46 protein-coding genes and 1 pseudogene (1 of these 47 cut by a window edge) are annotated in these 57,671 nt (G+C 66.1%); 20 read left to right on the top strand and 27 right to left on the bottom strand.

Annotated elements, in window-relative coordinates; all coding sequences use genetic code 11:
* Positions 1-1,316 carry the 5' portion of an ABC transporter substrate-binding protein gene (locus tag PKE75_RS13060; RefSeq protein WP_271169158.1) on the bottom strand. The gene continues 286 nt to the left of window position 1, outside the view, so the window shows 1,316 of its 1,602 coding nt (coding positions 1-1,316); the start codon lies at positions 1,314-1,316; the stop codon falls past the left edge of the window.
* A 251-nt stretch (positions 1,317-1,567) separates the two neighbouring features.
* On the opposite strand from PKE75_RS13060, the gene PKE75_RS13055 reads away from it, so the two are divergent.
* From PKE75_RS13055 to PKE75_RS13025, 7 genes are all read left to right on the top strand, one after another.
* The gene (locus PKE75_RS13055; RefSeq protein WP_271169195.1) at positions 1,568-3,163 is read left to right on the top strand and encodes an ABC transporter substrate-binding protein; all 1,596 of its coding nucleotides are present in this window, start codon (positions 1,568-1,570) and stop codon (positions 3,161-3,163) included.
* A gap of 13 nt (positions 3,164-3,176) precedes the next feature.
* Positions 3,177-4,118 carry an ABC transporter permease gene (locus PKE75_RS13050; RefSeq protein WP_271169157.1) on the top strand — a complete coding sequence of 314 codons (942 nt, stop codon included), beginning with the start codon at positions 3,177-3,179 and terminating at the stop codon, positions 4,116-4,118.
* Positions 4,118-5,035: an ABC transporter permease gene (locus tag PKE75_RS13045; RefSeq protein ID WP_271169156.1), complete on the top strand. Its 918-nt coding sequence runs from the start codon at positions 4,118-4,120 to the stop codon at positions 5,033-5,035. The genes PKE75_RS13050 and PKE75_RS13045 overlap by 1 nt, the downstream gene beginning before the upstream one ends.
* A gap of 142 nt (positions 5,036-5,177) precedes the next feature.
* Complete coding sequence (locus PKE75_RS13040; RefSeq protein WP_271169155.1) at positions 5,178-6,170, top strand: ABC transporter ATP-binding protein; 993 nt, start codon at positions 5,178-5,180, stop codon at positions 6,168-6,170.
* Positions 6,167-7,180, top strand: coding sequence for an ABC transporter ATP-binding protein (locus tag PKE75_RS13035; RefSeq protein WP_271169154.1), 1,014 nt, complete (start codon positions 6,167-6,169; stop codon positions 7,178-7,180). The genes PKE75_RS13040 and PKE75_RS13035 overlap by 4 nt, the downstream gene beginning before the upstream one ends.
* A gap of 5 nt (positions 7,181-7,185) precedes the next feature.
* The gene (locus tag PKE75_RS13030; protein ID WP_271169194.1) at positions 7,186-8,355 is read left to right on the top strand and encodes an amidohydrolase/deacetylase family metallohydrolase; all 1,170 of its coding nucleotides are present in this window, start codon (positions 7,186-7,188) and stop codon (positions 8,353-8,355) included.
* 14 nt (positions 8,356-8,369) lie between these two features.
* On the top strand, positions 8,370-9,428 hold the full coding sequence (locus PKE75_RS13025; RefSeq protein ID WP_271169193.1) for a D-TA family PLP-dependent enzyme: 1,059 nt from the start codon (positions 8,370-8,372) through the stop codon (positions 9,426-9,428).
* Here the strand turns inward: PKE75_RS13025 and PKE75_RS13020 are convergent.
* The 5 genes from PKE75_RS13020 to PKE75_RS13000 form a co-directional block, all read right to left on the bottom strand.
* On the bottom strand, positions 9,425-10,900 hold the full coding sequence (locus tag PKE75_RS13020; protein ID WP_271169153.1) for an amidase: 1,476 nt from the start codon (positions 10,898-10,900) through the stop codon (positions 9,425-9,427). The genes PKE75_RS13025 and PKE75_RS13020 overlap by 4 nt on opposite strands.
* Positions 10,897-12,030, bottom strand: coding sequence for a M20/M25/M40 family metallo-hydrolase (locus tag PKE75_RS13015; protein WP_271169152.1), 1,134 nt, complete (start codon positions 12,028-12,030; stop codon positions 10,897-10,899). The genes PKE75_RS13020 and PKE75_RS13015 overlap by 4 nt, the downstream gene beginning before the upstream one ends.
* Before the next feature lie 252 nt (positions 12,031-12,282).
* Positions 12,283-13,170 carry a 2-hydroxy-3-oxopropionate reductase gene (locus PKE75_RS13010; RefSeq protein ID WP_271169151.1) on the bottom strand — a complete coding sequence of 296 codons (888 nt, stop codon included), beginning with the start codon at positions 13,168-13,170 and terminating at the stop codon, positions 12,283-12,285.
* Between the two features lie 699 nt (positions 13,171-13,869).
* Positions 13,870-14,259 carry a tautomerase family protein gene (locus tag PKE75_RS13005; protein ID WP_271169150.1) on the bottom strand — a complete coding sequence of 130 codons (390 nt, stop codon included), beginning with the start codon at positions 14,257-14,259 and terminating at the stop codon, positions 13,870-13,872.
* A gap of 197 nt (positions 14,260-14,456) precedes the next feature.
* Positions 14,457-15,824: an LLM class flavin-dependent oxidoreductase gene (locus PKE75_RS13000; protein ID WP_271169149.1), complete on the bottom strand. Its 1,368-nt coding sequence runs from the start codon at positions 15,822-15,824 to the stop codon at positions 14,457-14,459.
* 217 nt (positions 15,825-16,041) lie between these two features.
* On the opposite strand from PKE75_RS13000, the gene PKE75_RS12995 reads away from it, so the two are divergent.
* Together PKE75_RS12995 and argE are read left to right on the top strand one after the other, a co-directional pair.
* Complete coding sequence (locus PKE75_RS12995) at positions 16,042-16,869, top strand: FAD synthetase family protein (protein WP_271169148.1); 828 nt, start codon at positions 16,042-16,044, stop codon at positions 16,867-16,869.
* Entirely contained in the window at positions 16,869-18,023 is a 1,155-nt protein-coding gene (gene argE / locus PKE75_RS12990) for an acetylornithine deacetylase (protein WP_271169147.1), read from the top strand. Before PKE75_RS12995 ends, argE begins: the two co-directional genes overlap by 1 nt.
* A 4-nt stretch (positions 18,024-18,027) precedes the next feature.
* Here the strand turns inward: argE and PKE75_RS12985 are convergent, their stop codons facing one another.
* From PKE75_RS12985 to PKE75_RS12945, 9 genes are all read right to left on the bottom strand, one after another.
* Positions 18,028-18,477: a type II 3-dehydroquinate dehydratase gene (locus PKE75_RS12985; protein ID WP_271169146.1), complete on the bottom strand. Its 450-nt coding sequence runs from the start codon at positions 18,475-18,477 to the stop codon at positions 18,028-18,030.
* A 13-nt stretch (positions 18,478-18,490) separates the two neighbouring features.
* Positions 18,491-18,928: a GlcG/HbpS family heme-binding protein gene (locus PKE75_RS12980; RefSeq protein WP_271169145.1), complete on the bottom strand. Its 438-nt coding sequence runs from the start codon at positions 18,926-18,928 to the stop codon at positions 18,491-18,493.
* A 16-nt stretch (positions 18,929-18,944) separates the two neighbouring features.
* A complete protein-coding gene (locus PKE75_RS12975) occupies positions 18,945-19,982 on the bottom strand; it encodes a phenylacetaldoxime dehydratase family protein (RefSeq protein WP_271169144.1) in 1,038 nt (345 codons plus the stop codon).
* A 5-nt stretch (positions 19,983-19,987) separates the two neighbouring features.
* Positions 19,988-21,022 carry a carbon-nitrogen hydrolase family protein gene (locus PKE75_RS12970; protein WP_271169143.1) on the bottom strand — a complete coding sequence of 345 codons (1,035 nt, stop codon included), beginning with the start codon at positions 21,020-21,022 and terminating at the stop codon, positions 19,988-19,990.
* A 152-nt stretch (positions 21,023-21,174) separates the two neighbouring features.
* Positions 21,175-22,104, bottom strand: coding sequence for a LysR family transcriptional regulator (locus PKE75_RS12965; protein WP_271169142.1), 930 nt, complete (start codon positions 22,102-22,104; stop codon positions 21,175-21,177).
* Between the two features lie 103 nt (positions 22,105-22,207).
* Entirely contained in the window at positions 22,208-22,885 is a 678-nt protein-coding gene (locus PKE75_RS12960) for a DUF1028 domain-containing protein (RefSeq protein WP_271169141.1), read from the bottom strand.
* 7 nt (positions 22,886-22,892) lie between these two features.
* Positions 22,893-23,312 (bottom strand): RidA family protein, encoded by a 420-nt coding sequence (locus PKE75_RS12955; protein WP_271169140.1) that lies wholly within the window; start codon positions 23,310-23,312, stop codon positions 22,893-22,895.
* A 70-nt stretch (positions 23,313-23,382) separates the two neighbouring features.
* Entirely contained in the window at positions 23,383-24,846 is a 1,464-nt protein-coding gene (locus PKE75_RS12950) for a 4-hydroxyphenylacetate 3-hydroxylase family protein (RefSeq protein WP_271169139.1), read from the bottom strand.
* Between the two features lie 37 nt (positions 24,847-24,883).
* The gene (locus PKE75_RS12945) at positions 24,884-25,438 is read right to left on the bottom strand and encodes a flavin reductase family protein (RefSeq protein ID WP_271169138.1); all 555 of its coding nucleotides are present in this window, start codon (positions 25,436-25,438) and stop codon (positions 24,884-24,886) included.
* Positions 25,439-26,091: 653 nt separating this feature from the next.
* Between PKE75_RS12945 and PKE75_RS12940 the strand changes: the two genes are divergently transcribed.
* The 8 genes from PKE75_RS12940 (at position 26,092) to PKE75_RS12905 (ending at position 40,313) form a co-directional block, all read left to right on the top strand.
* Positions 26,092-27,702: a GMC family oxidoreductase gene (locus tag PKE75_RS12940; RefSeq protein WP_271169137.1), complete on the top strand. Its 1,611-nt coding sequence runs from the start codon at positions 26,092-26,094 to the stop codon at positions 27,700-27,702.
* Between the two features lie 101 nt (positions 27,703-27,803).
* Entirely contained in the window at positions 27,804-28,850 is a 1,047-nt protein-coding gene (locus PKE75_RS12935) for an extracellular solute-binding protein (RefSeq protein ID WP_271169136.1), read from the top strand.
* Between the two features lie 70 nt (positions 28,851-28,920).
* Positions 28,921-30,387, top strand: a complete 1,467-nt coding sequence (locus PKE75_RS12930; RefSeq protein WP_271169135.1) for an aldehyde dehydrogenase family protein — start codon at positions 28,921-28,923, stop codon at positions 30,385-30,387.
* Positions 30,388-30,421: 34 nt separating this feature from the next.
* Positions 30,422-31,507 (top strand): ABC transporter ATP-binding protein, encoded by a 1,086-nt coding sequence (locus PKE75_RS12925; protein WP_271169134.1) that lies wholly within the window; start codon positions 30,422-30,424, stop codon positions 31,505-31,507.
* A complete protein-coding gene (locus PKE75_RS12920) occupies positions 31,504-32,391 on the top strand; it encodes an ABC transporter permease (protein ID WP_271169133.1) in 888 nt (295 codons plus the stop codon). The genes PKE75_RS12925 and PKE75_RS12920 overlap by 4 nt, the downstream gene beginning before the upstream one ends.
* Positions 32,391-33,242: an ABC transporter permease gene (locus tag PKE75_RS12915; RefSeq protein WP_271169132.1), complete on the top strand. Its 852-nt coding sequence runs from the start codon at positions 32,391-32,393 to the stop codon at positions 33,240-33,242. The genes PKE75_RS12920 and PKE75_RS12915 overlap by 1 nt, the downstream gene beginning before the upstream one ends.
* A 385-nt stretch (positions 33,243-33,627) precedes the next feature.
* Positions 33,628-35,322 (top strand): site-specific integrase, encoded by a 1,695-nt coding sequence (locus tag PKE75_RS12910; protein ID WP_346432721.1) that lies wholly within the window; start codon positions 33,628-33,630, stop codon positions 35,320-35,322.
* A gap of 170 nt (positions 35,323-35,492) precedes the next feature.
* Entirely contained in the window at positions 35,493-40,313 is a 4,821-nt protein-coding gene (locus PKE75_RS12905) for an ATP-binding protein (protein WP_271169130.1), read from the top strand.
* 69 nt (positions 40,314-40,382) lie between these two features.
* Here the strand turns inward: PKE75_RS12905 and PKE75_RS12900 are convergent, their stop codons facing one another.
* From PKE75_RS12900 to PKE75_RS12875, 6 genes and pseudogenes are all read right to left on the bottom strand, one after another.
* Positions 40,383-41,735 carry an RES family NAD+ phosphorylase gene (locus tag PKE75_RS12900; RefSeq protein WP_271169129.1) on the bottom strand — a complete coding sequence of 451 codons (1,353 nt, stop codon included), beginning with the start codon at positions 41,733-41,735 and terminating at the stop codon, positions 40,383-40,385.
* 464 nt (positions 41,736-42,199) lie between these two features.
* Positions 42,200-43,522 (bottom strand): MFS transporter, encoded by a 1,323-nt coding sequence (locus tag PKE75_RS12895; protein WP_271169128.1) that lies wholly within the window; start codon positions 43,520-43,522, stop codon positions 42,200-42,202.
* Between the two features lie 3 nt (positions 43,523-43,525).
* Positions 43,526-44,227 carry an arsenical resistance protein ArsH gene (gene arsH / locus PKE75_RS12890; RefSeq protein WP_271169192.1) on the bottom strand — a complete coding sequence of 234 codons (702 nt, stop codon included), beginning with the start codon at positions 44,225-44,227 and terminating at the stop codon, positions 43,526-43,528.
* An 87-nt stretch (positions 44,228-44,314) separates the two neighbouring features.
* Positions 44,315-44,653 (bottom strand): annotated as a pseudogene (gene arsC / locus PKE75_RS12885) (arsenate reductase (glutaredoxin)); the annotation flags it as partial.
* Positions 44,654-44,664: 11 nt separating this feature from the next.
* Positions 44,665-45,720, bottom strand: coding sequence for an ACR3 family arsenite efflux transporter (gene arsB, locus PKE75_RS12880; RefSeq protein ID WP_271169127.1), 1,056 nt, complete (start codon positions 45,718-45,720; stop codon positions 44,665-44,667).
* A gap of 3 nt (positions 45,721-45,723) precedes the next feature.
* Entirely contained in the window at positions 45,724-46,107 is a 384-nt protein-coding gene (locus PKE75_RS12875) for an ArsR/SmtB family transcription factor (RefSeq protein WP_271169126.1), read from the bottom strand.
* A 194-nt stretch (positions 46,108-46,301) separates the two neighbouring features.
* Between PKE75_RS12875 and PKE75_RS12870 the strand changes: the two genes are divergently transcribed.
* Positions 46,302-47,069, top strand: a complete 768-nt coding sequence (locus tag PKE75_RS12870; protein ID WP_271169125.1) for a recombinase family protein — start codon at positions 46,302-46,304, stop codon at positions 47,067-47,069.
* A 154-nt stretch (positions 47,070-47,223) separates the two neighbouring features.
* Here PKE75_RS12870 and PKE75_RS12865 read toward each other — a convergent pair whose 3' ends face one another.
* The 4 genes from PKE75_RS12865 to PKE75_RS12850 are packed head-to-tail and all read right to left on the bottom strand — an operon-like array spanning position 47,224 to position 55,023.
* Complete coding sequence (locus PKE75_RS12865) at positions 47,224-50,346, bottom strand: type I restriction endonuclease subunit R (RefSeq protein ID WP_271169124.1); 3,123 nt, start codon at positions 50,344-50,346, stop codon at positions 47,224-47,226.
* Positions 50,343-51,257: a GIY-YIG nuclease family protein gene (locus PKE75_RS12860; protein ID WP_271169123.1), complete on the bottom strand. Its 915-nt coding sequence runs from the start codon at positions 51,255-51,257 to the stop codon at positions 50,343-50,345. The genes PKE75_RS12865 and PKE75_RS12860 overlap by 4 nt, the downstream gene beginning before the upstream one ends.
* A complete protein-coding gene (locus PKE75_RS12855; protein WP_271169122.1) occupies positions 51,254-53,191 on the bottom strand; it encodes a restriction endonuclease subunit S in 1,938 nt (645 codons plus the stop codon). Before PKE75_RS12855 ends, PKE75_RS12860 begins: the two co-directional genes overlap by 4 nt.
* Complete coding sequence (locus PKE75_RS12850) at positions 53,188-55,023, bottom strand: type I restriction-modification system subunit M (protein ID WP_271169121.1); 1,836 nt, start codon at positions 55,021-55,023, stop codon at positions 53,188-53,190. The genes PKE75_RS12855 and PKE75_RS12850 overlap by 4 nt, the downstream gene beginning before the upstream one ends.
* Positions 55,024-55,483: 460 nt before the next feature.
* Between PKE75_RS12850 and PKE75_RS12845 the strand changes: the two genes are divergently transcribed.
* Positions 55,484-55,738, top strand: a complete 255-nt coding sequence (locus PKE75_RS12845; protein ID WP_271169120.1) for a hypothetical protein — start codon at positions 55,484-55,486, stop codon at positions 55,736-55,738.
* Positions 55,739-55,782: 44 nt separating this feature from the next.
* Here the strand turns inward: PKE75_RS12845 and PKE75_RS12840 are convergent, their stop codons facing one another.
* Together PKE75_RS12840 and PKE75_RS12835 are read right to left on the bottom strand one after the other, a co-directional pair.
* Entirely contained in the window at positions 55,783-55,971 is a 189-nt protein-coding gene (locus PKE75_RS12840; protein WP_271169119.1) for a hypothetical protein, read from the bottom strand.
* A 116-nt stretch (positions 55,972-56,087) separates the two neighbouring features.
* Positions 56,088-56,648 (bottom strand): hypothetical protein, encoded by a 561-nt coding sequence (locus tag PKE75_RS12835; RefSeq protein ID WP_309298812.1) that lies wholly within the window; start codon positions 56,646-56,648, stop codon positions 56,088-56,090.
* A 595-nt stretch (positions 56,649-57,243) separates the two neighbouring features.
* Here PKE75_RS12835 and PKE75_RS12830 point away from each other — a divergent pair.
* On the top strand, positions 57,244-57,615 hold the full coding sequence (locus tag PKE75_RS12830) for a DUF429 domain-containing protein (RefSeq protein ID WP_271169117.1): 372 nt from the start codon (positions 57,244-57,246) through the stop codon (positions 57,613-57,615).
* Positions 57,616-57,671: the final 56 nt, after the last annotated feature.

Here is a 57,671-nt window from a genome sequence, read left to right as displayed (position 1 = left end):
TCGGGGATGACCCAGTTGGTGAAGAACATGTTCCAGCCGCCCTCGGCCGGGGGCTTCATGCTGGCGCGCCGGGCGACCAGAGTCTGCCAGTCCATCGGCTGGAGGTCGACCTTGAAGCCCGCCTTCTCCAGAAGCTGGGCGGCGACGATCGGTTGCTGCGCGGTCGCGACGGTGTCGGTCGGCTGCATGATGACGATCGGCTTGCCGTCGTAGCCCGCCTCCTTGAGCAGAGCCTTGGCCTTTTCGAGATCGCCGCCCTTGCCGATCGTGGCGGCGCCGTCGCCGACCTCGGTCGAGAGCGGCGTGCCGCAGCCATACATCGAGGGGCAGAGCTGATAGTAGGCGGGATCGCCGACGACAGCCTGAAGCACGCTCTCCTGATTGAGCGCGTAAAGCGCCGCGCGCCTGACGCGCACGTCGTCGAACGGCGGGTGGAGGAAGTTCATCCGCCCCATCGTCTGGTAGCCAAGCTCGTTATAGACGCCGATGGTGATGTCGTCAGGCGACGCCTGGAGCAGCGGCAGAAGATCGATCTGCGGCTGCTCGAGATAATCGATCTCGCCGGAGATCAACGCGTTCACCGCGGTCTGGGCGTCGGGCATGTTGATCCACTCGACCCGGTCCACATTGGCTTTCTTGCCGCCCGCGAGCCAGTCCGCCGGCTCCGGGCGCGGCGTGTACTTCTCGAACTTCTCGTAGACGACGCGGTCGCCCGGCCTGAACTCGGAGGCCACGAAGCGGAACGGCCCGGAGCCGATGATTTCCTTGATCGGCTCCGTGGGCGGGGTCTCGGCCAGCCGCTTCGGCATCATGAACGGCACGAGCGACGCGGGCTTGGCGAGCAGCTCAAGCACGTAAGGGAACGGCTTCGAGAGCGCCAGGGTGATGGTCCTGGCGTCGGTCGCGGTCAGGCTTGCGACGGAGTCCATCATCACCTGTCCGCCGGCGTCGCGCGCCGCCCAGCGCTTCAGCGAGGCGACGCAGTCCTCCGCCGTGACGGGCGTCCCATCGTGCCAGAACAGCCCGTCGCGAAGCGTGAAGGTGTAGGTGAGCTTGTCGTCCGAGACCTTGAAGTCCGCCATCTGCGGCGTCGGCTGGTACTTGCCGTTCATCGAGAGCAGCGTGTCGAAGACCATGTAGCCATGGTTTCGGGTGATGTGCGCCGTGGTGATGATCGGGTCGAGAATGTTTATCCCCGAATGCATCACCGCGCGGATGGTCGTCGCCTGAGCGGCCGGCGCCGAAAGCGTGAATGCGGCCGCTGTGAGAAGGCTCGCGGCGGCGCTCGCCAGCCAACGGATGGGTGACGCGGTCATGGCGATCCCCTCTTGCTTGCCGTCCCGCGTCCTGCGCGGCGGGGGCGATCATAGGCCGCAAACCGGAAACGCCTAGCGACTGGGCGCGCACAAATACGCGGCGCCGATGGCGATCGATTGCTCATCCGGACCCGCCGCGACGCGTTTCGGCGACGAAGCTCAGGGCCGCCCGAATGGCACGATCTCTGCAGCCCTTCTCGTGGCATGCAGGACGCCAGCGTCCCTGGACGCCGGCCATGAAGGGGACTTTCATGGATCGCCGCAGCTTCATCCAGGCCTCGGTCGCCGCCGGATTCATCGGCGCCACGGGCGGCCTGTCAGCCCCGGCGATCGCGCAGGCGGGGCGCAAGACGCTCAAATTCGTCCCACAGGCCAACCTCGCCAATTTCGATCCGATCTGGGGCACCCAATACGTCGTCCGGAACGCCGCGGCGCTCGTCTGGGACACGCTCTACGGCGTCGACGAGAAACTGCAGCCGCAACGCCAGATGGTGGAGTCCGAGACGGTCTCCGACGACGGTCTGGTCTGGACCTTCAAGCTTCGATCAGGGCTCAAGTTCCACGACGGCGAGGCGGTGCTTGCGAAAGACGCGGTCGCGAGTCTGGCCCGCTGGTCGGCGCGTGACCCGATGGGCCTGATGATCAAGGCGCTTCAGAACGAGCTCGTCGCGGTCGACGACCTGACCTTTAGATGGTCGCTGAAGCAGCCCTATCCGAAGATGCTGCTCGCGCTCGGCAAGAACAACGCGCCGTGCTCCTTCGTAATGCCTGAGCGCCTCGCTCAGACTGATCCCTTCACCCAGATCAAGGAATACATCGGCTCCGGGCCGATGAAGTTCGCCCAGAAGGAATGGGTTCCCGGCGCGATCGCGGTCTTCGAGAAGTTCGAGGACTACAAGTCCCGCGACGAGCCATCCTCCTGGCTCGCCGGCGGCAAGCGCATGATGCTTGACCGCATCGAATGGATCATCATGCCGGACCCGGCGACCGCCCTGTCGGCGCTCCAGAACGGAGAGATCGACTGGTGGGAGAATCCGCTCTCCGATCTCGTGCCGGTGCTGCAGGGCGCCTCCGACGTCACGGTCGACATCGCCGATAAGCTCGGCAATGTCGGAGCGTTCCGGATGAACCACCTCTATCCGCCGTTCGACAAGGTCGAGATCCGGCGCGCGGTGCTCACCGCCATGAACCAGGAAGACTACATGCGCGCGATCGTCGGCTCCGACGACGCGCTGTGGAAGCCGATGCCGGGCTTCTTCACCCCGGGGACCCAGTTCTATTCGGAGCAGGGCGGCGACATCATGAAGATGAAAAATCTGGACGCCGCCAAGAAGCTGCTGGAGCAGGCGGGTTACGCCGGCGAGCCGGTCACCTGCGTCGTGGCGCAGGACCAGTCGATCACCAAGGCGCAGGGCGACGTCACCGCCGACCTCCTTCGCCGCATGGGCATGACCGTCGATTTCGTGGCGACCGACTGGGGCACGGTCGGCTCGCGCCGCGCCTCGAAGAAGCCGCCGAAAGACGGCGGCTGGAACATGTTTCACACCTGGCACGCGGGCGCCGACTGCCTGTCCCCCGCCGGCTACAACGCGCTGCGCGCCAACGGCGAGAAGGCCTGGTTCGGCTGGCCCAACAGCCCGAAGACGGAGGAAGGCATCGCCGAATGGTTCTCGGCGGCGGACGTCGAAGCTGAGAAGGCCGCGCTCGCCAGGACCAACGAGGCCGCGGTGAACGACGTCGTCTACGGCGTCACCGGCTTCTTCCTGAGCTATCAGGCGTGGCGCAACGACGTGCAGGGCGTCCGCGAGGGTCCGCTGCCGTTCTTCTGGGACGTCACCAAGGCATGACGGAGCGCGGGCGATGACCTCCGTCATCCTCCGCCGCGTGCTCTCCACGATCCCCGTCATGGCGATCGTGGCGCTGTTCGTGTTCAGCCTGCTCTACATCGCGCCGGGCGATCCCGCGGCGGTGATCGCCGGCGACCAGGCTTCGCCGGAGGACGTCGAGAAGATCAGGCAGGGGCTTGGCCTCGACCGGCCCTATCTCGTGCGCTTCGTCGAATGGGTCTTCCAGATCCTGCACGGCGATCTCGGCACGTCGATCTTCACCAACATGCCGGTCACCACGCTGATCGCGCAGCGCGTCGAGCCGACGCTCTCGCTGATGCTGATGACGCTGGTCATGGCCGTCGCCGTCGCCGTCCCGATGGGCGTGATCGCCGCCTGGAAGGCCGACACCTGGATTGACCGCGCCGCGATGGGCTTCGCGGTGTTCGGCTTCTCCACGCCGGTGTTCGTCGTCGGCTACCTCATCGCCTACGTCTTCGCGCTGAAGCTCGGCTGGTTTCCCGTGCAGGGCTATCAGCCGATCGCGCGCGGTGTCGGCCCGTGGCTGTCGAGCCTCATCCTGCCTTCCGTCACGCTCGCCTTCGTCTACATCGCGCTGATCGCGCGGATCACCCGGGCCGCGATGCTCGACGTGCTGAGCCAGGATTACATCCGCACGGCCAAGGCCAAGGGCGTCGGCCAGCGGGCGATCCTTTTCGTGCATGCGCTGAAGAACGCCGCGGTGCCGATCGTCACCGTCATCGGCATCGGCGTCGCGCTGCTGATCGGCGGCGCCGTGGTGACGGAGAGCGTGTTCGCGATCCCGGGCCTCGGCCGGCTCATCGTCGACGCGATCCTGCGGCGCGACTACCCCGTCATCCAAGGCGTGGTGCTGCTGTTCAGTCTCGTCTACGTGCTGGTGAACCTGGGGGTCGACCTCGTCTACACCCTCGTCGACCCGCGGATCCGCTACTGATGGCCGCCGCGATCAGCCTCGCCCCGCCGCCTGGGCTCGCGATCGCCGAGGAGCTTCCCGACGTCCTGCCGGCCCGCGAGCCGTTGAAGGGCTTCGCCGGCTTCATCCGCCGCCGGCCGTCGCTCGCCTTCGGCGCCGGATTGCTGGTCGTGATGCTGTTTTTCGCCGTGTTCGCGCCGTGGCTCGGCACAGTCGACCCCGGCGCGCTCGCCACCTCGAAACGCCTGCGCCCGCCCTCCGCTGAGGCCTGGTTCGGCACCGACATGCTCGGTCGCGACCTCTATTCGCGCGTGGTCTACGGCGCGCGGGTCTCGCTCGCGGTCGGCTTCCTCGTCGCGCTGTTCTCCTCCGCGCTCGGTCTCGCCGTCGGTCTCGTCGCCGGCATGGTGCGCTGGATCGACGGCGTCTTCATGCGGCTGATCGACGGGATGATGTCGATTCCGCCCATCCTGCTCGCGGTCGCGCTGATGGCGCTCACGCGCGGCAGCCTGCAGAACGTCGTGATTGCGATCACCCTCGCCGAGATTCCGCGCGTGGCCCGCCTCGTGCGCAGCGTGGTCCTTTCCCTGCGCGAGCAGCCTTACGTCGACGCAGCCGTCGCCGCGGGGACGTCGACGCCGATGATCGTCATCCGCCACATCCTTCCGAACACGCTCGCGCCCATGACGGTGCAGGCGACGTACATCTGCGCCTCCGCGATGATCGTGGAGGCGATCCTGTCCTTCATCGGCGCCGGCGTGCCGCCGATCACGCCGTCCTGGGGGAACATCATGGCCGAGGGCCGGGCGCTCTGGCAGGTCAAGCCGACGCTGGTGTTCTTCCCCGCCGCCTTTTTGTCGCTCACCGTGCTGGCCGTGAACCTCGTCGGCGACGGCCTGCGCGACGCGCTCGACCCCCGCATGGCGAAGAGCCTGTGATGGCTGCGCGGCCGGACTCGCTTCGTCATGCCCGACCGCAGCAGGTCGGGCATCCACGACTTGGGCGTGGAGCTCGACGCCGTAGCCATCGGCGCTCGCGCGAAGGCGCGGGCTTAGCGGCCGAACGGCCGGAGCGAACCTGATGCCCCTGCTCGAAGTCGACCGCCTGCAGACCCACTTCCGAACGCCGGACGGCGTCAACCGGGCGGTCGACGGCGTGTCGTTCAGTGTCGACAGGGGCGAGACGCTGGCGGTCGTCGGCGAGAGCGGCTGCGGCAAGTCGGTCACCGCCATGTCGATCATGCGCCTGATCGCCGAGCCGCCGGGAAAGTCCGCGGGCGAGATCCGTTTCGAGGGCCGCGACCTCCTGAAGCTTCCGGAAAGGGAGATGCGGAAGATCCGCGGCGCCGCCATCTCGATGATCTTCCAGGAGCCGATGACGAGCCTGAACCCGGTGCTGAAGATCGGCCGGCAGATCGGCGAGAGCATGCGCCTTCACCAGGGCCTCGACCGCGGCCAGGCGGAGGCGAAGGCGGTGGAGATGCTGACGCTCGTCGGCATTCCCGAGCCGAAGCGGCGCTCGGGCGAGTATCCGCATCAGCTCTCCGGCGGCATGCGCCAGCGCGTGATGATCGCGATGGCGCTCGCGTGCTCGCCGAAGCTGCTGATCGCCGACGAGCCCACCACCGCGCTCGACGTGACCATCCAGGCCCAGATTCTCGACCTGATGCGCGACCTCAAGGTCCGCGTCGGCGCGGCGATCCTGATCATCACCCACGATCTCGGCGTGGTGGCGGAGGTCGCCGACCGGGTGGTCGTGATGTACGCCGGCCGCAAGGTCGAGGAGGCGCCTGTCCGGCAGCTGTTCGCGAAGCCGAGGCACCCGTACACGCGCGGCCTGCTCGCCGCGGTCCCGAGGCTGGGTTCGTCGCTGGGCGGCCGACCGGGGAGGCTCGCGGAAATCCCCGGCATCGTGCCGAGCCTGAAGACGAAGATCGAGGGCTGCGTGTTCGCGAGCCGCTGCCCCGAGGTGGAGGAGGTCTGCCTCCGGTTCGCGCCGGCGCTCGAGGCGAAGGCGGCCGGCCACCTCGCCGCCTGCCACCACGCGGTTCGCGGACGGGAGGAGGCCGCGTGAGCGCCTCCCTGCTCGAAGTGAACGACCTCGAGATGCACTTCCCGCTAGGCCGCGGCCTGTTCGGCGGCGTCCGCCGCTTCGTCTATGCGGTGGACGGGCTGTCGTTTCGCGTCGAGCGCGGCGAGACGCTGTCGATCGTGGGCGAGAGCGGCTGCGGCAAGTCCACGGTCGGCCGCGCCGTCCTGCGGCTGCTCAAGCCGACCGCCGGGCAGGTGGTGCTCGGCGGCGTCCGGATCGACGACATGTCGTCGGGCGCGCTCCGGCCGATGCGCCGTCGAATCCAGGTGGTCTTCCAGGACCCGTTCTCGAGCCTCAACCCGCGCATCCGCGTGCGCGACGCGCTGGCCGAGCCGATGAACAATTTCGGCCTCGCCAAGAGCCGCGCCGAGCGCGACCGCAAGCTCAACGCGCTGATGGACAAGGTCGGACTGCCGCGCGAGGCGCTCGGCCGCTGGCCGCACGAATTCTCCGGCGGCCAGCGCCAGCGTATCGGCATCGCCCGTGCGCTCGCGGCCGAGCCCGACATCATCGTCTGCGACGAAGCGGTCTCGGCTCTCGACGTGTCGGTCAAGGCGCAGATCGTGAACCTGCTCGGCGACCTGCAGCAGGAGCTGGGTCTCGCACTGCTGTTCATCAGCCACGATCTGGCGATCGTCGAACACATGACCCACCGCGTCGCGGTGATGTATCTCGGCAAGATCGTGGAGATCGGAACCAAGCGGCAGATATTCGCGCGTCCGCGCCACCCCTACACCGAGACGCTGCTCTCGGCCGTTCCGGTGCCGGATCCCGACGCGCCGCGCCGCCGCATCATACTGAAGGGCGACGTGCCGAGCCCGATCAATCCGCCCAGGGGCTGCCGCTTTCACACCCGCTGCCCTTACGCGTTCGATCGCTGCCGAACCGAGGAGCCCCGCCTTCGGGAGGTCGAGAGGGGCCACGAGGCCGCCTGCCATCTGAACGACAGGCCGGCGGAGGACAACCCGCTGCTGAGCGGGGCGCGGGCATGACGGCGGTGACGCACGACCTCATCCTGCGCGGCGGACGCGTGATCGACCCGAGCCAGGAGTTCGACGGCGTGGCCGACGTCGCCTTCGCGGACGGCAAGGTCTCGGCGTTCGGTCCGGACCTTCCCGCCGGACCGGGAACCGAGATCCGCGACGTCGCCGGCGCGATCGTGACGCCCGGCCTGATCGACCTCCACACCCATGTCTACTGGGGCGGCACGTCCCTCGGCGTCGATCCCGACGACTACGGCCGGCTCTCCGGCGTCACCACCTCGATCGACACCGGCAGCGCCGGGCCGGGCAACTGGCCCGGCTTCCGCAAGCATGTGATCGAGCGCGTGGAGGCGCGCGTGCTCGCCTATCTCCACGTCTCCTTCGCCGGCATCTTCGGGTTTTCGAAGTCGATCATGGTTGGGGAGAGCGAGAATCCGCGCCTGATGGCGCCGGCCGAGGCCGCCAGGGTCGCCGACGCCAACCGCGACCTCGTCGTCGGCATCAAGGTCCGCGTCGGCCTGCACGCCTCGGGCGATCAGGGAACCGCCCCGCTGAACGCCGCGCTGCAGGTGGCGGAGGAGGTTGGCATGCCGCTCATGGCGCATATCGACCACCCGCCGCCCTCTTACGAAGAGGTGCTCGCCATGCTGCGGCCGGGCGACGTGCTGACCCACGCGTTCCGCCCCTTTCCCAACGCGCCCTGCACGGCACAGGGCACGGTGAAGCGCGCGGTGATCGAGGCGCGCGAGCGCGGAGTGCTGTTCGACATCGGCCACGGCATGGGCTCGTTCTCCTTCAGGACGGCGCGCGTGATGCTCGCGCAGGGGTTCGAGCCTGACACGATCTCCTCCGACGTCCACCAGCTCTGCATCGACGGGCCGGCCTTCGATCTGGTCACCACCATGTCGAAGTTTCTTTGCCTCGGCATGGCGCTGCCCGAGGTCGTCCGCCGCTCGACGGTCAACGCCGCCTTTGCGCTGCGGCGGCCTGAATACGGCTCGCTGAAGCCGGGCTCGCTCGGGGACGCCGCCATCCTCACCGTTCGGGAGGGCGCATTCGACTATGTCGACGTCGTCGGCGAGCATATGACCGGGAATCGAAGGATCGTCCCGGAGGGCGTCGTGCTGAAGGGCAGGTGGTGGCGTTCGTCGGAAGGGTCGCCGTTCGGCCGCATCGCCTCGTGACGCCGCTCGCCGATATGATCGAGCGGGAGTTCGGAACTCCCGCGGTCGTGGTCGATCTCGACGTCGTCGAGGCGAACGTCGCGCGCGTCCAGGCGCTTTGCGACAGGGCCGGCGTCGCGAACCGGCCGCATATCAAGACCCACAAATCCCCGACGCTCGCAAAGCTCCAGATCGCAGCAGGCGCGAAAGGCGTCACCTGCCAGAAGCTCGGCGAGGCCGAGGTGATGGCGGCCGCCGGCCTCGACGACATCCTGATCAGCTACAACATTCTCGGCGAGCGGAACCTCGGCCGGCTCGGCGCGCTGATGCGGCGCGTCCGGGTCACGGTGGCCGCCGACAGCGTGACGACCGTGGACGGCCTGCCGCGCGCGGCCGCGATCGCAGGCCGGACGCTCGCCGTCGTCGTGGAATGCGACACCGGCATGAAGCGGGCGGGCGTCGAGACCCCGGGCGAGGCGGTCGCGCTCGCGAAGCGCATCGCGGAGACGCCCGGGCTGAGCTTCGCCGGCTTTCTGCTTTATCCGCCGCCGGATCGCTGGCCGGAGACGCAGGTCTTTCTCGACGCCGCTTCCGCCGGGCTCCGGGACTCCGGTCTCGTCGCCCGCATCGTCTCGACCGGGGGCTCGCCGAACCTCGCGCATCTCGGCGCGCTGGAGGGCGCGACCGAGCATCGGCCGGGCACATACATCTTCAACGACCGTATGCAGATGGCGGCGGGTGTGGCGACGCTGCAGGACTGCGCGCTTTCGGTCTACGCGACGGTCGTGAGCCGCGCCGGGCCGGAACGCGGGATCGTCGACGCGGGTTCGAAAACGCTGACGAGCGATCCAGGCGGCCTCGCAGGCCACGGCCTCGTGCTCGACTACCCCCACGCTCGCATCAACGCGCTCTCGGAAGAGCACGGCTTCCTGGACCTGTCGGGCTCGGCGGCGCGCCCCATCGTCGGCGAAGTCGTCCGCATCGTGCCGAACCACGTCTGCGTCGTCGTGAACTTGGTCGATCGGCTGGTCACGGTGCGCGGAGACAGGATCGTGGGCGAGATCCCGGTGCTGGCGCGCGGCAAGACCGTCTAGCCGGTCCGCGGCGCCGCAGCCTCATAGGCCGCCGCGATCCGTAGAAGTTCGAGGTCGGCGCGCGGACGACCGATCAGCTGGACGCCCATCGGCCGACCGTCGGAGGCGAAGCCCGTCGGCAGGTTGACGACGGGGAAGCCCGACATCGATCCCGGCGCGGCGACCTCGAACCAGCGGTGATAGCTGTCCATGGCCTGACCTGCGATCGCCTTCGGCCAGTCCCATTCGACGGGGAAGGGAAACACCTGCGCGGTGGGGAGCGCCAGCGCGTCGAAGCGTTCGAGCAGCGCAAGCGCGGTCTCCCGCCACGCCGAGCGCACCAGCGCGGCCGCAGCTATGTCGTCGGCCGACAGCTTCTCGGCCTGCTCGATCTCCCACCGCATCTCGGGCTTGAGCCTGGCGTATCCGCCGGCGTCGGCGCGATAACGGCCATGGCTTCCGAGCGCCGCCAGTCCGCGCAGCGTGACGAAGGCGCGCCAGAGCGCTGCGAAGTCGAACGCCGGCGTCAGCGGCTCGATCCGCCAGCCCGCAGGCTCCATCGCCCTCAGCGCGGCTTCGCAGATGTCGAGGATTCCGGGCTCGGTCGGCAGCCTGCCGCCGAGGTCGCCGAGCCAGGCGACCTTCGGCGTCAACGCTTCGGCGCCGTCCAGTCTGTCCTCGTAGCGAAAGCCCTCGTCGGCGCTCGCGATCGGCGAGCGCGGATCATAGCCCGCGAGGACCGAGAGCAGCGTCGCGAGATCCTCGACCGTGCGGGCGATCGGACCGTCGGTCGAGAACTGGCCGAAGAACGCGTCCTTCGCTGGCACGTTCGGCACGCGCCCGAGCGACGGGCGGAAGCCGAACACATTGTTGAAGGCGCCCGGATTCCTGAGCGAGCCGCCGAAGTCGGAGCCGTCGGCCACGGGAAGCATCCTGAGCGCGACAGCGACGCCTGCGCCGCCGCTCGACCCGCCGGCGCTGAGGGCGGGGTTGAACGCGTTCCGCGTGGCGCCGAACACCGTGTTGTAGGTGTGCGAGCCCAGTCCGAACTCCGGCGTGTTGGTCTTGCCGATGACGATCGCCCCGGCCGCCTTCACCCGCGCGACGGTGAGGCTGTCCTCCTCCGGGATGAAATCGGCGAACAGCGGCGAACCGAAGGTGGTGCGCAGGCCTTTAGTCGGCTGAAGATCCTTGAACGCCACGGGCAGGCCGGCGAGCGGCCCCTGAGCGGCGCCGCGCATCCGGGCCTCGTCGGCGGCGACCGCGTCCGCCAGAATGTCCTTCCGATCGCGCAGCGTGACGATGGCGTTGTGCGCCGGATTGAGCGCGTCGATCTGGTCGAGATGGGCGGTGACGATCTCGACCGATGAGGCCTCGCCTCCCTGGAACAGGCGCGCGAGCGCCGCGCAGCCCGGCGCGCAGAGTTCGGGGATCGCCACGTCCGGCGCGACGAGGCCGCCTGCGACGTCGAAGGCCGGGCGGAGCGCGCTCACGACAATCTCGTGAGCAGACCGGCCATGAGCCGGGCGCGCTGGGCGAGGCTGTCGACCACGATGTGCTCCTGAAGGGTGTGCCAGCCCTCGCCGCAGACGCCGAGGCCGTCGAGCGACGGGATTCCCATCGCGCCGGTGAAGTTGGCGTCCGAGCCGGCGCCGGCCGAGCCGTGCGTCAGCTCGAAGCCGAGGTCGCGCGCGACCTCATGGGCGATCTCGAACATCGCCATGGTCGCCGCGCTCGGCTCCCAGACCGGCCGCGTCACGCCGCGCGACACACGGAACCCCATGCCGTCCGCATCGACGCTGGTCAGCGCCAGCATGCGATCCACCCCGTCATCGAGGTCGCGCTGCCGCTTCGCCATGCTCAGGGCCTCGGCCTTGCAGGATTGCGGCACGCAGTTGACCCAGCGGCCGCCATGGATGACCCCTACGCTGAAGGTGCAGTCGTCGCCGGTCATCGCCTCGATATCGCCGATGCGGCGCGCCATCTCGGCTATCGCCGAACGGCCCTTCCGAAGATCTGCGCCGGCATGGCTCGACAGGCCGGTCGCCTCCATATCGAAGCGGGCGATGGCGTAGCGGCCGGTCACCAATCCGCCGTCGAGGTTGGCCGGCTCCGGCACGAGCACATAGGCGTGCTTCGCCGCCTCCGCTTCGATGATCGCGCGGCAGCCGGGACTTCCGATCTCCTCGTCGGAAGTGAGCAGCATGCTGACCGGCAGCGGCGTCTCGACGCCTATCCGCCGCAGCGTGGCGATCGCTTCCAGGGCGAGGAAGATTCCGCCTTTCATGTCGAGGACGCCGGGGCCGTAAGCGAGTTCGCCTTCGCGGCGGAACGGCAGCTTTTCTAGCGTTCCGAGGGCGTGGACGGTGTCGAGATGGCCCATGACGAGCACGCCGGGCTCGCCGCGTCGCGGATGCGGGAACGAGGCCCGCACGCAGTCGCCGAGCCCCGCGGGACCGGCGATGCGTTCGACGACGGCGCCGGCGGCGGCGAGATCGCCCGACGCGAGGTCCATCATCGCGTTGACCGCGTGAGGCTCGAAGGTCGGGCTTTCACGCTCGACCCAGCGCTTCAGACCGGCGAGCATCGTCCCGGAGTCGAAGGGCAGCTCCGCTAAGATCATGGACGCCAGTTTCGCACAGCCGCCCGGGTCGGGAATGGGGCCAATCGACGCCTCCCGGCGTCGCCGGACCGTCTCGGGAACCCTAGCCAGGTAGCGTCTTCGCCAGTCGCCCGGCGGCACGCCTCGTCAAGGTCGAATCTGGCGCGGAGGGGGGTCCCGGATCTCCTACGAGGCGTCGCCGGAGAAGCTGTCTGCGCCGCAGAATGCGGCGCAGACGCTTTCCGCCACGCTCGACCGACCGGAGAGATCCGCTCAGGAGCCCTTTGCGATCTCATGTCCGGAAAGACGCTCGATCGCGGTGCACAGGATCGAGTCGTCCGCATCGATATCGCCGTTCGCGACGCAGGAGTTGAACATCTGCTGCGCGACCGCCGTGCTCGGAAGCGCCACGCCCAAAGCGCGGGCGTTCGAGAGCGCGACCTCGAGATCCTTCATGTGGAGCCCGACCCGGAAGCCGGGCTTGAACGTGCGGTTGATCATCCGCTCCGCGTGAACCTCCAAAACCCGCGAACTGGCGAAGCCGCCGAGCAGAGCCTGCCGGACTCTAACCGGATCGGCCCCGGCCTTGGATGCGAAGGTCAGCGCCTCGGCGACAGCCTGGATGTTGAGGGCGACGATGATCTGGTTCGCGACCTTGCACGTCTGTCCGGAGCCCACGCCGCCGACCAGGGTGATGGTCTTTCCGATGGCCTCGAACAGCGGCTTCGCGCGTTCGAAGTCCGTCTCGGTCGCGCCGACCATGATGGTCAGCGTCGCGGCCTTCGCGCCGATGTCTCCGCCGGAGACCGGCGCGTCGATGTAGCCGCAGCCGAGCTCCTCGATGCGCTTGGCGAACGCTTTGGTCGCGACCGGCGAGATCGAGCTCATGTCGATGACGAGCTTGCCGTCGGAGAGCCCGCCCGCCACCCCCTTCTCGCCGAAAAGGACCTTCTCCACGTCGGGCGTGTCGGGCACCATCGTGATGACGACCTCGGCCTTGGACGCGACCTCGGCGGGGTTTTCGCACGCGATCATGCCGTCTCCCTGGACGGCGGCCGGCACGCCCGACCGGCTGTGCAGATAGAGCGTATGGCCGGCCTTACGAAGGTTCTCCGCCATGGGAAGGCCCATGAGCCCCAGACCGATGAAACCAACCTTCATAGCGCGTCCTTCCATTTTCCCACGTCGCCCGCGCGCATCGCCGGCAGGCGGCATCATAACAGGGCTTCAAACTCGCGAAGCCACACCGAATTTTTGATACATAGAAACCCGAAAAGGAGTCAGCAGAAATGCGCTTAAAAATACGCAGATCCCGGAAAAAGCAAATAACGGATCGGGTCATCCCGGCGGGATTAAGATCTCACTTCTGATATTCCCGCGAGAATATAAGATTCATATTGAGACTATCGCGACTGATCGCGCGGGGATTCGCCGCACATGCGGGCGCGCAAAAGGAATACGCGTTCCCGCCTCGATCGAAGAGACTTCGACCGGCGCGCCGGAAACTGATCGGCGTCTCCGACGCCGGATGGGCCGGACCCTCTGCTTCCTCCGCCCGCGGCGGCCGGTGATGGCGTTCTGACCGGAGACCGGTTTCATCGACCGGCCGGGGCGGACCACTTTTCCGATCCAGGGCCGAGGCGATCTCCGCGATCTGCGCGGAGCTCGACCGGAGGATATGCGAAGCCTGCCAGGCCCGCATCCGTCCACGAGTACGGCTCCGCCGACCCGCGTGCGCGGACTGCGCCGCCCGCGTGAGGACCGGATCGATCGCGCGCCTGCAGCTTCCGACGGCTTAACCGGCACGTCCCACACCACGCCGCGGACGGCGCCGGGCGGGCCGGTGGAATTGCTGCGACGTCAGAGATCGCCGATCAGGAACTGCGCCTCGCCTCGACCGAACGACCAGTCCGCGTCGGTGTTTTCGACGAAGTTCACCATCACGTCGTTCGATCCGATCCCGCAATCCCGCTGCAACGCTTCGCACAGGAGGCGGTAGAAGGCCTGCTTCTGTTCGACAGGCCGCGGGCGCGTGGTGACCGAGACCAGGATCACCTTGTCGCTGCGGTCGATCCCGAGGCCGGTGTCCTCGATCCGGACCCGGCTCGGCTTGTGCTCGTGGACGATCTGGTAGCGATCGCGCGTCGGGACCTTGAAGGCCTCCAGCATCGCGCCGTGGGCGGCGTCGAGAAGCCTGGAGAGGTCTTCGTCCGAACGACCCTCGAGCATGTCGAACCGAAGCAATGGCATGTCTTTCTCCTCCAGGAACAATTCCATCGCGACGGCGAGCACGCAGCGATCTCGCCGGGCAGTAGCTTGTCACCCCCGATGGTTCAAGGGCGACCATGTCGAGGCCTGTGATGCGGCGTGGATTTTGGCGCCGTGGAGCGCCGTCGCTCAGGCTTGACCGACGCAGCGCGAGGATCGACCTCGCGGCGGCGAAGGCGTCAATCCGACGTCGCAAGGGCCGGAACGGCGGCGCGTCCGGCGGCTGGGGCCGCGTGGGGATGGGCGGGGCGGCTCAAGCCGAGACGTTCGCGCATCGTGTCGCCGCTGTAGTCGATCTGCACCAGTCCGCGACGCTGAAGCTCCGGAACCACCATCTCCACGAAGTCGCGCAGCAGACCGGGCATCGTGTAGAAGATGAACATGAAGCCGTCGCAGACGCCGCCTGCGAACCATTCCTCCATATGGTCGGCGATCTGCTGCGGCGTGCCGCGCACCGTGGCGATGCCCCGCTCATATTCGAGCGAGATCTCCCTGAGCGTCATGCCGCTTCGGATCATGGCGACGATCTGGTTGAAATAGGCCTGGTGGAAGTTCGCCTTCTCGGGGATGAGCTCCAGCGGGATCGGTTCGTCCATCGGCAGACCGGACAGGTCGACCTCCAGATCGCGCCCGACGCGCATGCGCGCGACGTCCGGGTGGATCAGCCGTTGCAGGTCCTGGAACTTGGCTTCCGCCTCTTCCGCGGTCGCGCCGACGACCGGGGCCATACCCGCCAGGATCTTCAGATCGCCTGCCGCCCTGCCGTATTTCGGCAGTCGTCCCTTGAGGTCGTCGTAGAACAGCTTGGCCTTGTCGAAGGTCACGTCGGAGGCGAACACGATTTCGGCCGTCTCCGCCGCGAACTCCTTGCCGGCGTCCGAGGCCCCGGCCTGGATGATCACGGGATGGCCCTGAGGCGCACGGGCGATGTTGAGCGCGCCGTTGACGCTGAAATGCTTTCCCTGATGATCGACCACGTGCATCTTCGCGGGGTCGAAGTAGAGCCCGCTCGCCCGGTCATGGACGAAGGCGTCGTCCTCCCAGCTGTCCCAGAGCTGCTTGACGACGTGCACGAACTCCTTCGCCCGCTCGTAACGCTGGTCGTGCGGCGGCAGGCGGTCCAGTCCGAAGTTGCGCGCGGCGTAGTCGTCCGCGGAGGTGACGACGTTCCAGGCCGCCCGTCCATGGCTGAGATGGTCCAGCGAGACGAACATGCGCGCGACGTTGTAGGGCTCGAAAAAGCTGGTCGAGACCGTCCCGCCGAGCCCGATCTGCTTTGTCGCGCCCGCGATCGCAGACAGCAGCGTCAGCGGCTCATAGACGTTGGTGTAGAACGGGTACTTGCTCCAGGCCTGCAGATTGTCTGTCCGAACGCCGGGCGTGTCGGCGATGAAGAACAGGTCGAACTTGCCCTGCTCGCAGATCCGCGCGGCGTCGATGTAGAAGTCGATGTCCAGCGAGGCGTCGACCGTCGAGCCGGTCCGCAGCCACGACGCAGGATGCGCGCCCGTGCCCTGGACCAGCGTCGCCAGAACCATGTTCGCCATGACGATCGTCCCGCGCTGAGCGACGGGGCCGTCCCCAAATCGCTGACGTCGTCATTCGGACCGCGCGGCGCCAAGGCTTTCAACGAGGATTCACGGAACCCCGGCTTCGGAAAAGCCGATCTCCTCCGGGCGGGCGCGGACCGCTTCGAATTTTCGGATGCCGAACCTCGTGGAATGGTTCTTTGATCCGGCGCGGATCGGGGCGACATCTTCAGCCATGCCCTTCGCGCCCTCCCCTCCCGAAGCGTCCTGCGTTTCTAGGCCCTACGACGCTCCAGCGTTCTGCGGCGACAGCGAAGCCTCGGCCGGCCCGGTGCTGCTGCTCGGCAATTTCGACGGTTTTCACCTCGGCCATGCGGCCCTGCTGGACGCCGGCCGCGACGCGGCCGGGGGCCGGCCCGTCGGCGTTTTATCCGTCGAGCCGCATCCGCGGCAATTCTTCGCGCCGGCGGCCGCAGCCTTCCGCATCGCCTCGGCGAAGGTGAAGCGCGAGACGTTCGCGCGTCGCGGCTTCGCGTTCAGCTGCGCGCCCCGCTTCGACGCGACCTTCGCCCGTCAGTCGCCCGAAGCCTTCGTGCGGGATGTGCTCGTCCGCAGCGTGGGCGTTTCGCAGGTCGTCGTCGGCGAGGATTTCCGCTTCGGCGCCGGCCGGGCCGGAACGACCGAACGTCTGCGCGCCATGGGCGACGAACTCGGCTTCGGCGTCAGCGTCGTCGCGACGGTCCGGCGGCAGGACGCGCGGTGCTCCTCGTCGCTGATCCGGCACCTGCTGCGCGAGGGCGAGGCGGCGACCGCGGGGACGTTGCTTGGCGATCCGTGGACGGTCGAGGCGCGGCTGAGGCGCAGCCTTGGCGGGCGGGTGTCCGTCGCCTGGCCTGACGAGATCCTGCGCCCCGCGCCGGGGCGTTACAATGCGCGACTGAGGCGTTTGGCGGGAGGCGAGGCGCTCGCCGAATGCCGCCTCATCGCGAACGGCGACGGGTTCCGGCTCGACGGCGCGGGCGCGCCCGAGGCGTCAGACCTCGCGCTCGACATTGTCTCCTGATGCGCTCGCGCACAGTCGAGATCCTCGACAGGCTGATCGCCTTCCCGACGGTGAGCCGCGACTCCAATCTGGGGCTGATCGGCTTCGTGCGCGAGCTGCTCTCCCCGCTGGGAGCGCGGCTGTCGCTCACGCATGACGACGCCGGCGGCAAGGCCAACCTCCACGCGGTGATCGGTCCGGCGGGGCCGGGCGGCGTCATGCTCTCCGGCCACACCGACGTCGTTCCGGTCGAGGGCCAGGCCTGGACGACCGACCCGTTCCGGCTGACGCCGCGCGACGACCGGCTGCTCGGTCGCGGGACGTGCGACATGAAGGGGTTCATCGCCTGCGCGCTCGCAGCCGTCGAAAGCGCGGCCGCGCGGCCGCTGAAGCGCCCGCTGCATCTCGCGCTGAGCTATGACGAGGAGATCGGATGCGTCGGCGTCCGCCGCATGATCGAGCAGCTTGTCGGCGCTGATCTGCCGGCCTTCTGCATCGTCGGCGAGCCGACAGGCCTCGAGACGGTGGTCGCGCACAAGGGGAAGGTCGCCGGCCGCATCAGCTGCCGCGGGAGGGAATGTCACTCGGCGCTCGCGCCTGAAGGCCTCAACGCGATCCATCTCGCCGCCGATATGGTCGGCGCGCTCAGGCGCGAACAGGACGTCATCGCTCGCGACGGCCCTCGCGACGACGATTACGCCGTGCCGTTCTCCACCGTGCATGCGGGCGTCATACGAGGCGGAACGGCGCTCAACATCGTGCCCCGGGACTGCGCGATCGATTTCGAGATCCGCCATCTACCCGCAGACGAGCCTAGGCTCGTCCTCGACCGGCTGTTCGCCGAGGCCGGACGGCTGACGCGGGAGGCCGAGGCGCGTTTTCCGGGCGCAGGCGTGTCGATCGAGATCCTCAACGCCTATCCCGGCCTCGCCACCGATCCCGGCGCCGAGATCGTCCCATTCGCCCGCCGCCTCTCCGGAGGCGAGGGACAGTTGCGCAAGATCGCCTTCGGCACCGAGGGCGGCCTGTTCACCGAGCGCCTCGGCGTGCCGACGGTCGTGTGCGGCCCCGGCGACATCCGCGACGCCCATCAGCCGGACGAATACGTCTCGCGCGCGCAACTCGCGGCCTGCGACGCCATGCTGGCGCGCCTGATCGAGGAGCTCGCGGCCTGAGACGTCAGACCCGCCCGAGATGCTCGATCAGCGCCTGGATCGCGATCTCGTAGCCGGACGGACCGAGCCCGATCAGGCATCCCGTCACGACCTCCGACAGCGGGGAGCGATGGCGGAAGCCCTCGCGCCGGAAGACGTTGCTGACGTGCACCTGGAACGACGGCTTCGCCACGGCGCTGAGCGCGTCGCGGATGGCGATCGAGCTGTAGGACAGGCTCCCGGCGTTGATGACGAGGCCATCGGCTTCGGTCCGGGCGTCTTGGATCCAGTCGATCAGCACGCCTTCATGGTTGGACTGCCGGAAGCGCAGCGTCGCGCCGAGACCTTCCGCCTTGAGCTGGCAGCGTTCGCCGATATCGGCGAGGGTGAGCGCGCCGTACGGCCCGGCCGGGTCCAGCCCGTAGAGATTGGTGTTGGGACCGTTGACGACGTGGATCCGGAGCGGGGCGGTCATCGCCAGACGGGGGTCATGGGATCTGGTCCTCGGCGCCGATGGCGGCCAGACCGGCGCGGCCGACCTCGACGTCCTGTGCGCCGGTCCCGGAGCCCACGCCGATCGCGCCGACGACCTGCCCGTCGATGACGATCGGCAGCCCGCCCTCCAGATTTGTGAGGCGCTGGCCGGCGGCGAGCGAAAGCTTCACCTCGTTGTTCGGGTCGAGCCGCGACGAGGGCTGGCCGTGCGAGGCGGCGGTGATCGCCTTGGACAGCGAGGTCTCGCGCGACAGCAGCTTGGCGCCGTCCATCCGAACGAAGGCGAGCAGATTGCCGCCCTCATCGACGATCGTGATGTTTTGAGGAACGCCGATCTCGTCCGCCTTCGCCACCGCTCCCGCGAGCGCCCTCAGCGCGCCCTCGTGCGTCAGCTTGAGTGCGGCGCGGACGGCTGAAGGCGGCGTGCTCATGACAGTCTTTCCTGAACTATCCGATCGCGCCGAGAAGGCCCGTCCCGGGATGGCAGTTGACGTATTCGTAGTCCTGCGCGGCCGGCTCCAGCACGCAGACCTCATGGTGAAGCTTGAGGTCTTTCAGGTCGCTTACGACCTGCATGAAAACGCCGAAGATGGCGAGATGCGTCGGATGCGACGCCGACCATTGCTCGAGGTCGGCGAGCGAGCGCCAGTGGCTCACGCCGAAGCTCTTCTCGATCGGGCGCAGAGTCTCGTCGATCATCTGGACGTAGCGGTTGCAGAAGCAGCCGGCCTCGAGGCCGCGGTCGCGCAGATAGTCCATGCCCGCGCGCAGCGTCGGCTCGATGTCGTCGAGATAGAGCCGGCGCTCGTCGCCGCGGGTCTCCGACCAGTCCTGTCCTGAGCGGATCACGACGAGGTTGCGCCCGCCGGCGACGCGGCGGCCCCGGCCGTCCGGATCGGTCGTCGGCACCAGCGCGCCGTCGCCGTCGAGGCCGTCCGTCTGCGCAAGCGGCAGCCGGTCCCGCATCGAACCCCAGTAGCCGTGCTCCTCGATCTCGTCGCTGACGCCGCCCATCAGCGCGCCGAGGCCTTCCAGCCGCTGATCGGAGCTGAAGATCGTTTCGAGCCGTTCAGCCGACGGCGACAGGACTTCGCGGAAATAGCCGAGCGGTCCCGGCGCGCGTCGGGCCGCGTCCCACCAGCCGGCGACGCGCGCGCTGTCGCGCCAGCGGGCGTAGGAGGACGGCGCGTCCCAATAGGACACGGCGATCAGGTTCTGGAAGCCTGCTGCGTCATCGTATTGCGCGAGGTCTCGGCGCGCCGGGCCGTCGGCGGCGTTCAGACAGTCGAGCAGGGCCTCAAACGCCGTCCGAGCCGCCGGCGCGTCGTCGCTCCGGAACTGGACGCCGAAATAGCCGATGACGGCCTGCCCGAGCGGCTCCTGCGCCCGCGCCGACCATGCCGGCGCAGGCGGCACGTGGCCGTCGCCGACGCCGCGCGGACGTGTGCGGGGACATCGCAGGTGGGGCGCGATCGCCGAATCCATGGCTCTCAGGACACGCCGTCCACGAGGCGCAGCTTCTCTGGCGGCGCGGCCTCGCTCTCGTCCGGCTTTGCAGACGGCGCGAAGACCTCCGTCACCGCCTGCCGCTTCGTCCGGTTGATGACGAGGCGCAGCGCGTCGCCGCGGGCGTAATGGCCGACGGGGTCCGCCACCGCCTTGGCGAGGGTGACCATGTCGCGGTCGAGATCGGCGTAGAGGACGCCCTCCTGATCCTCGGGAAGACGCTCGCAGAGTTCGCGTCCGTCCGGCCCGTAGATCGCCGTGAACCCGCCGCCGGGGCCGCCAGTCCGCGGGTTGAGCAACCGGGCCTTCTCCGGCGTGTCGCAGAGCATGTCGAACATCTCCTGCGAGATCACCGCGCAGGGAGCGAGCACGAAGCTGCCGCCCTCGACGGCGTAGATCATGCTGGCGCCGTTGTTGACCTCCGGCCCGAGCGCGTAGGCGATGTCGCGGTAGATCGAGAGGCTCGGCCAGGCGGCGACGTGCACCTCCTCGTGCTGGGCGTACATCGCCATCTTGACCAGCGGCTGGACGTGCTCCCAGCAGTTCAAAGCGCCGAGCCGTCCGAAGGGGGCGTCGACCACGACGAGGTCGGAGCCGTCACCCTCGCCGAACACGGTGCGCTCGATGTGCGTCGGCTTCAGCTTGCGGCGCGTGAGCAGCAGCTCGCCGTCCGGCCCGATGATGGCCTGCGCCATGTAGCGGCTGCCGTGATCGCGCTCGGAGAAGCCCATGACGACGGTGACGCCGGCCTTCCGGACGATCGCCTGCAGCCGCTTCATCTGGGGCGAGTCCACGGCGAGGCTGTTGTCGTGGTAGCGGGCGAAGAAGCCGAGCGCGTAGGCCGGCGTGCCGAGATAGATGAACCAGGGAAAGCCGGGCAGCCACGTCTCTGGAAAGGCGACCAGCTCCGCGCCGGCGGAGGCGGCCTCCTCGATCAGCCGTCCGGCCTTGTCGATCGAGGCCTCGAGATCCATGAAGACGGGCGCCGCCTGCACGGCCGCCGCTTTGATCGACTTCATGCGCTGGTTCTCCTGCTGATCGCAGAGACTCCGCAAGACGGCGGAAACAACCTCACAAGCTTCGGCGAATCGGTTTCAGCGCGACATTCGTTTTTTCGATGCTTCGGCTTCGAGGCTCCTGAAGCAAAGGCGCGCCGCTGAACCGTTGCGCTTCAATCCTCCCAGGGGGCGACGCCGGGCAGCTTGTCGGTCGAGATCGCCTCGCGGCAGTACTGCTCGAAGGCGAGCGTCGCGCTCGTCTTCTTGAGGCCCTTCAAAGTCGCCATGCCGAGCGTCATCGGCGCGTTGTCGCCCTTGAGACGGACATAGGCGAGCGGAAGGCCGTTGAGCGCCGACTTGTTCAGCGGCCGGGACGTCATCAGCGAGAAGCCGAAGCCGCTCGCGACATAGGAGCGGACCGTCTCCGGCAGGTCGGACTGCGCGACGACGTTGGGCGTGAGGCCCTCGCGCGTGAAGAGGGAGCGGAAGTAGTCCTGGCTCAGCGGCATGTTGAGCAGGATGAAGGGTTCGTCCGCCAGTTCCTGAAGCGACAGGAACCGGCGTCCGGCGAGCGGGTGGTCGGTTGCGAGCAGGATGTAGGTCGGCAACTGAGCGAGCGGCTCGAAGTCGATCTCGTTGGTGACGTGGATCGAATAGGTCAGCGCGAGATTGATCTCCGCGCGCCGCAGGTTGGCGAGAAGCGAGGCCTCGTCGCCTTCCGTCACGTTGAGGCGGACACGCGGATAGAGCTCGAGGAACCCGCTGCACAGGCCTGGGATCAACAGCGGCGAGAGCGTGCGGAAGGAGCCGATCTGCAGCGGGCCGGCGACGGCGCTCGCCACCTCGTGGGCGACGTCGTGGAGGCTGTCCGCCTGCTGAAGCAGCGCCTTCGCCGCCTGCAGGAAGCGCTGTCCGGCCGGCGTCAGGGACAGGCCCTGCGCGTGATGCCGAATGAAGAGCTGCAGCCCGAACTCCGCCTCGAGCTGCGAGATCGCCGCCGAAATCGACGGCTGCGAGATGCTGACGCGCTCCGACGCCAGGGTCACGCTGCCCGTTTCGCCTGCCGCGACGAAATAAGCGAGCTGCCGGAGCGTGAAGCGCATTGCGTAAGAGGGCGCCTGGGGCGTGAAAATTCCGACGGCCCGCGCCATCGGTTCAGATCGATTGAACAGGCGCCGGGCGTCCACGGTCAAGCGCCGCGCATCGTCACTGGTCTCCCGGGACGCCGTAGGCGGGCGCGGAGGAGGGATCGAGCGCGCGCGTCACGTAGTCGTTCATCTGGGGGCGCCAGAGCCGCCACAGACCGTCGAGGGCGGCGATCGGATCTTCCTCGCTCCAGTCGATCCTGAGATCGGCGACCGGCCAGGCGACCTCGTCGACGATGAGCATGCCGGCGGAATGGACCGGGCCCTCCTCGCCGCCCGCGGCGACCGCCGCCTTCATCGCCGCGATCAGCCGATCGGCGAGGTGCTCGCCTTCGGCCGCAAGAAACGCCGCGGTCATGGCGTCGGGCACGCCTGCGGACCGCAGCAGATTGCCTGCCGCGACGACGCCCGGGCGTTCTGACGTGCGGTTGAGGCCGAGCGTCTTCACGCCGGAATGGACCGCCGTGCGTCCCTGCCCGTCCACCATCGCAAGCTGGCGATAGGCGGGATGGGCGGCCTCCGCGACGAGCCTCGCCATCGCCTCGGCGGCGGAGAGGCCGGACGCCATCAGGTCGAGCCCGCGCGGCCCGAGCGTCGGGTCGGTGATGTTCTGCGTCGCGACCGCCCCGACGCCCGCGCGGGCATGCGCGCAGCGCGCCGCGACGCAAGGCGACGAAGACGAGACGGCGATGCCGAATATGCCTGTCCGCGCGCAGCGGGCGGAGATCGAGAAGGTCATCGGCGGCTCAGGCGGCGTCGGGAATGACGGCGGTGACCTCGATCTCGACCACCCATTCCGGGCGCGCCAGGGCGGGCACCACAAGGCCGGTCGAGCATGGGAACACGCCCTTCAGCCACTTGCCCATCTCCTGATAGACCGCTTCCCGGTACCGGATGTCGGTGAGGTAGACGACGATGCGGCAGACATGGGCGAGCTCGCCGCCCGCCTCCTCCAGCAGCGTCTTGATGTTCTCCATCGCCTTGGCGGCCTGCTTGCCGGCGTCGCCGACATGGAGCGACTCGCGCGTGTCGAGATCCTGGGCGACCTGGCCCCTGAGGAACACCATCGTCCCGCGCGCGACGACGCCCTGCGACAGGTCGTTGTCGAGCTTCTGCTCGGGATAGGTCTCCTTGGTGTTGAACGGGCGGATACGCTTGTGGACCATGGCGGGCCGAAGTCTCCTTTGATCCCGCATGGGCCGCGGGGCGATGTTTCAGGGACGAGTGAGCGTCCGCCTACTCGGCGGCGGCTTTCAGCCCGTAGATGCGGTCCGACAACCCGGCGGATTCCTTCGCCTGCTCCAGCGGACCGCTCCAGTCGAAGTTGCGATAGACCGCGCCGAGATGGGCGAAGGGCGGCGCCTGCGCGAACAGCTGGAAAGTCAGCCGGTGGCCGGCGTAGTCGGAATTCAGCAGGTCGCGGGCGAAGGCGAGCAGCTTGCGCCGGTCCTCGGCCTGCCAGCTGTCGTTCAGCGTGTAGAACTTGTTGAGCCACGGCCCGGCTTCGGGATCCGCGAAGGTGGCGGCGTCCGGCGTGATGCAGATCTGGCCGCCGCAGAGTTCGCGGGCGATGTGCATCATGTGGTGCAGCTGAGAGCAGGCGAGCACGCGGCCCGTCATCAGCAGCGACTGGTTCGGCATGTACAGTCCGCCGGGGCTCACTTCGCCGTCGACGATCGAGGCGGTGAGGTGGGCGTTGATCCCCTCGCGGTAGCAGGCGAGCGTCGCGAGCTTCTCCTGAACCGCCGGCTGCTGCTCGAGCCCGGTCTGCTTCACGTTCCAGAGCGCCGCCCCGATCATCAGGTCCGCGAGCTTCAGGTTGCGCTGGACGAAGGCGAAAGCCGAGTAGCGGTGCAGCGTCGCGCGGATGAAGGCCGCGGCGCGGGTGTGCTGGTAGAACAGCACGTTGTCCCAGGGGATCAGCACGTCGTCGAACACGACGAGCGTCTCGACCTCGTCGAACTTGTTCGAGAGCGGGTAATCCTCGGCCGGCGCGCGGCCTGCGAAGCCGGTGCGCGCGATGAACTTCAGGTTGGGCGAGGAGAAGTCGCAGACGAAGCCGACGGCGTATTCCGAGAGCTTGCTGTCGCCCCAGTTCGCGATGGTGGGCTTGGTGAAGGCCTGGTTGGCGTAAGCCGCCGCCGTCTCGTATTTCGCGCCGCGCACGACGATGCCGGCGTCGGTCTCCTTCACGACATGCAGCAGCATGTCGGGATCCTGGTCCTGCGGGCGCTTGGACCTGTCGCCTTTGGGATCGGTGTTGGCGGAGACGTGGAACGGGTCGTTCTTCACCGCCCAGTCGATGTGCCGCGTGATGTTCTGCGAGAAGCGGGGGTCGACCTCGTTCAGCACGTCCTGACCGTCGAACAGCGACCACATCTCGCCGATCGTCTCGTCGCCGACGCGGGTGACGACGCCCTTCACCTCATCAAGGACGCAGTCTGTCGCCGCGCGCTTGTCGCGCCAGTCCTGGGCGTTGCGCGGAAGCTTGGAGCCGACGGCGTTGATCTCGCCGTTCTCCTCATAGGTCATCGCCGCGGCGTGCGCGGACTCGTGCGCCATGTCGTAGATGCGCGCGCGGATGTCGACCAGCGGCTGGAACATCGGGTGCTTGGTGACGTCCGCCACGCGCTCGCCGTTGATCCAGATGCGGCGGCCGTCCCGGATCGAGTCCCGGTACTGATTACCTGTCCTGATCATCGAAAGCCTGTGGGTTCTGCAGCGAGCGGCGGCGCGCTCAGCATGCGATCGGAAGCGCGGAGGGGGTGCAATAGGAGCGGCGGCAGTACGCCAGGGGCGCCTCGCCGCCGACCGACACGGAAAGGACCCGGCCCACGAAGATCGTGTGCGAGCCGGCGTCGACCGCGGTTTCGAGCGCGCAGTCGAACGCCGCGACCGCCCCGATCAGTTGCGGCGCCCCGCTCGCGCCGGACGTCCATGAGCCCGCCTCGGAGCCGAACCGAGCCTCCGGCCCGAAGCGGCCTGCGAAGACGTCGGAAAGCGGCGCATGGCTGTCAGCCAGCAGGTTGACGCACAGGACGCCGTTCTCCCGCACCGCGGCCGCCGCGGGGCTGTTCCGGTTGATGCAGGCGAGGATCATCGGCGGATCGGCGGAGACAGAGGCGACGGCGCTGACCGTCACTCCGAAGCGGCCCGCCCCGCCGTCGGTCGTCACGATGTTGACGCTCGTGACGGCGCGGCTCATCGCGTCGACGAACTCCGCCCGGTCCGCGGCCGCCGGCGCTTCGTCCCGCGGCCAATGCGCCGTGGCGGTCCTCTCTGTGGCGATCATCATGAGGCGTCAACCCGTATACTTTGCCGCGCCCGAAATTACTGGACGCCCGCTGGCTCGATCGGATGGAGGGTCGTCGAGTCACGGCATTTGTAAATTCGTTCTTTCCAATCCACTGGATCGGAAATCGTGAGACGCCGCGCGGTCGCGGCCCGGTCAGTGGCTCCGAGCAGGGCGGTCTCGCCCCGGTTCGACCTATGAGAACCCTAATGCCGCCAACGGCGGGCTTCCTTTGAAGCTTCAGGCATGCGGCGCGTGGTCGCCGACTGCGATGGTCAGGCGCCGACTGATCCGCCGCGTTCATCGGCGGAAGGGAAGCAGCCGGGCGCCTCAGACGGAGGCGCGCCTCGAAATTGAGCATATTCGACGCCCAGGACCGTCGACGCCGCTCAGGCGCTTCCGAGCCCGTCAAACGCCAAGTTCGGATTTTCTGAGGAACTGCTGAAAAATTTCATGCCCAACGCGCCGTAGCGAAGGTTTCGCGGCCGTTTCATACTCGTTGAAGAAGTTCGCAATACCGGGGCGGAAATAGCGATGCGGTTTATTGCAATAGAGAAGCTGCGTCTCAAAATTGAGAATTTTGTCGCATCGGTGGGCGAAGCGTCGGGACGCGCCGTCCGCCGGACGCAGACTTCCGCCATGGGCACCGCCTGATGGGCGCGCCCGGCCGCACCCTCGACTTCGACTACATCGTCATCGGCGCGGGATCGGCGGGCTGCGTGCTCGCGAACCGGCTGAGCGCCAATCCCTCGCACCGGGTCTGCCTCGTCGAGGGCGGCGTGAAGGACAAGAGCCCGCGCATCCACGTGCCGGCGGGCACGCTCTCGCTCTACGTCAGCCAGAAATACGCCCACCAGTACAAGTCCGTGCCGCAGAAGCATCTCTACGGTCGCGAGATCGGGAGCCCGCGCGGCCGGATGCTGGGTGGCTCGAGCTCGATGAACAGCATGATCTACATCCGCGGCGCGCGCTCGGATTACGACCACTGGGCCGAGCTCGGCTGCCGGGGCTGGGGCTATGACGACGTCCTGCCGTTCTTCATGAAGTCGGAGAACAACCAGATCGGACAGGAGCCGCAGTATCACGGCTCGTTCGGCGAGCTCCATGTCAACGAGCCGCGCGACGTCCACCCGCTGTCCAAGACGTTTGTGGACGCCGCGGTCGAGGCCGGCGAAAGCCGGAACGACGACTTCAACGGCGCGACCTTCGGCGGCGTCGGCGTCTATGCGCTGACGCAGAAGGACGGCAAGCGCCTGTCGAGCTACCGCGCCTTCGTGGCGCCGGTCCTTGAGAAGCGCCCGAACCTCACGCTTCTCACCGAAGCGACCGTCCTCCAGCTCGATCTGGAGGGCGCGGAGGTTCTCGGCGTCACGGTGGAGAGCGGCGGCGAGCGTCTCAGGCTGCGCGCCGCGAAGGAGACCGTGATCTCCGCCGGCGCCTATGGCTCGCCGCAGCTGCTGCTCGCGTCCGGCGTCGGCGACGCCGACGACCTCAAGGCGGTCGGCGTCGAGGTCCGCCACCATTTGCCGGGCGTCGGGCGCAACCTGCAGGATCATCTCGATGGCCTGGTCACCGTGCGCTCGAAAAGTTCGGCGACCCTCGGCGTCTCGCTGCGCGCCGCGCCGCGCCTGAGCGTGTCGCCCTTCCAGTATCTGTTCGGGAAGAAGGGCCTCTGGACGACGAACTACGTCGAGTCCGGCGGCTTCGCCTCGACCAAATATTCGGGCGGCGTGCCGGACCTGCAGTTCCACTTCGTGCCGGGCTATCGCAGCCCGCGCGGCAAGCTCGTCGAATGGGGCCACGGCTTCGCCGTGCACACCTGCGTGCTCAGGCCGCGGAGCACCGGCTGGGTCAAGCTTTCAGCCGACGGCAGCAAGCGCAACATCGACATCGACTTCAACTTCCTCAGCGACGAGCAGGACGGCCTCACGCTTGTCGAAGGCCTGAAGATCGCCCGCCGCATCTTCGCGGCCTCGCCTTTCAAGCCGCTCCGCGGCGTCGAGATGGCGCCCGGCCCGAAGGTCCGGAGCGACGACGAACTGCTGGACTATGTCCGCCGCGCCTGCGCGACCGTCTTCCATCCCTCCGGCACGTGCCGCATGGGCGTGACCGACGACTGCGTGGTGACGCCGGACCTCAAGGTGAGAGGGCTCGGCAGGCTGCGCGTCGCCGACGCCTCGATCATGCCGACGCTCGTCAGCGGCAACACCAACGCGCCCTCCATCATGATCGGCGAGAAGGCCGCCGCCCTGATGCTCGCCTGACTTTCGCCTCGCGCCTCGCTTCGCGGCCGCGCGCCCTCGCGTCGGCAACGAGATCGCATGCCCGGCGCTCGCCGGTTGTCCCTCGACGATAGGATCGCACCATGCCAGCTCGTAGTAGCCTCGCCGTCGCAGCCGCCGCGCTGCTTTCCGCCTGCGCCGCGATCCCCTCCGCCTGGGCGGACGCGGGCCAGATCCACGTCTACACCTGGGCGGACTACACCTCGCCGGAACTGCTCGCGAAGTTCGAGAAGGAGACCGGCATCAAGACCACGGTCGACACCTTCGACTCGAACGACACCCTGCTCGCCAAGCTTCAGGCCGGAAAGTCCGGCTACGACATCATCCTGCCCAGCCAGAACTATGTGAGCATCATGATCGAGCAGGGCCTGCTCGAGAAGGTCGATGTCTCCTCGATGCCGAACTACAAGAACGTCGACGAGAAGTGGCGCAAGCCCGAGTGGGATCCGAGCCAGTCCTACACGGTCCCGTGGCAGTGGGGCACGACGTCCATCGTCTACATGGCCGACAAGTTCCCGCAGGGCTTCAAGAGCTACAAGGATCTGTTCGAGCCGGCCGACGGCATCAAGGGCAAGATCCAGCTGTTCCGCTCCCAGGACGGCATGCTGGAGATCGCGGAGATGTATCTCGACGCGCCCTTCTGCAACGAAGACGGCGCGACGCTGAAGAAGATCCAGAAGCTTTACCTGGACCTCAAGCCGCACGTGAAGATCTTCGACGACACGGGGATGGGCGACCATCTCGGGGCCGGCGAGACGACCGTGGCGCTCTGGTACTCCGGCAACGCCTATCAGGCCCGGGTCTCCAACCTGCCGAACATGAAATACGCCTTCCCCAAGGAGGGAGTGATGGGCTGGTTCGACAGCGTCGCGATCCCGAAGGGCGCGCCGAACCTCGAGAACGCCAAGAAGTTCATGAACTTCGTGATGGACCCCGAGAACATCGCGATCGAGTCCAACTACGCCGGCGACTCCAACGCATACTCCGCGAGCAAGCCCTTCCTCGATCCGAAGGTCGCCGCCGCCGAAGAGCTGAAGGTGCCGGAGGGCGTTCCGCTGAAGTTCGCCCGTCAGTGCCCGCCCAAGGCCGCAAAGCTCGCGAGCCAGGTCTGGACCTCGGTCCTCAAGTGACCCCCTGGGCGGGGTCCGCCGCCTCGATGCGGCGGGCCCCGGCCGATCGACACGCTCGGAGAACGCGACCATGCGCGACGAACTGTTCATCGACGGCGATTGGCGCGCGTCCGCAGGCGGCGGGACGCTCGACTGCATCGACCCCGCGACCGAGGAGGTGTTCGCGCGCGTCCCTGCTGCGACCGCCGCGGACGTCGACGCCGCCGTCACGGCGGCGGCTCGCGCCTTCCGCACATGGGGCGTGACCACCGGGGCGGAGCGGGCGAAGCATCTTCGCGCGATCGCAGCCGAACTCCGCAAGCGCCGCGACGAGCTTGGCGCGCTCGAGACCCGCGACAACGGCAAGCCGCTGGTCGAGGCGCTCTACGACGTCGACACCGCCGCCAACATCTTCGACATGTACGCCGGTCTGGCGGAACAGCTCGACGGCGCCGACGAGGAGCTCTCCACCAGCGCGGCCTATCTCAAGGTCGTCGTCCGCAAGAGCCCGCTCGGGGTCGTCGGCCTGATCACGCCCTGGAATTTTCCGATCGAGCAGTTCACCTGGAAGGTCTCGGCCGCTCTCGCCGCCGGTTGCGCCTGCGTGGTCAAGCCGTCCGAAGTCACGCCGATGACCTCCCTGATGTTCGGCGAAATCGCGAACGCGGCGGGACTTCCGGCCGGGGTGCTGAACATCGTGACCGGAACCGGGGCGGAGACCGGTCAGGCGCTCGTGGAGCATCCCGCCGTCGCGAAGATCTCGTTCACCGGCTCGACGGCGACGGGCCGCAAGATCATGGCCTCGGCCGCCGCCGATCTGAAGAAGGTCAGCCTGGAGCTCGGAGGCAAGTCGCCGATCCTCGTGTTCGACGACGTCGACATCGCCCGCGCGGTCGAATGGGTGATGTTCGGCGCCTTCGTCAATCAGGGACAGGTCTGCACCTCGACCTCGCGGCTGCTGCTGAGCGCCGCGATCAAGAAGCCCTTCCTCGACGAGTTGAAGGCCAGGACCGAGGAGCTCGTCGTCGGCCCCGGCGCCGCTCCGGCGAGCCAGATGGGGCCGCTCGTGAGCAAGGCTCAGTACGACAAGGTCATGGGCTACATCGAGGCCGGCCGCCGGGCCGGCGCGACGCTGCTGACCGGCGGCGACCGGCCGGAAGGCCTGAACGCCGGCTATTTCGTCGCCCCGACCGTCTTCACCGACGTGACGCCCGACATGAGCATCTGGCGCGAGGAGATCTTCGGGCCGGTGCTCAGCGTGATGGCCTTCGAGACCGAGGACGAGGCGGTCGCGCTCGCCAACGACTCCGAATACGGCCTCGGCGCAGCGGTCCTCACGGGCGACGCCGCGCGCTCGGACCGCGTCGCGGCGCAGCTCCAGGCCGGAATCATCTGGCAGGACTGCAACCAGATCGTCGTGATGGAGGCGCCATGGGGCGGCCTCAAGAAGAGCGGCATGGGCCGCGAACTCGGCCGCTGGGGCATGGAGGCGTTCCAGGAGACCCGGCAGTTCACCCGCTGGCTGCCGGATTCCGGACTGGGCTGGTACGCGAAATGAGGCTCGGTCGCCGGGCCATGGAGCCGTCGCGGCAATGAGCGTCCAGATCCGGATCGAGCGGGTCGGGAAGACCTATTTCGGGGCGAAGGGCGATCACGTCGCGCTCAACGCCGTGTCCCTCGACGTCGAGCGCGGCGAGTTCTTCACGCTGCTCGGGCCGTCGGGCTGCGGGAAGACCACGCTGCTGCGCATCCTCGCGGGCTTCGAGACTGCGACGAGCGGCCGGGTGCTGGTCGACGGCGTCGACGTCTCCGCGCTTCCGCCCGAGGCGCGCTCGATCAACACAGTGTTCCAGCATTACGCCCTGTTTCCGCACATGACGATCGCGGAGAACGTGGCGTTCGGGCTGAAGCGTCTCCGCCGGCCTGCGGCCGACGTCGCTTCACGGACGAGAGAGATGCTGGAGCTCGTGCAGATGACGGCGCTGGCCGAGCGTCGGCCGACCCAGCTCTCCGGCGGTCAGCAGCAGCGGGTGGCGCTCGCCCGGGCGCTTGCCCCACGACCGGACGTCATCCTGCTCGACGAGCCGCTGTCGGCGCTCGATCTCAAGCTTCGGCAGGCGATGCGCTTCGAGTTGAAGCGGCTGCAGAGGGAGACCGGCGTCACCTTCATCTTCGTCACCCACGACCAGGACGAGGCGCTCTCGATGAGCGACCGCATCGCGGTGCTGGCCCATGGAGACGTGCAGCAACTCGGGACGCCGGAGGACATCTACTCCCGTCCCGCCAACCGTTTCGTCGCGCAGTTCATCGGCGACGCGAACCTCCTCAAGGGGGAGGTGATTGGAGTCGACGCGGCCGGTCAGGCGCGCTGCCGGATCAACGAGGAGCTGATCGTCCTCGCAAGCTGCGACGACGCGCTCGTCGTCGGCCAGGAGGCGCTGGTCTCGGCGCGGCCGGAGCAGATCAGGCTTCTGGCCCCGAGTGACGAAGGCGCGGCGGGCGAGGTTCGCAACGTGGCGTTCATGGGGGACTCCTCCCTCGTCGAGCTCGCCGTCGGCGAAGGCGTGATCCGCGTGCAGACATCCGGCGAGACGCTGCGGGAGCTCGGGCTCGCGCCCGGGTCGGCGGTGCGGTTCCAGATTCCGCCGCTCGCGGCCCGGATCGTCGCCGGCCAATGAGCTCAGCCCGCGCCAGGACCAACCGGGTGCTCGGCCTCGCGCCGGTCTGGCTGCTGATCGGCGGGCTGCTGCTCGCGCCGCTCCTGCTCGTGGTCGCGATCGCGTTCACCGAGCAGGGCGCCTATGGCGGCGTCGACTGGACCTTCAGCGGCGCGGCCTTCGTAAGCCTGCTCTACAATGTCGACTTCGACGGCACGGCGAGCGTCGAGTGGTCCTATGTCCAGATCTTCCTGACGTCGGCCGCGCTCGCCGGGGCGACCACGGCGATCTGCCTCCTGGTCGGCTTTCCCGTCGCATACTTCATCTCGCGACAGCCTCCCTCGCGCCGCAGCGTGCTGATGCTGCTCGTCGCGATCCCGTTCTGGACGGATCTGCTGGTCCGCATCTACGCCTGGATGATCATCCTGGGAAACGACGGGCTGATCGCGAGCGCCCTCAGCGCGCTCGGCGCGGGCTGGCTCTACCGGAACATCCTGTTCACCCCGAAGGCGATCCTGCTCGGGATGACCTACAACTACCTTCCGCTGATGATCCTGCCGCTGTGCTCCAGCCTCGAAAAGCTCGACGGCCGCCTGATCGAGGCGGCGGCCGACCTCTACGCCTCGCGCTGGAGCCGGATGAAGGACGTGATCATCCCGCTCACGGCGCCCGGCATCGCGGCGGGCTGCATGCTGGTCTTCATTCCGGCGGTCGGCGACTTCGTCACGCCGACGATCATCGGCGGCGGCAAGACCCTGCTGTTCGGCAACCTCGTCGCGCTCCAGTTCGGCTCCGCGCACAACTGGCCGTTCGGCGCGGCCATCGCCGTCGTCATGCTGCTGCTGATCGGATGCGCCGGAACGCTTCCGCTTCTCATCCGCCGTCGCCTCGGGCGGGTCGCCTGATGGCCGCCTCGGAGGTCAAGCGCTCCGGCGGCGCCCCGGCGCATGACAGCGCCCCCCGGCGTCCGGTCCGCGCGCTCCTCGCGCCCGACCGGTATCGCGGCTTCGGCGTCTGGTTCGGGTTCGTGGTCGTGTTTCTCTACGCGCCGATCGTCACGCTCGTCGTCTACTCCTTCAACGACGGGGACATGATCGGCATGTGGCGCGGCGTCTCGCTTCGCTGGTACCAGGCGACGCTGGCCGACGGATCGGTCCGCAAGGCGCTCGCCAATACGCTGATCGTCGCCCTGTTCGCCACTCTGATCGCCGTGAGCGTCGCCACCGCCGCCGCGGTCGCCATCGTGCGCGGGGCCGGGCGCTTCGAGCGGCTGTCGGAAAGGCTGATCGCGCTGCCGCTCGCCATACCCGAGATCGTGCTCGCGATCGCGACGCTGATGCTGTTCGCGCTGATCGACCTCGGATCGAGCATCACCACGCTGGTGCTGGCGCATGCGGTGTTCTGCACGCCGTTCGCGTTCATGCCGATCCGCACCGCGCTCGCCCAGATCAGCGTCTCCATGGAGGAGGCCGCGCGCGACCTCTACTGCACGCCGGCCGAGTGCTTCCGCCTCGTGACGCTGCCGCTGCTCGCGCCGGGCATCGTCGCAGGCGCGATGCTGTCGCTGGTCATGTCGATCGACGACTTCATCACCTCCTACATCCTCTCGGGCCCGGGGAACACGACGGTTCCCGTCTACATCTTCTCGATGATCCGCCAGGGCGTGACGCCGCAGATCAACGCGCTCTCGAGCCTGCTGTTCGGCCTCTCGCTGCTGCTCGTCGCCGGCTTCTGGTTCTCCTCGCGCCGGTCGTGAGGGCGGCCGGCCTCGGTCGCGGACGCCCCGGACGTCCGCCTTGGAGGCTCCAGCCGCACAAAGCACGAGCGGCGGGACCACGTCGACGCCTCAAGCCCTGAGGCTCGTCGGCGAAGAAGGCGACCATCACATCGATCAGCGCACGCAGCCGACGGCTCGGCGGGCGGCCCGGCGCGTGCACGACCCAGATCTCCTCCGGATCGCCGCACCTCTCCCCAAGCCCGAGAAGCCGTCTCCACGTTAAACTAGAATTTGGAATGGCGGAGAGGGTGGGACTCTCCAACATTCACGCGCGGATGCATTGAACTCCTTGCAAGCTAGGAGAAACAGTGACTTATGCTCATTCCGATGTAACAGATCATGTTACACTGAGTGGGCTTTGGGCATGACTGGAAAAGTTCGTCATCTCGCTATTCGACAGGGTCGATATTGGGCTCGCGTCGTAGTTCCCGCAGACGTCGTGGCAGCGATTGGCTCAACGGAGCTTCGCGAGCCCCTCGGCGGCGAATATGCGGTCGCACTCAGAAAGCTGCCAGCAGCTGTTGCACAGTTCCATCAGCGGATCGATCACGCGCGAGCGGCCGTCAAGGCGAACGCCGCGCTGACGATTAGCCCAAACCGTCCCTTGACCGACCGCCAGATCGCCATGGTGCATTTCGCGGAGGAGGAGGAGCTCGACAGCGCGGCACGCCTTACGAGCGATCGCGAGGCCGTCGGCGACTTCAGCCTCTTCCGGCCTGCCTATGTCGATTTGCTTAAGCGCATAGTGTCTGGCCGAGCAACAAATGAAGAGATGGGGGCGGGCATCGGATGGGCCGTAGATAAGTTTGTTTCTCGGGGCAACGCCGCCGTCGCGCGAGGCACACTCGAATGGCGGCACCTGTGCATGTCACTGGCGAGCATCCACCTCGAAACTATCCAGTGTGGCGAAAGACGGGACGAAGGAGAAGACCCTGGCGATCCGAAGCATCCGCTGCTTCGTCCGGCGCCGCAGTTGGTGGTCAACGATCCACGCTCTGCCCGAGCGGCAGGCATGCGCCCTGAGCACCAGAAGACTTTTCTCGAGATTGTCGCGCTGGCGATCGAAGAGAAGCGACCCCGCCCCGCCACAGCCAACGAGTTTCGAGTGGCCGGCCGCATGCTCGCGGAGCACCTTGGCGAACCCACTCCGATCTACCGGATCACCAAGAGCGACATCATTTCCTACAAGCGCGCGCTGCAAGAAACGCCGAGCAACTACGTGCAGCGCTTTCCGGGCTCGACGATCTCGGAAGCGATCAAGGCCAACAAGGCTCGAGCCGCACCTTTTCCGACCCTCGAGGCCAGCACAATCAACAACAAGTGGCTTGCGCACATCCGCTCGATATTCGCGTGGGCCGCTAAGAACGAGATAATCCCCGACAACCCGGCGTCGAACGTGCATGTTGATCGCTCGGAGGACGGTAAGGGGCCCCCTCGCATCCCCTTCTCAACAAGCGACCTCGCGAAGATCTTTTCCACGCCTCTGTTCGCCGCGAGCACGGACTTCGGCGAGCGCCCGTGGGCGATCCTCATCGGTCTATACACCGGGATGAGGGCAGCCGAGATTGCGCAGTTGACGATCGATGCCGTTCGTCGTGAGCGCGGCGTCCTCGTGTTCGAGGTAGGAGGCGAACTGAAGAACGAGGCATCGCGTCGCCTAGTGCCCGTTCACTCGACGTTGATCCGGCTTGGTCTCGAACAGCGGATTGAGCGCCTCAAGAAGTCTGGCAAGACCCACATCCTCCCCGACTGGCACGACCGCGGTAAGGCGCAAGGCGACGAAGCGCAGTCGTTCAGTCAACATCTGCCGCGATGGTTCAACCGAACGTTCCTCCCGAGCTGCGGTATCACCGACAAACGCAAGGTTTTTCACTCGCTGCGCCACAGCTTGAAGACCGCACTATCAAGCGCTGGCGTTGATCGAGGCTTGAGCGACCGGATCACCGGTCACGAAGACTCGTCCGCCGGCGGTCGCTACATTCATCAGGCGAGCGTGGAGGCGATGCGCGACGCGCTGGAAAAAGTAGACTTCGGCGATGTGATCAAACTCACGCGGTAAGCTCCATGCGATAGTCTCGCGCTTGGCTAGCGGACTGCGACGCGAGCTGCACATCCCAGGGCTCCCGCTGAACACAGTCAGAGGCTTGGAATTTGTCAGGTTCTCCGAGTATGCCGCGCGTCCCGCCACGAGTTGCAAGACCCGCCGGCGGCAGGGCTACTGAAGCCGGCATGGCGTTCCAGGCCGGCGTCGGCGCTTGGGCAGCGGCACTATGGCTGTCCGACCTGCCGCTCGGCTCACGCTTCGGTCTCGCAGACACACCTCGCGTCACCGAGATCCAGCTAGAAACCGGCGAGCACCTTGACGACATCAGGGTCAGGCGCGACGACGGCGGCGTGATCGTCGTCCAGTGTAAGACGCGCCCAGGGCTCGAGCGCGCCGAAGATTCCGATCTCGCGCAGACAATCGAGCAGCTGGTCTCTTTCGAGCGCGCAGCCCAGACCGACGGGATCGGCCTCGATCGTTCAGCGGCAGTGATGGCCGTCGCCCGCGGGGCGCCTGCATCGCTCGATCATCTCGAACGCGCCTGTCGGTTCTTCGATCTCGGCGCAAGCTGGGCCGACGCCGCGACCCTCAATCAACAGGAGCGAGCCGCGCTCGAAATTTTCCAGCAGCACGCAACGAGGTCCTGGCGGCGCGCGACTGGCGGTGCGCCGTCCGACGCTGACCTCGCGCGCCTCGCCCGACTGTTTCGCATCGCACGCTTCGACGTCGCGCTGGACGGCCACCAGAGGCGCGACGCCGCCGTTGCGCTTGGGACGCACGTGATCGGCCAAGCGGATGCGGGACGGCACGCGCTCGGCGTGCTGATCGGCGTCATCCGGGGAATGATCGAGTCCGGGGCGCCGGCTAAGCGCGACGGCCTCATGCGCGCTTTGCGCCGCGAAGGCGTCGTCGACCGGCGTAACCCGATCTACGACGTCGATCTCGAGTGTCTGACAAACTGGACCAATGACGAGCTGCGCCGGCTTCGGCGACACACGCTACTGCCGATCGACGACGGCGTCCCAATCGCACGACAGTGCGTGACAGCGCTTGGGGCAGCGCTCTGCCACGCCAGTGGTCTGGTGACCGGCGAGCCTGGCGCAGGCAAGACCGGCGCCCTCGTTGCCCTGGCCGCAGCGCGAGCCGCGGCCGGAGCGCCAGTCGTCTTCCTATCGGTGGACCGGTTCAGAACAGCGGCGACCGTCGAACAGCGTCTGCGTCTCGATCATCCCGTGCTCGACGTTCTCGCAGGATGGCCGGGCTCAGAACGCGGACTTCTAGTCATCGACGCGCTCGACGCCGGCCGGGGTGATGCATCCGAACCGATGTTCCTCGACCTCATCGACGATGTCGAAACAAAGCTTGTCGATCGATGGTCAGTAGTCGCTTCGGTGCGAAGCTTCGACCTCCGCAACGGTCGTTCGCTGCGCAGGCTCATGGCCGGGACGCCGCTCAGCGCGACGTTCTGCGCGCCCGCATTCGTCGATGTGCGCCATTTCGACATACCGCGCCTTAGTGCCGGCGAGCTCGAAGCGACCGTCGATGCTCATCCGCAGCTCGCCAGGCTGATCGCACACGCGCCGGCGCGCCTGCTGGAGCTAATACGCAACCCGTTCAACCTTTCTCTCGCCGCCGAACTGATCGCGGGCGGGGTCGCCGCCGACAGCATCCGCAACCTTACTACCCAGTCGGACCTTATCACGCGCTACGAGGACGAGCGGCTGACGACCCACGGTCTTCGTCGGGCGACAGCCGCCGCGGTTTCGGTCATGGTCGAACAGCGAACGATGTCGGTGCGCGCGATCGCTGTCGGTCACGACGATCTTGACGGCGTTCTGGAAGCGGGGGTGCTGACGAGCGATGGCGACCGGATCCAGTTCGCCCATCACGTCCTGTTCGATCATGCGGCTGGCCGCTTCTACCTAGACCCCAACCGTCTAGCGGATCAAATCTCCGATCCCTCGATCGGGTTGTTTCTCGGTCCGTCGTTTAGGTTCGCGCTAGAAACCCTATGGCGGGACGACGCGGCCGGACGGCATCGGGTGTGGCGGCTGCTCGCGTTGATCACCGGTCAGAACGACGTCGACCCGGTGGTGGTCAGCATCGCGCTTCGCACTATTGCCGAACAGGTAGCGTCGCCGGCTGACGTCGACGGCCTCCGAACGCTTCTGACCGAACATCTTGACGACGAGCCGCTCGGCCGCGCGCTGTCCATGCTGGCGCGCTTTCTGCGCATGCATTTGACCGAAGCCGGAGCGCCGACCGCTGCGGTCGCCACGGCGTGGGCTCAGCTGGCCGAGATGGCAGGCGCGGCCGGACGCCGGTTCGCTGACGCAGCTCGCGCCGTCCTGTATGCGTTGTCGGAGCATGCATGGATCGACGATCGCGCGTTCCAGGACATGTTCGGTCGCGCCAGCCGCGCCTTACTGTCGCTGGCCTGGGAGCTCGACCTGCCTACGCCCTTGCTGGCGGTCAACGCCATCCGATTTGTCTGCAAGTCCTACCCAAGCGACCCAGCCGCCTCGCGCGCATTGCTTGAGCGCATCCTCGGCGACCGCTTCGAACGTCACGCGCCGGACGAAGCGGGCTGGCTGGCAGAAGGCGCGCCAACGATCGCGGCCATCGATCCGGATTTCGCAATCCGCATTTATGAGACTCTGTTCGGCCGCCCGGCACCAAGCGACGAAAAGCGCTGGTTCGGAGGCGCGCCGAGCCGCATCCTGGCGATGACCTCGACGGCCAGGCAGGACTACGAGTCGGCGCGCTATCGCCTGCGGGAGGTATTCTCGAAGTTTCTAGAGATTGACCCGCAGGCGGCGACACGGGCGCTCGTCGCAGCCACGATCGGAATCGCGGCCGAGCGGCGGTCAATGGCCGTCGCTTCTCACGAGATCGCCTTCCGGGACGGCGTCGCACATGTCTTTGACGACATGCTGACGCTGGGCGGATGGCACCATATCGGGCGAGGCCACCTTTCGCAGGACCAGCTCTTTACCTCCTTCGCGACCTTCCTACGCGCCTGTCCCGGCGAGGTGTTTCGATCAATCGTTGAGACCTGCCTCGGCGCTTCGGGCTGCACCTCGGTCTGGGCTCGTTTGCTTGGCGTCGCGAGGGAGCGGCCGGGCGTCGCCGACGACTTGCTTTGGCCGCTTTCAAGCAAACTCTCGTTCTTGGGCATGCGGGGCTTACGCCTCGACGCCGAAGCCTATGTCGCTGCGGTCTATGCGAGCCAGTCGCCGGAAGCGCGGGCAGACTTCGAGCAGACCCTGCTGGCCGGCGCCGATGCGACCGAAGACGACGGCACCTGGGGCTTGCGACAGGCTGTCGTCGAGCGGGTCCTGTCAATCATTGGCGAAGATCTTCTCGCGTCGGACAAAGCGCGCATTAAAAAGCGCGGGCTGGAAGCGGAGCAGCGCGCTTCTGGCGATCCGCCGATGACTTCCGTAGGCGGCAACGACGCGCCCGCTGAAACTATTGTCGAGCTCCCGCTTGCCGATCGCGGCGTTCATACGCAGGACGCGCCAGACCATGATATCCAGATTGCCATCAAATCCGTCGAGACGGCGCTCCGCGCCTGGCAGAATGACGAGCGCGATCTGCCGGCGCTCTGGCGAGTAACCCAGGCGGCCATCGGCGTCCTCGATCGCGTCGAGCCGCTTGATCCAATCCCGGACAGCCTGCACGCCGCGTGGGGAGCGGTCAGCAACGCCGTAGCGCTCGTCGCTGAGGACGAGAATTGGACTCCCGGAGCAGAAGGTGTCCCTGACCTCGACGAGCTTCTCGCCATCCTCGATCGGCTGTCAAAAAGCCCGCATCCGGAAGCTGCGAAGCCGAACGCGCCGGGAATGCTGGGCTATGGGAGCTGGGCAGCACGGGTGTATGCGGCGGCCGGGATGGTCGACCTCGCCCGACGCTTCGGCGGCCAGCGGCCCGATATCGTCGAGCGGCTATGGCCGGTTCTGAGTGATCCCACGCCGGTCGTCCGGCTTGAGGCCGTGAAGGCTCTCGACGTGCTCTGGAACGCCGCGCGCCCTGAAATGTGGGACATGATGGAGCAAGTCGCGCATACGGAGCCGGACTTCACGGTGCTCGGCTTCTGCATCGATGGGCCGATATGGCGCCTGTTCGACGCCGAGCCTGAGCGTTGCGACGCGTTGACGTCGGCAATTCTCGAACGACTCGACCGCCAGGCCATCGAAGGCCGCGACGAGTTCAGCGAGCCGTTCGGGTTACTCGCCGCCCGGCTTTGGATCGACGCCGGTCGGCCCGCCGCGAAGACGTGGCTTGACGGCTGGATCGAAGATCCTGTGGTCGATGGGAGTTTTCTCTGGTCGGCAATATCATCACTGCGACACCGGCTTTTTCGGGGCTATCGCGAGGCTGATGCTGAAGCTGCCACCGCGCAGGATCGCGCGCGTGATCTGCTGCATCGGATTGTTTGCGCGGCCGCGGCCGTCATGCGAGACGCCGTCCCCGTGCTCTCTCGAGCGGGGGCGACGCAGACCGAGAGGGACGCCGCCTCAAAGCGATACCAGGCGGCCGAAGGGCTCATCGATCACGCCTGCAACCAGCTGTTTTTTGGATCCGGCGCTTATACTGAGGCGGGAAACGACGAGCCATTGGGACTGGCGTCACCTGAGGCGAAGCGGGCGTTCCTTGAGGATTACGCTGAGACCATGCGTGCGATCGGCGAATCCGGGACGCCGCGAACGCTTTATAACCTGTTTCAGCTCTACGAGTTCACAGCCAGCGCCGCCCCGGCGCCTGTGTTCGACCGTGTCGCGGGGCTTCTGCTCGGACCAGCCGCGCGCGAAGGTTATCATCACGAAAGCCTTGCGTCCGATGCGGTCGTCCGCCTCGTTCGCTGGTATCTCGCCGACCATCGCGACATCTTTGCATCGCCGGAGCGGCGCCATCTCATTGTTCAGGTTCTAAACCTTTTTTCCGCCGGCGGCTCGCCGGATGCGCTAGATCTGATGTTCCAGCTCCCTGATCTCCTTCGTTAATCAGATTATTAGTATTCGCCATAGAAATGGATCACACGGCGTTTTTACTTCATTATCTATCAATAACTTTCAAAATTCATCGCCATCATCATCTATCATAGTATCGTAATCATGATGAATTGGGGCGTTAAATTCGGCACTGTTTACACGTCGTATTTCGAAACTTTGGTCTCGCACGCTCAATCTTGGCAAGGGCTTGGGAGGCCAACGGCCAGGAAGTGACGAGACGATATCGTCGAATGGGCCAATGAATGGATCAGGTTTCGCTGGCTTAGCCTCAATTGGCTCGACCAAACATGCGTCACCAAGCAACACAATGTTCCTGCCCTCTGGATGCTGCGCTGAGCTGTATATTATAGCTTCAATGCGTCGCTCTTGGCCGCCTAAGTGAAACTCATGATGATTTAGCAAGTATTCAGCTACAGCCTGGGTTGGAATGTAGTCTAAATGCTCATCATTTGCTGATATTGGCTGCGCGATCTCGTGCATAAACCTCTGCATAAACCGCCACTGCGCAGTTCGCTTCACATGATCCTTAGAGAAGACATTTGGTTCATTGAATGGCTCAGCAAAGCGCGTTGTATCTAATACCCATAGAGGCTCTATGATGTCGAACCGAGCACCAACTACAAAACTTCCGACGGTAGGTCTCAATTCCGCGATGCACGTCTCCAACTCAAACGCGCCGTAGAATGCTGTTATGCCTGAGGGGTTCATGCGACCAGCCCGACGTTTCCGCGACGGAGGAGCGCCGAGGTGGCGGGGAACGTTTGATCTGATGGTTTGACGCTCGTTGTGGTCATCTTCGGCGCGCACCCGCATTACGCTGGATAGCGGATCGCCAGGCCGTATCTCAAAGACGGGGCTTTGCGCCTTCATGCCTCGCTGCAAGTGTATGCCGTCAAATATCTCCGAGAGGAGTTCTCTCGCTCGGTCATTGAAAAACCTTTGCCCGTGCACGATACTGGCACGAAACTCATCCCAAAGCCGACTGTGCCCTGCAAAAGCACTTTGGCTTTTAACGTAACCTAATTGATCACTATAGAATGGCTCATCGCCGTCCGGTGGCCAATAAGGGTCGTCATCAACAAGTTGCTTGGCTAGCACGGAGACAACTTGATGGTCGCTAGCGCCTGTCAATTCATACAATATCGATTCAAGATCTTCGCCCTCGTATTCGCCGTCATAGTTTCTGTATTGACCAATTTCATAATTATTGCGAAATACATCATCAATAATATTTGCCACATCTTCGACGGGAATGCCCTTCATAGTCGGATGAAAATCACATTTTTCATCTGGAAAATCAGGGCGAATTTCTATGAGACGTCTCTCAAGACCTGCATCGTCGAAGCACTTGGGGCACATTAGTGGCAAAACCTGCTCCTTATGGCGCTTTATCCTGATCGAACGATCACCCACGCTTGGGTTATGACCAATCATATACTTGGCGGGTGGGAAGGGGTTGAGCGTGACCTGGGGCGGGGGGGCGATTTGGATTGGCACCCCAGGCGGTCACTAAAGGTAGCAGTCATGCCGATGTCCGCAAGCGCGTTGCGTTGGAAGCGGGATCCTGATCGACGGTGCTGATGCGGACATAGCCGATGACGCGAGACATATGCAACGACCCTTTTGGTGATCGTAAGTTGCTGATCTGCAGCTGCCCCGAAATGGTTGCAAAAAGTAATCCTTTTGACCCTGAGAACAGCAGGGCCCTAAGCGTAGCCGGGTCGAAGTCCTAGGAGAAGTCCATGCGCTCGGAGGGGTCCGAGTATGTGTTCCATGTCACGCCGGGCCATCCTTGGATCGAAATATCGATCAGGCGGTTATGGGTAAGTTGGTGGCAAGTGTGTGCCGAGTAGCACTCCAGTCGCATTGAAAACCCCCTATTTTCGATCAGTCGATATTCTTATCGGCTGCGAAAGCTTAGATGATCTAAAGATGAAATAGTTTTCGTCTTTCTGGATAGGTCGCCAAACCGTCACAGGCGCATTCTTCGCTCTGCATATGGCGCGCATCCTTGGGTTCCGTGCAGACGAGCGGCTCGGATCATGAGCGTCAGGGCGAGCAGGGCGTTGCCCGCCGCGGCGACCGCCAGCGCGACCAGCACGATCCGGGGCTCGAGGGCGGTCAGCGCGAGGCCTGCGACGAAGGGGGCCGCCGCCTGCACGATCAAATTGGGCGCTGCGAGCCGCCCCATCACCACCGGGTAGCGCCGCGCCGAACAGCGAGAGCGGGACCGTGCCGCGGGCGATCGACCACACGCCGTTCCCAGCCGCGTAGAGCACGACAGCGACCGCCGCCGGCACCGTCCCGAGCGCGAGAAGAACGACGCCGCCAGCGACCAGCCAGCCCGCGCAGGCCAGCGTCGCGGTGGGGTGGAGTCGGTCGCCGAGCAGCATTTCGACCACTCGGGCGCCGACCTGCGACGGGCCGATCAACGCGCCGATCGCGACGGCTGCGGTCAGCGCCATGCCTTGGCCTTGCAGGATGGTGAGCAGGTGGACCGAGATCGTCGTCTGGACGGCTCCGTTGGCCATCAGGATCGCGGCCAGCAGCAGGAACGACCCGCGCTCGCCGGGGGACGTTCGGTCGTTGTTCGTAGGGCCGGACGCCGCCGGGGCCTTCCGCGCCTCCCGCGGCAGCAGGACAAGCAGCGCCGGGGCCATCACGAACACCTGCACGGCGGCGTAGGCGAAGCAGGCCCCGCGCCAGCCGATGTGTTCGACGGCGAGAGCGCTCAGGGGCCAGCAGACCGTGCTGGCGAACCCACCGAACAGGGTGAGGTTGGTGATGGCGCGTCGCGCCGACGCCCCGAAGATCCGGCCGAGCGTCGAGAACGCTGCGTCATAGAGCCCGGCGCCCATGCCGAGTCCGAGGACTACCCAGCCGAGGAGATAGGTCGCGAGCCCGGTTGAGGAGCCGACCGCGGCGAGCCCGGCACCCATCAGGAGCGACCCCAAGGCCATCGTCGGTCGCCCGCCGAAGCGATCAATCATCCGACCGACGAAGGGCGACACGATCCCGGAGCAGAGCAGCCCGACTGACCCGCCGCCGACCACCCACGCGATCGGCCATCCCGTATCGATGGACATCGGGGTCGCGAGCACGGCGAGCAGGTAGAAGCTTGAGCCCCACGACAGGATCTGCGCGACCCCGAGCAACGGGACCGCGATCCTGCCGCCCGGCGGCGTCGAGGCCCCGCTCACGTCCTACACGGCCTGCTTGAGGTTCATCCGCGCCTCGAGCGCCGCGGCGCTCTCTTTGCGTTCGCTGTAGCGGTCGGTGAGGTGGTTTGACACGTCCCGCGTCAGCCAGGTGAACTTCACCAGCTCCTCCATCACGTCGACCACCCGGTCGTAGTAGGCCGACGGCTTCATTCGGCCGTCCTCGCCGAACTCCTGAAACGCTGTGGCGACGGACGACTGGTTCGGGATTGTCAGCATCCGCATCCAGCGCCCGAGCACGCGCATCTGGTTCACGGCGTTAAACGACTGCGAGCCACCTGAGACCTGCATGACCGCCAGCGTGCGGCCCTGCGTCGGGCGCACCGAGCCGACCGCGAGCGGTATCCAATCGATCATGGACTTAATTACGCCCGTCATGGCGCCGTGCCGCTCGGGGCTCGTCCAGACCTGTGCCTCGGACCAGAGCGACAGATCGCGCAACTCCTGCACCTTCGGGTGGTCGACCGGGCCGTCGTCCGGCAGCGGAAGGCCTGCGGGGTCGTAGACGCGCGTTTCGCAGCCAAGTTGCTTCAGCAAGCGCTCCGCCTCGAGGGTCAGCAGGCGGCTGTAGGAGACCGGTCTCAACGACCCGTAGAGCAGCAGAACGCGCGGTGGGTGCATGGAGCGAGGCGCGTGGAGCCGCGACAGGTCGGTCGGCCTGAACGAGCCCTCGTCGAGGTTCGGCAAAGCGTCGTCCTTCACCTTCAGCCGCCGCACGACCTCGCCGTCCTCCTTGGTGAAGTCGTCCGGCAGCGGCGCGGGCAGGATCTCGAGGACGACCTCCGAAGGGCGGCACAACCGCACGCCGCGCGAGGTGAACACGAAGGGCCGGTTGATCAGGATGGGGTGCGCCAGCATCGCGTCGAGCAGCTTGCCCTCCGTCAGCGACGCGTCGCGGAGGCCGAGCTCCTCGTAGGGCGTTCCCTTCTGCCTGATCGCGGCGCGGACGCTTAGGCCCGCGGCGTTGATCGCGCGCTCCAGTTCGTCGCGCGTCGGCGGCGTCTTCAGATACTCGACGACGGTCGGCTCGACGCCCGCCGCGCTGATCATCGCAAGCGTGTTGCGGGACGTGCTGCAGTCGGGGTTGTGCCAGATGGTGACGGCCTCGGGCATCGCGGCCCTCCTCAAGAACGGGGTTCGGGGGTCGCGGCGCGAACGCCACGGGCCTCATACCAAGGCTTCGAGCGGTTCACGATCCACACGACCGAGAGCATGACCGGCACCTCGATCAGCACGCCGACGACTGTGGCGAGCGCGGCGCCCGACTTGAAGCCGAACAGGCTGATCGCCGCAGCGACGGCCAACTCGAAGAAGTTCGACGCGCCGATCAGCGCGGACGGCCCGGCGACGCAATGCGCCTCGCCGGTCGCGCGGTTCAGCACGTAGGCGAGGCCCGCATTTAGGTAGACCTGGATCAGGATGGGGACCGCCAGCAGGGCGATCACGAGCGGCTGGGCAACGATCTGCTCGCCCTGAAAGGCGAACAGCAGCACCAGCGTCGCGAGCAGCGCCACGAGCGAGAGCGGCTGGATGCGTCCGAGCAGGAGGTCGAGCGCGGGCTGGCCTCCGGTCGCGAGTAGGCGTCGGCGAAGAACCTGCGCCACGACGACCGGCACGACGATGTAGAGGACGACCGACAGGACCAGCGTGTCCCAAGGCACGGTGATCGCCGACAGGCCCAGCAGGAGCCCTACCAGCGGCGCGAAGGCGACGATCATGATCGCGTCGTTGACCGCGACTTGGCTCAGCGTGAACAGCGGATCGCCGCCGGTCAGGTTCGACCAGACGAAGACCATGGCGGTGCACGGAGCCGCCCCGAGCAGGATCAGCCCGGCGATGTAGCTGTCGATCTGGTCGGCGGGTAGCCAGGGTCGAAACAGCCAGCCGATGAACAGCCAGCCCAACAGCGCCATCGAGAACGGCTTTACCGCCCAGTTGACGAACAGCGTCACCGAGACGCCCCGCCAGTGGGCCGCGACCTGGCCCAACGCGCCGAAGTCGACCTTCACCAGCATGGGGATGATCATCAGCCAGATCAGCACCGCGACCGGCAGGTTGACCCGAGCGACCTCGAGGCTCCCGATCGCCTGGAAGAGCCCGGGCGCGGCGTAGCCGAGCGCGATCCCGACCACGATGCAGAGCGCTACCCAGAGGGTGAGCCAGCGTTCGAACAGCGACATGGTTCAGGCTCCGGCGCGTGAGGCGGGGCCGCAGCCGCAGCTCTGCTCGAGCTGTTCGAACACGGGCGCGCAGACGTCTGGATGGCCCTTGCAGCAGTCCTCGAGCAGGTAGTTCACGAGGCCGCGCATGCCGTCGAAGTTGGCGGCGTAGAGGATCGAGCGCCCGTCACGGACGCCGGTTATCAGCCCGGCGCGCGCGAGGATCGCGAGGTGGGTCGATAGCGTGTTCTGCAGGCAGCCGAGCGCGTCGGCGATCCCGCCCGCAGGCTGGGGCTCGGGCGCCATGGTGACGAGGTGCTTGAAGATGCGGAGCCGTGTGGACTGCCCGAGCGCGGACAGCGCGTCGAGGGATCCGAGTTCTTTTTCCGATCGACTGATGACAGACATCCGCGGTCTCCTCCCAACACCTCTATACATCGAAAAATCGGCAAATGTCGATATATCAATTGCCTGTTCAATTAAGTGATCATAGCTAAACCCCTTTTAGTATTGCACACCCCGTGCAGGCGATGTTATCATAGCTAACAGGGGTCATTTAGAACTGATCACATCATAACCCAAGAGGAGCTACAGGTAGACGTATGCAGCGGGTGATCGCTTACACGAGGGTTTCGACGCAGTCACAGGCCGACAGCGGGTTTGGTCTGCGGGCTCAGAAGGAGGCAATCGACGCGTTCGCCAAGGCGTCGGGCTACAAGATTGTCCGCAGGTTCGAAGATGCCGGGATCTCGGCCATGGGAGAGGACAGCGACCAGAAGCGGCCGGAGTTGCGGGGGGCGATCGAGCTGTCGAAGACGAAGGGCTATCCGATCCTCGTCTCCGACCTCAGCCGGCTCGCCCGTGACACGGACGTTCTTGTTAAGATCTCGCGCTACACCGGGCACCCGATCATCGACGTCTCGCTCGGCGAGAATGCGGACCCGGTCGTTGTTGAGGCGCAGGCGCGCAGGGCTCAGTTCGAGGGCGAAGAGATCGGCCGGCTGACCAAGGAGGCGCTGGCCCGCAAGAAGGCCGAGGGCGTCGTCCTCGGCAACCCGAAGATCGCCGAGGCGCAGAAGATCGGCGCCGCGGCTACTGCGCGTAAGGCCGATGGCCGGGCCGAGGAGCTGGTGCCGCTGGTCGAGGAGGCGCGGTTGCAGGACATCACCGCGGTCTCGAAGATTGCGGACTTCCTGAACGCTCGGGGACATCGCCCGGCTCGCGGAGACAAGTGGACCGCCGCGGCCCTGCGTCGGCCTTTGGCGCGGGCGAGCGAGATTATCGCCGCCCGCGATAAGGAACGCCGGAGCCAGGAGGAGGCGATCGCGCTCGAGGCGAACCTGAAGAACCCGAATTGGGGCATGTGGTGACGCTCAGCCGGTGAGCGCACGCACCGAGGCAGGCACCAGCGCGCTCAGGCCGCCGGTAGCCACAATCTCTATATTGAGGGCTACACCAGCAGCTCCCAGTCGCGCCGGCTGCTGGTGAGTCTGTGAACGAGCCGCGGCGCCGACCAGCAGACGTTCATGCGCCCGCGGTCATTTGGTCGGCACGGGCGCGCAACGCCTCGTAGAGCTGCGCCGGCCCCAGCAACACGTCCTTGAGCCCATCGCGAACCTTGGACGAGTCGAGGGCCTGCTTGCTGAGCGACGAGTGCGCTTCGAAGGCGTCGATGATCGCATTCATCAGCTCGGCTGTCAGGGTTGGCGAGTTATCGAACTGCGCCTTGGTGTTGTTCGCCGCCTGCGTCACCAAGATCTCGGACTCGAGCATCTTGTCCCGCAGCGTCGTCACGTAGCTCAGCTGGTCGCCGTCGGTGGTGTCGCCGCCGAAGAGGTCGTTCACCTTCGCGATGATCTCGGCAAGGAGTGCCTTCTCCTTCTCTTGCACAGACCCCGACCCCATCCCGGTCATCGGCGTCAGCTTCGTCTCGTCGCGGCCTGAGACGTCGAGGCGGCGCTGGCCCTCGTTCTTGAGGTTGTGATGGGTCAGCGCCACCTTCGAGAGATCGACGCCTTCACGCTCCCGTCCGAACTCGAGGAGCGGGACGAGGCGCTTGTAGAACAGGAAGCGCTTCTCGACGGCCGTGTTCGCATAGTCGAAGATCTGGGACAGGAAGCTGTAGGCGCTCTGGTAGGCGATCATGTCTGCCCTGAACAGCAGGAGCGCGTCGAGCTCGTCCTTGGCCTCTCCGGCGCCGAAGCCGTCTTCCTGCTCGGTGGCGCGGAGCAGACGCTCTCGCGCAACCTTGAAGCGCTTGAGCAGGCGATCCGCCACCGGCTCGATCGCCGCGATCAGGTCGCCCTGCTTGGCCTTCGGGTTCATCTCGACGGCGGCGACACGGTCCACCTCGAACTCGTCATAGTGCCCGCTGGCGTCGAGCTTGGCCTTGAGGTCGAGGACGATGTTCGGGTCGGTGACGCCCTCGAGCTCCGCCGTGTCGTAGTAGGTGCGGAAGGCGGTCAGGATCTCCTCGGCTGAGTTCACAAAGTCGAGGACGTAGGTGATGTCCTTGCCGGGGTGGGCGCGGTTGAGGCGCGAGAGGGTCTGGACCGCCTGTATGCCTGCGAGCCGCCGGTCGACATACATCCCGCAGAGCAGCGGCTGGTCGAAGCCGGTCTGGAACTTGTTGGCGACCAGCAGCAGGTGGAAGTCGGCTCCGGCGAATGCCTCGCGGATGTCTCGTCCCTTGAGGCCGGGGTTCAGCGTGGCGCTCGTCTCCGTGAACGGCTCCTGGCTCGACTCCGGATCGTTCACCTCTCCCGAGAATGCCGCCAGCGTGCCGAGCCCGTAACCCTTCGATTTGATGTAGCCGTCGATCGCGAGCTTCCAGCGCACCGCCTCGACCCGGCTTCCGAGCACGACCATCGCCTTCGCCTTGCCCTCGAGCAGCGGTTGCACGTTCTCGCGGTAGTGCTCGACGACGATCTCGACCTTCTTGGCGATGTTGTAGGGGTGGAGCCGCACCCATCGCATGATGCCCTTTAGCGCGGCGCTCCGCTCGACCTCCTGCTGCTCCCAGTCCTGCCCGTCATTGGCGAGGCGGAAGGCCAGCTTGTAGGGCGTGTAGTTCTTCAGCACATCGAGGATGAAGCCCTCCTCGATGGCCTGGCGCATCGAGTAGACGTGGAAGGCTGCCGGCAGGTTCGTGGGGCCGGGCGGCTGGTCTGGGTTCAACCGGCGCCCGAACAGCTCGAGCGTCTTGGCCTTCGGGGTCGCGGTGAAGGCAACGTAGGTGACGCCGGTCTCGCCGGCTCGCGCGGCCATCTGGGCGGCGAGGATGTCCTCGGCGCTCATCTCGCCGCCGTCCTGCAGGTCGGCGAGCTCCTGCGGAGACAGCAGCTGCTTGAGCTTCTTCGCGGCCTCGCCGGTCTGCGAGCTGTGGGCCTCGTCGGCGATGACGGCGAACCGCTTGCCCTCCGTCGCGGCCAGCTCACGCACGGCGTCGAGCGCGAAGGGGAAGGTCTGGATAGTGCAGACGATGATCTTCTTGCCTTGCGCCAGCGCCTCGGCGAGCTGCCCGCTCTTGGCGCCGCCCTCGCTGCGGATCGTCGCCACGACGCCGGTGGTGCGCTCGAAGCCGAACAGCGCGTCCTGCAGCTGGGAGTCGATGACATTGCGATCGGAGACGACGATCACCGTCGAGAACAGCTTCCTGTCCGCCTCGTCGTGCAGGTCTGCGAGGAAGTGCGCCGCCCACGCGATCGAATTCGTCTTTCCGGAGCCGGCTGAGTGCTGGATCAGGTATTTGCCGCCCGGTCCTTCCGCGCGCACCGCCGCCGCAAGCTTCCGGGTCGCGTCGAGCTGGTGATAGCGCGGGAAGATCAGGCCGGTGATCGCGTTCTTGGCGTTCCGCTGAGCGACGAGGTAGCGGCCGACGATCTCAAGCCAGCTCGCGCGCTCGAGGATCTCCTCCCACAGATAGGCGGTCCGGTGTCCATTCGGGTTCGTCGGATTTCCGGCGCCGCCATGGTCGCCCTTGTTGAATGGCAAGAAGCGCGTGGCCGGTCCGGCGAGCTTGGTCGTCATGTGGACTTCGCTGTTGCTCACCGCGAAGTGCACCAGCGCGCCACCGGGGAACGACAGCAGCGGCTCGCGCGCCTGCCCCTTCGGCTGCGGCAGCCGGTCGAAACGATACTGGTCGATGGCGTCGGCAATCGACTGGGTGAAGTCGGTCTTGAGCTCGAGGGTCGCGACCGGCACGCCATTCAGAAATAGCGCAACGTCGATCGAGTTCTCGTTCGCCGCGGAATAGCGGAGCTGCCGGACGACGCGCAAACGGTTCGCCTGGTAGGCCGCGATGATGACGGGGTTCGTGCCGAAGGCCGGGCGGAACTGCGCGAGTTCGATGCGGCCCTTCACGCCCACCATGTCGACGCCGTGACGGATGACGTCGAGAGCGCCACGATCGTCGATCTGCTTCCTCACGCGGTCGAGCAGCGCCGCCGCGGCGCCTGCGCCATGGCTGCGGCTGAGAACGTCCCACGCCTTCGGTTGGGTCTGCTGCACCCATGCGACGAGATCGGCCGGGAACAGCGCGCGCTGGCGGTCGTAGTGCGTGGCAGCGCCCGGCTCGTAGATCCAGCCATGCGCCGCGAGGTGCGCGCAGATCTCGTCCTCGAAGCTGATCTCCCTGTGCAGGCTCACTGGGGCGCGCCCGCTTCGCCGAGCTGATGCGCTTCCCACTCCTTGTAGGTCAGGTCGGCGCCTTCCAAGCGCCAAGAGGTCAGGCCGTTGGAGTTGCGGCCCTTGATGACCGCTGCCGCAGCGCTGGGGCTCTTGAACGCGTAGTTCTGGGCGAACACGCAGTGCTCTCCTTCAGGAACCAGCACGCCGGCGCGAACAAGCTCGTTGTGGAGTTTCTCGTAGGAGCTGTTGGGCTGCCCCGTCCAGCGTATGCGCGCCCGTGATCCGCTCTCCACGACCAACTCACCGTCGAGATAGACGGCGGTCGCCGTGATGCCGTGCTTCTTGAGGTCAAGGGTGAACCGCACTTCTTCCGACTTGTGATCTGTCGCGGGCTCGGATTTCGGCTTCGCCGGAGGACGCGCGCTCTGCACGAATAGGTCGACTCGAACAGCAGGAAGAACCATCAGCAGGTTCTCAAGGAACGCCTCCATCTTGGCGACGTCCGCCTCCGAGAGGCTGGGCCGAGCAGGTTGCGGGCCGTTCTCAAGCGGCGTGCGGCCGACGCGGCGGGCCACCTCGATCAGTCGCGACTCGAGATATTTCGCGTGCGCCTTGTTCAGGCGGTTCGCGGTCGCCGTAACCAACACGGCCGTCGTCCACCAGTCGCGCTTGACGTCATGGCTCCGAATGCGGCTGCTGATGTCCTCGCCTTCCCCTACGTAGGCGAGCGGCTGGCCTTCCTCCGTCTCTCCAAGAAGCAGGTAGACGCCGGTGTATCCTGCCTCCGAGCGCCCAAGCGCCGCCTGGATCTGAGTGCGCGGTGCCGTAAGCACGTGCCCCGTCCAGTTGAACATCTCCGCAGTGACCATGCCGTCTGGGCGGCCGTCGACATAGTAGAGCTCGAGCGATTGCCCCACGGTATGGCTCATGCGAACAGCCCGCCGATGCTGGTCTTCGGCCCGTCGCCCGTCGGGACGAGGCCGTGGCGGCGCATCCAGCCCAACCGGTGCGGAAGCTCATGACGGTCGAAATTCTCGGCCTTCGTCTTGTTCCACGCGGTCAGGAAGCCGCTGATAATCCAAGCATCTGACGGCGTCTCGCCATCGATCAGGGCGTCGTTCCACACGGCGTAAAGCGTGGCGACGGCCTCGGCGGCGTGCGTGTCGAGGTCGGCGAAGTCCGTGATAAGCTTGTCCAGCTTGGCGACGCGATCGTCGCCTAACCATTCAACGAGTTCACCACGATTGCGGCCTCGCGCCGCAACGGGACGATACCGCACCATCTTGCGATTGCCGGGGTCATCAACAGCGAAACCCATATCAACGGCCGCACCCTCTATCTCGTCGACCATATCCTGATCCAACGGACCGTAGGGCATGCGGACATAGCGTCCCTCGAGTTCGTTGATGTTAGCGTGGACCTCAGCCAGGTAGAGGAGCTTCTGCAGCTTGGTCCGCCCGAAGGTCGCTTGATACGCCGAGCGGTCGATAATCTCGGCGGCGATCAGCCGACGGGCTCGAGCTCGATCAACTGGGAACGGCAGCACCTTGGCGGAGCCGCGCACGTCAATCTTGCCAGTGACTGCGGCGGAGATCAGAGCCGCGCGTCGTTCACCCAGAAGCGCAATAACGCTCTCTGCCTCAAGACGGAGTGTTTCAAACTTCGAAATAATACCCCGCAAAAACGAAGATATTTCGCGCTGCTCGTGGATAGGAGGAAAAGCAAATCTATGTGCGCGAAGTTGCTCAGCGGTAAGATGGTCGATTGTCGTCTGGTTTCCTCTGGCGAGGAACAAACCGAAATTGGTCGCCCATTCCATCACGAACAAGAGAAAATCGGATGTATCTGAACTTGTATTTCTTGGGCGAACCCTGTGTAGGGCTTTTTGATAATAGCACTCTTCAAGTTCACCTTGCCATATAGCTGATCGTCCGACATAGCTTCCGCCCTCATTGACCAATAAATCGCCTGGACGCAGACGGTAAACGATCCTTGCCTCTGATGGAAAATCCATTAACGGCAGATCTTTTACATTGATATAGTCCCACTGAACATCGGCAACACGCAAATAAGGGCGCAGGTCTTCGCCCGAGGCGCGCTCCGCGTTGAGCATGCGCCCCAGCTGCACCTCGTAGCGATATCCAGTAGGAGCAACGGCCCAATGCGCCGGCATCTCGCCGAGCCACTCGACGCCGCTATCCTTCATCGGGGCGCCGGGGTTCAGGCCCTTGGTAACGGCGTGGGAGATGACGGCCCGCCGTTTCTCTTTCAGTAGCGCGATCAAGCGCCGCTGCTCCTCCACCAGCGCGTCGATCTTCCCGGTCTCGCGGTCGAGAAAATTGAGAACGTCAAGCTGTTCGCGCGCCGGAGGTAGCGCGATCCGCATGTCTTTGAACTCGTCCCAATAAAGGCGAAGCCGAAAGTCAGTAACCCCTTTCGAGCGACGCCGCATTTCCTCGATCGCACCAGCGGTCCTAAGCATCAGCTCCACTAGGCCCGAGGGTGCATCATCCCTAGGTCTGGCGACAACATAGGCAGGACTAACCATGCCTAAGACCTTCACTGAGCCAAAGCCTCCCTGCCACGCTCTCATCATGTTGTAGACGAGATCGTTCGGTCTCACCTGTTTGTATTTCGAACGATCGTCGCTGCGGTTGACCTTCCGACCTTCATCGTCCGGTTCAGCCTCATCGTCGGAGACACCATCGTGGATGGACACGCTCAGGATCGGCAACTCGTCGCGCCCCGGTTCGGCGACCTCACGATAGAGCTCGCTGATCCTATGAACCGACCAGTGCGCGGGCACCTCGCCCAGCCACTCGACTCCGCTGCTCCTATAGGTGGGGTATGCGGGGAAGCTCACGCCGCCAACCCCTCGAGCATCGCTTTGATGCGCGTTGTCGCGGCGCTGAGGTCGGCGTCGATCTCGGCGAGCGGCCGCGGCGGCTCGAACACATAGAAGTGCCGTGTGAACGGGATCTCGTAGCCCGTCCTCGTCTTCTCGTGGTCAATCCACGCGTCGCCCGCGTGCGGAAGCACCTCGCGCTCGAAGTAGGTGTCGACCTCCTCGTCGAGCGGCACGTTCTCGGTGTCGCGCAGGCTTGAGTCCGCCTGCGGCTTGCCCTTCGCCTTGCCGCGCTGACCGAGGACGGGCTTGCCGGCCTCGTCGAGCAGCGGCCGTTCGACCGTGATGGTGCGATAGCCGAAGGCGCTGTTCGGAAAGATGCGGGAGAGCGGTGCCAGCTTGACCCTGCCGCCATCGGGCGCCACGGGTTCGGCCGCACCAGCAAGCACGACCTCGCGGGCGACCTCCTTGCCCTCGACGTCGAATAGCGTCGCGAGCCGCGCCTCGACGAACCCGCCGAACAGCCGCGTCACGGTGTCAATGTGCTCGGGCGACATCTCCTTGCGCTTCGAGCCGAGCGTCTTGCGCATCTTGCGCCAGAACGAGCTGGCGTCGATCAGCTGGACCTTGCCGCGGCGCGACTCGGGCTTCTTGTTGCTGAGGATCCAGACGTAGGTGGAAATGCCGGTGTTGTAGAACATGTCGGTCGGCAGGGCGACGATCGCCTCGACCAGATCGTTCTCGAGCACGTAGCGACGGATCTCGCTCTCGCCGCTGCCGGCGCCGCCCGTGAACAGCGGCGATCCGTTCAGCACGATGCCGAAGCGACAGCCGCCTTCCTCGCGCAGGCGCATTTTTGAGAGGAGGTGCATGAGGAACAGTAGCGAGCCGTCCGACACGCGCGGCAGACCGGGACCGAAGCGTCCGTCGAAGCCCCGCTGCTCGTGCTCGGCGCGGACCTGCTTCTCGACCTTCTTCCATTCGACGCCGAAGGGCGGGTTCGAAAGCATGTAGTCGAACCGGCGCCCAGGGTGGCCGTCATCGGACAGCGTGTTGCCCGGCGCAATGTGGTCGATCCCCTGGCCTTTGATGAGCATGTCGGCCTTGCAGATCGCGTAGGACTCTGGGTTCAGCTCCTGGCCGAACATGTTGAGTTGCGCCTGCGGGTTGTGCTCAACGAGATAATCGCCCGCGATCGACAGCATGCCGCCGGTGCCGGCCGTCGGGTCGTAGATCGTGCGGACGACGCCCGGCCTGCTCAGCGCGTCGTCATCCTCGACGAAGATCAGGTTGACCATGAGCCGTATCACCTCGCGCGGGGTGAAATGCTCGCCGGCCGTCTCGTTCGAAATCTCCGCAAACTTGCGGATGAGTTCCTCGAAGACGCCGCCCATGGCCGCGTTATCGACCCTCTTCGGATGGAGGTCGATGCCCGCGAACTTCTCCGTCACCTGGTAGAGCAGCCCGTTCTTGGCGAGCTTTTCGATCTGGGAGTGGAAGTCGAACTGCTCAAAGATGTCCCGCACCGCCGGCGAGAAGCCCTCGACGTAGCGGCTGAGGTTGGCGCGGATGTTGTCCTGGTCGCCCATCAGCTTGGGCAGGTCGAGAGGGTCGGCGTTGTAAAAGCCGGCCTTGGCGGCGCGCAGGAGGAACGGCTCGGGGTTCACGCCGAGCGCGCTCTTCGCCTTGTGCTCGGCGAGCACCGCGGCCTTGGTGGGCTCGAGCACGCAGTCGAGGCGCCGCAGCACGGTGAAGGGCAGGATCACCCGGCCGTATTCGGACTGCTTGTAGTCGCCGCGCAGGAGGTCCGCGACCGACCAGATGAACGACGCAAGCGCTTGATGGTTCATGCTTTCCCCGCCGCCCCGCGGCCAGAGGAAGGGCCGCGGAGCGTCTCACCCCAATCGAAAATAAACGATGGTCGCCAGCCAGCGCGGCGACGCCTTCCCCGAAGCAGTCTCTCGTGCAGGTGCAAGCCTAGATAGCGGAGGGGTAAAGCGGAACACCTCGCGGCGACCCGCGGAGCGGATCGTTCGGCGGTGCGCCTGATGGGTCACAGGCGCCGGAGGCACGCTCCTGGGAGGCCGAGCAGGGAGCGGTCTGGTCTGCGCATCTAGATCGCTTGGCCCGGGTTGCAGGCTAAAGACGTCACTAGGTCACCAAGCCGTAACGAAATAACGAAGGCGCCAATTGACGAAAAACATAATAACGAATGACTTACTATTTGTTATGACTGTCAGAATAAGTTTGACGTCTATTAGCGACTCGATCACTCGATGGTGCGTATTCGACCTTTAGTGATCGTCGCAGATGCGCGAGATGTATTTGTCCGACGGATCTTACTTCCACCTGCGCGCGCGGATCGTGTGCGGGTTGCCGCGGGAGATCGAGGTCGCGCTCGTCGATGTCGGTCGCGAACCATTTCCCGAACTGGTGGACGCCTTGTTGAAGGCGGCCGCCGCCACCTGCATCCTGACTGGCGGACCGGACATCACCAAGATTATGCTCGTGCTCGGCGCCGTCGGGCGGATCTGGCCTGCTTCGCTTTATCGAGACCTAGACTGAAAGCCGACGGGGGTGAGGTTCATGACCGTGTTCAACACCGACGTCTACGACGTGCTGATCGAGGTCGGCATACCGGACCAGAAGGCGATGGCTGTCGCGATCGCATTGACGCCGCAGCCGCCGGCATCGCTCACCAGTCTCTCGTTGGCGACTTCGCCGTCTACGACGCGTTGCGCGCCATCGGCGTCGCCGACGACAAGGCGCGGGGCTGTGCTGTGGCCCTCGTCCGCCATACTTAACTTGGTGCGCCGGTCGATCTCAGACGGGCGTCATCCTGTAAGCAGGACTTGGTGGCTCTCAGGGGGCCGCCAATCGCGAAGCAGGGCAACAAAGGTGGAGAGCGCTCTGGTCAGCGAGCGAACGGCGCCCTCCACTCGTCCTCATGCCCGACGTCGTGGTTCTCCATGCCGAGCTTCGTTAGGCACCCCTTCGGCGCAACGAAGCTATCGATCCGCCGCTCGGGGCGCTCGTGCCACGTGACGTTGAACGCGAAGTAGTGCGGGAAGAAGAACAGGCTCGAGTAGGGCAGCGTGTCGTGGATCCACCAGGCAATCTTTCGCCAGTCGCCGGGCTGCTGAAACCGGTCCCAGAAGTTCGGCACCACGATGCAGGCTGTCGCCCCCATGCATCCATCGGCGTCGCGCACGTCCCAGATATGGCCGGCGTAGTTCTTCTCGTTTGAGGCGCAGTTGTAGCCGGCTTTCTTCGCCCGCATCTGCTCCGACCCGAAGCCGTTAACCTCTGGCGACCGGTAGGCGGAACGCACCGCGACGCGTCCGAAGGCATCCTGGATCGGCTCAAGCAGCTCCTCGCACAGCCGCGAACCGGCTGCGATCGCGAGATCGGGATCATCGGGAATGTTCGAGAAGCCGTGGATCGAGGCGATGTCCGAGAACAGGAAGTCGCGCATGAAGAACGACTTCGACAGTCGAACGCGACCGAAATCCGTCAAGGTCTGAACTGACTGCGGCTTACGCATTCGTCGTCTCACTGAGCTACCTTCGCTCGCGCCATAGGCCGAGTCAAAGCGGGCTACAAGGCCGTGGAGACCTGATTGAAAGAACGAGCAGTTCTCGGCATCGACGCCGCCTGGACGGCCTCCCAGCCCAGCGGAGTGGCGCTGGCAGCCGAACGCGCAGGGCGCTGGGAGTTGCTCGCCGTCGCGCCGTCCTACGTCGACTTCGTGGCGACCACCGGCACTACGCCAACTCGACCACTGAGGCCGATAGGCTCACCAGTCGATGCGAGAGCCCTGCTCGACGCTTCCGCAATGCGCGCCGGAACGCGCCCTGACCTTGTCGCCGTCGACATGCCGCTTGCCCACACGCCGATCACCGCGCGCAGGGCGTCCGACGACGCCGTCTCGCGTCTCTATGGAGCCAGGTGGTGCTCGACGCATACGCCGAGCGCAGTCCGCCCCGGAACGATCGGCGAGGCCCTAGCGACCGGCTTCATCTCAGAGGGCTATCGGTTGGCGACGACAACGGTGAGCGGGCCGTCGCCTCGTGGAGGTCTACCCTCACCCCGCTCTCGTCGAACTCGCGCGGGCTGACAAGCGCCTCCCATACAAGGTGAAGAATGTCCGCCGCTACTGGCCTGAACTCGCGCCGGTGGACAGGCAGCGATTGCTCCTCGAGACATGGGCGCAGATTGTCGATCTGCTCGATCGCGAGATCGTCGGCGTTCAGGCGCTCTTGCCAGCCGTCGAAGAGGCCGACCGCGGCGCCAGGTTAAAGGCCTTCGAGGACATGCTGGACGCTGTAGTCTGCGTCTGGATTGGAACCACGGTGCTCGAGGGGTGCGCGACACCGTATGGCGACGGCGAAAGCGCGATCTGGATACCTGAACCCGACCAAGTCGGGCGAGCCGTCCGATAGCTGACGACCAGGCACGTCCGCGAGCCCGAAAATGCTCTTTTGGACGCTCATTCCAA

This window comes from Hansschlegelia plantiphila (assembly GCF_027922265.1).
Taxonomy (GTDB): Bacteria; Pseudomonadota; Alphaproteobacteria; order Rhizobiales; family Methylopilaceae; genus Methylopila; species Methylopila plantiphila.
Note: the sequence above shows the minus strand (reverse complement) of the source record. Positions and strands in the feature narration are given on the sequence as shown.

Excerpts from the sequence above, each read along its gene's own strand:
- PKE75_RS13055 (WP_271169195.1), top strand. The coding sequence starts at position 1,568 with ATGGATCGCCGCAGCTTCATCCAGGCCTCGGTCGCCGCCGGATTCATC.
- PKE75_RS13050 (WP_271169157.1), top strand. The coding sequence starts at position 3,177 with ATGACCTCCGTCATCCTCCGCCGCGTGCTCTCCACGATCCCCGTCATG.
- PKE75_RS13045 (WP_271169156.1), top strand. The coding sequence starts at position 4,118 with ATGGCCGCCGCGATCAGCCTCGCCCCGCCGCCTGGGCTCGCGATCGCC.
- PKE75_RS13040 (WP_271169155.1), top strand. The coding sequence starts at position 5,178 with ATGCCCCTGCTCGAAGTCGACCGCCTGCAGACCCACTTCCGAACGCCG.
- PKE75_RS13025 (WP_271169193.1), top strand. The coding sequence starts at position 8,370 with ATGATCGAGCGGGAGTTCGGAACTCCCGCGGTCGTGGTCGATCTCGAC.
- PKE75_RS13015 (WP_271169152.1), bottom strand. The coding sequence starts at position 12,030 with ATGATCTTAGCGGAGCTGCCCTTCGACTCCGGGACGATGCTCGCCGGT.
- PKE75_RS13010 (WP_271169151.1), bottom strand. The coding sequence starts at position 13,170 with ATGAAGGTTGGTTTCATCGGTCTGGGGCTCATGGGCCTTCCCATGGCG.
- PKE75_RS13005 (WP_271169150.1), bottom strand. The coding sequence starts at position 14,259 with ATGCCATTGCTTCGGTTCGACATGCTCGAGGGTCGTTCGGACGAAGAC.
- PKE75_RS13000 (WP_271169149.1), bottom strand. The coding sequence starts at position 15,824 with ATGGCGAACATGGTTCTGGCGACGCTGGTCCAGGGCACGGGCGCGCAT.
- PKE75_RS12995 (WP_271169148.1), top strand. The coding sequence starts at position 16,042 with ATGCCCTTCGCGCCCTCCCCTCCCGAAGCGTCCTGCGTTTCTAGGCCC.
- argE (WP_271169147.1), top strand. The coding sequence starts at position 16,869 with ATGCGCTCGCGCACAGTCGAGATCCTCGACAGGCTGATCGCCTTCCCG.
- PKE75_RS12985 (WP_271169146.1), bottom strand. The coding sequence starts at position 18,477 with ATGACCGCCCCGCTCCGGATCCACGTCGTCAACGGTCCCAACACCAAT.
- PKE75_RS12980 (WP_271169145.1), bottom strand. The coding sequence starts at position 18,928 with ATGAGCACGCCGCCTTCAGCCGTCCGCGCCGCACTCAAGCTGACGCAC.
- PKE75_RS12975 (WP_271169144.1), bottom strand. The coding sequence starts at position 19,982 with ATGGATTCGGCGATCGCGCCCCACCTGCGATGTCCCCGCACACGTCCG.
- PKE75_RS12970 (WP_271169143.1), bottom strand. The coding sequence starts at position 21,022 with ATGAAGTCGATCAAAGCGGCGGCCGTGCAGGCGGCGCCCGTCTTCATG.
- PKE75_RS12965 (WP_271169142.1), bottom strand. The coding sequence starts at position 22,104 with ATGCGCTTCACGCTCCGGCAGCTCGCTTATTTCGTCGCGGCAGGCGAA.
- PKE75_RS12960 (WP_271169141.1), bottom strand. The coding sequence starts at position 22,885 with ATGACCTTCTCGATCTCCGCCCGCTGCGCGCGGACAGGCATATTCGGC.
- PKE75_RS12955 (WP_271169140.1), bottom strand. The coding sequence starts at position 23,312 with ATGGTCCACAAGCGTATCCGCCCGTTCAACACCAAGGAGACCTATCCC.
- PKE75_RS12950 (WP_271169139.1), bottom strand. The coding sequence starts at position 24,846 with ATGATCAGGACAGGTAATCAGTACCGGGACTCGATCCGGGACGGCCGC.
- PKE75_RS12945 (WP_271169138.1), bottom strand. The coding sequence starts at position 25,438 with ATGATCGCCACAGAGAGGACCGCCACGGCGCATTGGCCGCGGGACGAA.
- PKE75_RS12940 (WP_271169137.1), top strand. The coding sequence starts at position 26,092 with ATGGGCGCGCCCGGCCGCACCCTCGACTTCGACTACATCGTCATCGGC.
- PKE75_RS12935 (WP_271169136.1), top strand. The coding sequence starts at position 27,804 with ATGCCAGCTCGTAGTAGCCTCGCCGTCGCAGCCGCCGCGCTGCTTTCC.
- PKE75_RS12930 (WP_271169135.1), top strand. The coding sequence starts at position 28,921 with ATGCGCGACGAACTGTTCATCGACGGCGATTGGCGCGCGTCCGCAGGC.
- PKE75_RS12925 (WP_271169134.1), top strand. The coding sequence starts at position 30,422 with ATGAGCGTCCAGATCCGGATCGAGCGGGTCGGGAAGACCTATTTCGGG.
- PKE75_RS12920 (WP_271169133.1), top strand. The coding sequence starts at position 31,504 with ATGAGCTCAGCCCGCGCCAGGACCAACCGGGTGCTCGGCCTCGCGCCG.
- PKE75_RS12915 (WP_271169132.1), top strand. The coding sequence starts at position 32,391 with ATGGCCGCCTCGGAGGTCAAGCGCTCCGGCGGCGCCCCGGCGCATGAC.
- PKE75_RS12910 (WP_346432721.1), top strand. The coding sequence starts at position 33,628 with ATGACTGGAAAAGTTCGTCATCTCGCTATTCGACAGGGTCGATATTGG.
- PKE75_RS12905 (WP_271169130.1), top strand. The coding sequence starts at position 35,493 with ATGGCGTTCCAGGCCGGCGTCGGCGCTTGGGCAGCGGCACTATGGCTG.
- arsB (WP_271169127.1), bottom strand. The coding sequence starts at position 45,720 with ATGTCGCTGTTCGAACGCTGGCTCACCCTCTGGGTAGCGCTCTGCATC.
- PKE75_RS12875 (WP_271169126.1), bottom strand. The coding sequence starts at position 46,107 with ATGTCTGTCATCAGTCGATCGGAAAAAGAACTCGGATCCCTCGACGCG.
- PKE75_RS12870 (WP_271169125.1), top strand. The coding sequence starts at position 46,302 with ATGCAGCGGGTGATCGCTTACACGAGGGTTTCGACGCAGTCACAGGCC.
- PKE75_RS12860 (WP_271169123.1), bottom strand. The coding sequence starts at position 51,257 with ATGAGCCATACCGTGGGGCAATCGCTCGAGCTCTACTATGTCGACGGC.
- PKE75_RS12850 (WP_271169121.1), bottom strand. The coding sequence starts at position 55,023 with ATGAACCATCAAGCGCTTGCGTCGTTCATCTGGTCGGTCGCGGACCTC.
- PKE75_RS12845 (WP_271169120.1), top strand. The coding sequence starts at position 55,484 with ATGCGCGAGATGTATTTGTCCGACGGATCTTACTTCCACCTGCGCGCG.
- PKE75_RS12840 (WP_271169119.1), bottom strand. The coding sequence starts at position 55,971 with ATGGCGGACGAGGGCCACAGCACAGCCCCGCGCCTTGTCGTCGGCGAC.
- PKE75_RS12835 (WP_309298812.1), bottom strand. The coding sequence starts at position 56,648 with ATGCGCGACTTCCTGTTCTCGGACATCGCCTCGATCCACGGCTTCTCG.